Origin of the sequence: Bacillus sp. JJ722 (assembly GCF_036963345.1) — a bacterium.
Classification (GTDB): Bacteria; Bacillota; Bacilli; order Bacillales; family DSM-1321; genus Bacillus_AD.
The window spans coordinates 1-57671 of record NZ_JBALMO010000006.1; the positions used below are offsets into that span (position 1 = coordinate 1).

General features: G+C 35.5%; 52 protein-coding genes (1 of these 52 running past the window's edge). 5 read left to right on the forward strand and 47 right to left on the reverse strand.

The window, feature by feature from the left end; translation table 11 throughout:
* The coding region (locus tag V7014_RS00870) for a tyrosine-type recombinase/integrase (RefSeq protein ID WP_335502981.1) at positions 1–846 on the forward strand (846 nt) is incomplete at its 5' end.
* A 113-nt stretch (positions 847–959) separates the two neighbouring features.
* Here V7014_RS00870 and glnA read toward each other — a convergent pair.
* The 7 genes from glnA to miaA form a co-directional block, all read right to left on the reverse strand.
* Entirely contained in the window at positions 960–2294 is a 1335-nt protein-coding gene (gene glnA / locus V7014_RS00875; protein WP_335502984.1) for a type I glutamate--ammonia ligase, read from the reverse strand.
* 42 nt (positions 2295–2336) lie between these two features.
* Positions 2337–2738 (reverse strand): MerR family transcriptional regulator, encoded by a 402-nt coding sequence (locus V7014_RS00880; RefSeq protein ID WP_438824843.1) that lies wholly within the window; start codon positions 2736–2738, stop codon positions 2337–2339.
* A 382-nt stretch (positions 2739–3120) separates the two neighbouring features.
* Entirely contained in the window at positions 3121–4392 is a 1272-nt protein-coding gene (locus V7014_RS00885; RefSeq protein WP_335502987.1) for an aminotransferase class I/II-fold pyridoxal phosphate-dependent enzyme, read from the reverse strand.
* A 12-nt stretch (positions 4393–4404) separates the two neighbouring features.
* Positions 4405–5652: a GTPase HflX gene (gene hflX, locus V7014_RS00890; protein WP_335502989.1), complete on the reverse strand. Its 1248-nt coding sequence runs from the start codon at positions 5650–5652 to the stop codon at positions 4405–4407.
* Positions 5653–5789: 137 nt separating this feature from the next.
* Positions 5790–6734, reverse strand: coding sequence for a stage V sporulation protein K (gene spoVK / locus V7014_RS00895; RefSeq protein WP_335502992.1), 945 nt, complete (start codon positions 6732–6734; stop codon positions 5790–5792).
* Positions 6735–7064: 330 nt separating this feature from the next.
* The gene (hfq, locus tag V7014_RS00900; RefSeq protein WP_335502994.1) at positions 7065–7298 is read right to left on the reverse strand and encodes an RNA chaperone Hfq; all 234 of its coding nucleotides are present in this window, start codon (positions 7296–7298) and stop codon (positions 7065–7067) included.
* Positions 7299–7333: 35 nt separating this feature from the next.
* Positions 7334–8251: a tRNA (adenosine(37)-N6)-dimethylallyltransferase MiaA gene (gene miaA, locus V7014_RS00905; protein ID WP_438824847.1), complete on the reverse strand. Its 918-nt coding sequence runs from the start codon at positions 8249–8251 to the stop codon at positions 7334–7336.
* Between the two features lie 502 nt (positions 8252–8753).
* Here miaA and V7014_RS00910 point away from each other — a divergent pair.
* Positions 8754–9023 carry a hydrolase gene (locus V7014_RS00910; RefSeq protein WP_438824844.1) on the forward strand — a complete coding sequence of 90 codons (270 nt, stop codon included), beginning with the start codon at positions 8754–8756 and terminating at the stop codon, positions 9021–9023.
* A gap of 138 nt (positions 9024–9161) precedes the next feature.
* On the opposite strand, the gene V7014_RS00915 is transcribed toward V7014_RS00910, so the two are convergent.
* The 8 genes from V7014_RS00915 to miaB form a co-directional block, all read right to left on the reverse strand.
* The gene (locus V7014_RS00915) at positions 9162–9386 is read right to left on the reverse strand and encodes a hypothetical protein (RefSeq protein ID WP_335503000.1); all 225 of its coding nucleotides are present in this window, start codon (positions 9384–9386) and stop codon (positions 9162–9164) included.
* A gap of 233 nt (positions 9387–9619) precedes the next feature.
* Positions 9620–9844, reverse strand: coding sequence for a hypothetical protein (locus V7014_RS00920; protein WP_335503002.1), 225 nt, complete (start codon positions 9842–9844; stop codon positions 9620–9622).
* A 124-nt stretch (positions 9845–9968) separates the two neighbouring features.
* On the reverse strand, positions 9969–11894 hold the full coding sequence (gene mutL, locus V7014_RS00925; protein ID WP_335503005.1) for a DNA mismatch repair endonuclease MutL: 1926 nt from the start codon (positions 11892–11894) through the stop codon (positions 9969–9971).
* Positions 11895–11932: 38 nt separating this feature from the next.
* Entirely contained in the window at positions 11933–14575 is a 2643-nt protein-coding gene (gene mutS / locus V7014_RS00930; protein WP_335503006.1) for a DNA mismatch repair protein MutS, read from the reverse strand.
* Positions 14576–14717: 142 nt separating this feature from the next.
* Positions 14718–15260: an outer spore coat protein CotE gene (cotE, locus tag V7014_RS00935; protein ID WP_335503009.1), complete on the reverse strand. Its 543-nt coding sequence runs from the start codon at positions 15258–15260 to the stop codon at positions 14718–14720.
* A 301-nt stretch (positions 15261–15561) separates the two neighbouring features.
* Positions 15562–16203: a DNA alkylation repair protein gene (locus tag V7014_RS00940; protein ID WP_335503013.1), complete on the reverse strand. Its 642-nt coding sequence runs from the start codon at positions 16201–16203 to the stop codon at positions 15562–15564.
* 167 nt (positions 16204–16370) lie between these two features.
* Complete coding sequence (locus tag V7014_RS00945; protein WP_335503016.1) at positions 16371–16802, reverse strand: RicAFT regulatory complex protein RicA family protein; 432 nt, start codon at positions 16800–16802, stop codon at positions 16371–16373.
* Position 16803: 1 nt separating this feature from the next.
* Positions 16804–18342, reverse strand: a complete 1539-nt coding sequence (gene miaB / locus V7014_RS00950) for a tRNA (N6-isopentenyl adenosine(37)-C2)-methylthiotransferase MiaB (RefSeq protein ID WP_335503020.1) — start codon at positions 18340–18342, stop codon at positions 16804–16806.
* A 1108-nt stretch (positions 18343–19450) separates the two neighbouring features.
* Here miaB and V7014_RS00955 point away from each other — a divergent pair.
* Complete coding sequence (locus V7014_RS00955; protein WP_335503022.1) at positions 19451–19645, forward strand: hypothetical protein; 195 nt, start codon at positions 19451–19453, stop codon at positions 19643–19645.
* On the opposite strand, the gene V7014_RS00960 is transcribed toward V7014_RS00955, so the two are convergent.
* The 6 genes from V7014_RS00960 to recA all read right to left on the reverse strand — a co-directional run bounded on the left by V7014_RS00960 (position 19638) and on the right by recA (position 27403).
* On the reverse strand, positions 19638–20504 hold the full coding sequence (locus V7014_RS00960) for a 2-oxoacid:ferredoxin oxidoreductase subunit beta (protein WP_335503025.1): 867 nt from the start codon (positions 20502–20504) through the stop codon (positions 19638–19640). The two genes, V7014_RS00955 and V7014_RS00960, sit on opposite strands and share 8 nt — an antisense overlap.
* Position 20505: 1 nt before the next feature.
* Entirely contained in the window at positions 20506–22236 is a 1731-nt protein-coding gene (locus tag V7014_RS00965; protein WP_335503028.1) for a 2-oxoacid:acceptor oxidoreductase subunit alpha, read from the reverse strand.
* Positions 22237–22637: 401 nt separating this feature from the next.
* Positions 22638–22898, reverse strand: a complete 261-nt coding sequence (gene spoVS / locus V7014_RS00970; protein ID WP_003211281.1) for a stage V sporulation protein SpoVS — start codon at positions 22896–22898, stop codon at positions 22638–22640.
* A gap of 217 nt (positions 22899–23115) precedes the next feature.
* Positions 23116–23913 carry a TIGR00282 family metallophosphoesterase gene (locus V7014_RS00975; RefSeq protein ID WP_335503031.1) on the reverse strand — a complete coding sequence of 266 codons (798 nt, stop codon included), beginning with the start codon at positions 23911–23913 and terminating at the stop codon, positions 23116–23118.
* A 530-nt stretch (positions 23914–24443) separates the two neighbouring features.
* On the reverse strand, positions 24444–26006 hold the full coding sequence (gene rny / locus V7014_RS00980; RefSeq protein ID WP_335503034.1) for a ribonuclease Y: 1563 nt from the start codon (positions 26004–26006) through the stop codon (positions 24444–24446).
* A gap of 359 nt (positions 26007–26365) precedes the next feature.
* Positions 26366–27403, reverse strand: coding sequence for a recombinase RecA (recA, locus tag V7014_RS00985; RefSeq protein ID WP_335503037.1), 1038 nt, complete (start codon positions 27401–27403; stop codon positions 26366–26368).
* 297 nt (positions 27404–27700) lie between these two features.
* Between recA and V7014_RS00990 the strand changes: the two genes are divergently transcribed.
* Complete coding sequence (locus tag V7014_RS00990; protein ID WP_335503040.1) at positions 27701–28210, forward strand: DinB family protein; 510 nt, start codon at positions 27701–27703, stop codon at positions 28208–28210.
* A gap of 61 nt (positions 28211–28271) precedes the next feature.
* Here the strand turns inward: V7014_RS00990 and V7014_RS00995 are convergent, their stop codons facing one another.
* From V7014_RS00995 to V7014_RS01070, 16 genes are all read right to left on the reverse strand, one after another.
* On the reverse strand, positions 28272–29513 hold the full coding sequence (locus V7014_RS00995; RefSeq protein ID WP_335503043.1) for a competence/damage-inducible protein A: 1242 nt from the start codon (positions 29511–29513) through the stop codon (positions 28272–28274).
* Between the two features lie 18 nt (positions 29514–29531).
* On the reverse strand, positions 29532–30110 hold the full coding sequence (gene pgsA, locus V7014_RS01000) for a CDP-diacylglycerol--glycerol-3-phosphate 3-phosphatidyltransferase (RefSeq protein WP_335503046.1): 579 nt from the start codon (positions 30108–30110) through the stop codon (positions 29532–29534).
* Between the two features lie 537 nt (positions 30111–30647).
* Entirely contained in the window at positions 30648–31562 is a 915-nt protein-coding gene (locus V7014_RS01005; RefSeq protein WP_335503048.1) for a helix-turn-helix domain-containing protein, read from the reverse strand.
* 20 nt (positions 31563–31582) lie between these two features.
* Complete coding sequence (locus V7014_RS01010) at positions 31583–32374, reverse strand: DUF3388 domain-containing protein (RefSeq protein WP_205061094.1); 792 nt, start codon at positions 32372–32374, stop codon at positions 31583–31585.
* Positions 32375–32633: 259 nt separating this feature from the next.
* A complete protein-coding gene (locus tag V7014_RS01015) occupies positions 32634–32891 on the reverse strand; it encodes a DUF3243 domain-containing protein (RefSeq protein WP_335503053.1) in 258 nt (85 codons plus the stop codon).
* Positions 32892–32972: 81 nt separating this feature from the next.
* Positions 32973–33698, reverse strand: coding sequence for an elongation factor P 5-aminopentanone reductase (gene ymfI, locus V7014_RS01020; protein WP_335503056.1), 726 nt, complete (start codon positions 33696–33698; stop codon positions 32973–32975).
* Positions 33699–33779: 81 nt separating this feature from the next.
* Positions 33780–35069 (reverse strand): EF-P 5-aminopentanol modification-associated protein YfmH, encoded by a 1290-nt coding sequence (gene yfmH, locus V7014_RS01025; protein ID WP_335503059.1) that lies wholly within the window; start codon positions 35067–35069, stop codon positions 33780–33782.
* Entirely contained in the window at positions 35069–36349 is a 1281-nt protein-coding gene (gene yfmF, locus V7014_RS01030) for an EF-P 5-aminopentanol modification-associated protein YfmF (RefSeq protein ID WP_335503062.1), read from the reverse strand. The genes yfmH and yfmF overlap by 1 nt, the downstream gene beginning before the upstream one ends.
* A 247-nt stretch (positions 36350–36596) precedes the next feature.
* Positions 36597–37556, reverse strand: a complete 960-nt coding sequence (locus V7014_RS01035) for an ABC transporter permease (RefSeq protein ID WP_335503065.1) — start codon at positions 37554–37556, stop codon at positions 36597–36599.
* Positions 37557–38603: an ABC transporter permease gene (locus V7014_RS01040; RefSeq protein ID WP_335503069.1), complete on the reverse strand. Its 1047-nt coding sequence runs from the start codon at positions 38601–38603 to the stop codon at positions 37557–37559.
* Positions 38596–40134, reverse strand: coding sequence for an ABC transporter ATP-binding protein (locus tag V7014_RS01045; protein ID WP_335503073.1), 1539 nt, complete (start codon positions 40132–40134; stop codon positions 38596–38598). Before V7014_RS01045 ends, V7014_RS01040 begins: the two co-directional genes overlap by 8 nt.
* Positions 40135–40357: 223 nt before the next feature.
* Positions 40358–41446: a BMP family lipoprotein gene (locus V7014_RS01050; protein WP_335503075.1), complete on the reverse strand. Its 1089-nt coding sequence runs from the start codon at positions 41444–41446 to the stop codon at positions 40358–40360.
* A 72-nt stretch (positions 41447–41518) separates the two neighbouring features.
* Positions 41519–42244 (reverse strand): GntR family transcriptional regulator, encoded by a 726-nt coding sequence (locus V7014_RS01055; RefSeq protein ID WP_335503078.1) that lies wholly within the window; start codon positions 42242–42244, stop codon positions 41519–41521.
* Between the two features lie 233 nt (positions 42245–42477).
* Positions 42478–44808 (reverse strand): DNA translocase FtsK, encoded by a 2331-nt coding sequence (locus tag V7014_RS01060; protein WP_335503082.1) that lies wholly within the window; start codon positions 44806–44808, stop codon positions 42478–42480.
* Between the two features lie 217 nt (positions 44809–45025).
* Positions 45026–45256 (reverse strand): YlzJ-like family protein, encoded by a 231-nt coding sequence (locus V7014_RS01065; protein ID WP_335503084.1) that lies wholly within the window; start codon positions 45254–45256, stop codon positions 45026–45028.
* Positions 45256–46005, reverse strand: a complete 750-nt coding sequence (locus V7014_RS01070) for a ClpP family protease (RefSeq protein ID WP_335503087.1) — start codon at positions 46003–46005, stop codon at positions 45256–45258. Before V7014_RS01070 ends, V7014_RS01065 begins: the two co-directional genes overlap by 1 nt.
* Positions 46006–46144: 139 nt before the next feature.
* Between V7014_RS01070 and V7014_RS01075 the strand changes: the two genes are divergently transcribed.
* Positions 46145–47005 carry an MBL fold metallo-hydrolase gene (locus V7014_RS01075; protein WP_335503089.1) on the forward strand — a complete coding sequence of 287 codons (861 nt, stop codon included), beginning with the start codon at positions 46145–46147 and terminating at the stop codon, positions 47003–47005.
* 47 nt (positions 47006–47052) lie between these two features.
* Here the strand turns inward: V7014_RS01075 and V7014_RS01080 are convergent, their stop codons facing one another.
* From V7014_RS01080 to pnp, 10 genes are all read right to left on the reverse strand, one after another.
* Positions 47053–48720 (reverse strand): ribonuclease J, encoded by a 1668-nt coding sequence (locus V7014_RS01080; protein WP_438824845.1) that lies wholly within the window; start codon positions 48718–48720, stop codon positions 47053–47055.
* A 347-nt stretch (positions 48721–49067) separates the two neighbouring features.
* Entirely contained in the window at positions 49068–49934 is an 867-nt protein-coding gene (dapA, locus tag V7014_RS01085; protein ID WP_335503092.1) for a 4-hydroxy-tetrahydrodipicolinate synthase, read from the reverse strand.
* Between the two features lie 262 nt (positions 49935–50196).
* Positions 50197–51432 carry an aspartate kinase gene (gene dapG, locus V7014_RS01090; RefSeq protein WP_335503095.1) on the reverse strand — a complete coding sequence of 412 codons (1236 nt, stop codon included), beginning with the start codon at positions 51430–51432 and terminating at the stop codon, positions 50197–50199.
* Between the two features lie 166 nt (positions 51433–51598).
* Positions 51599–52654, reverse strand: a complete 1056-nt coding sequence (gene asd / locus V7014_RS01095; RefSeq protein ID WP_438824846.1) for an aspartate-semialdehyde dehydrogenase — start codon at positions 52652–52654, stop codon at positions 51599–51601.
* Between the two features lie 150 nt (positions 52655–52804).
* Positions 52805–53404 carry a dipicolinate synthase subunit B gene (locus V7014_RS01100; protein WP_335503101.1) on the reverse strand — a complete coding sequence of 200 codons (600 nt, stop codon included), beginning with the start codon at positions 53402–53404 and terminating at the stop codon, positions 52805–52807.
* A complete protein-coding gene (gene dpaA, locus V7014_RS01105; protein WP_335503160.1) occupies positions 53401–54303 on the reverse strand; it encodes a dipicolinic acid synthetase subunit A in 903 nt (300 codons plus the stop codon). Before dpaA ends, V7014_RS01100 begins: the two co-directional genes overlap by 4 nt.
* A 169-nt stretch (positions 54304–54472) precedes the next feature.
* The gene (locus tag V7014_RS01110) at positions 54473–54727 is read right to left on the reverse strand and encodes a YlmC/YmxH family sporulation protein (protein WP_335503104.1); all 255 of its coding nucleotides are present in this window, start codon (positions 54725–54727) and stop codon (positions 54473–54475) included.
* 131 nt (positions 54728–54858) lie between these two features.
* Entirely contained in the window at positions 54859–56094 is a 1236-nt protein-coding gene (locus V7014_RS01115) for a M16 family metallopeptidase (protein ID WP_335503106.1), read from the reverse strand.
* A 51-nt stretch (positions 56095–56145) separates the two neighbouring features.
* Positions 56146–57105 carry a polysaccharide deacetylase family protein gene (locus V7014_RS01120; RefSeq protein ID WP_335503109.1) on the reverse strand — a complete coding sequence of 320 codons (960 nt, stop codon included), beginning with the start codon at positions 57103–57105 and terminating at the stop codon, positions 56146–56148.
* Between the two features lie 253 nt (positions 57106–57358).
* Positions 57359–57671 carry the end of a polyribonucleotide nucleotidyltransferase gene (gene pnp / locus V7014_RS01125; RefSeq protein ID WP_335503112.1) on the reverse strand. Its footprint extends 1802 nt past the window's final position, so 313 of the gene's 2115 nt are visible here — the last part of the coding sequence; the start codon falls outside the window, past its right edge; the stop codon is at positions 57359–57361.

The following is a 57671-nucleotide window of genomic DNA, read 5'->3' on the forward strand; positions in this document are numbered from 1 at the left end:
AGATTAAAAGATTTGAATTTTGTTAAGAACAAAAAGTTTATAAATAAAATAGGTGAATCTGATTATAAAAAGAGAACTATCGAAATAATCCATGTAACAATGTCCAACGCTATGAGTAGAGCCGTCACTTTAGAATTAATCCCGAAAAATCCTTGTAAAGGTGTAGTTATTCCAGATAAAGATTTAAATAAACTAAAAAAAGAAGAGAAATTGGACTATTTAAGTAAAGATGATGTAGCGAAATTTTTAACAGCTGCCAGTGAAGATGATTGGAAATACTATATTCTCTTTAAACTTCTAATTGATACAGGTTTAAGAAAAGGAGAAGCTCTTGCGTTACAATGGAACGATTTAGATTTAGATGAAAAAAGAATTAATATATACAAAACTTTTGTTTATGATCAAAAAGAAATCGACAAAATGTTTAGTCCTCCAAAAACAGAAAGCTCTCACAGATCGATTCGCATTGATAAAACGTTAGTTAATCTGTTAATGAAACATCAAATAAAACAAAAAGAAAAGAAGTTAAAATTAGGTGAATACTTTCACAGTGAAACCAACCTAATATTCGAACGTGGTGATGGATTACCTTTTGCTAAGTCCACACTTCAGCGAGCGTTTAACCGTATATGTAAAAAAGCAGATATTAAAAAACATATAACTATTCACGGGCTTAGACATACTCACGCCGTTTTAATGTTAGAATCAGGTGCAAGTTTAAAAGAAATTCAAGAACGCTTAGGTCACAAAACTATAGCAACTACTGCAGATATATACGCTCACATTTCTGAGACAGTAGAAAATAGAAGTGTAGAAAACTATTTCAAATATATGAATGAGGTTTAATTTTTCCACAAATGTGGTCAAAATGTGGTCAATTAGCTATTTCTATAAAAAACGTAGTAAAAAAAGAAAACCCTTGATGACTGGAAATCCAGTAATATCAAGGGTTCTACTAATTAATACATAGTCATATATTGGTCACGTTCCCAAGGATGTACTTGCGTGCGGAACATATCCCATTCAATTTCTTTAGCTTCAATGAAGTGTTCTAATAAATGTGAGCCTAGTGCTGATTTAATAACTTCATCGCTTTTTAGTTTGTCTAATGCAGCGTAAAGAGTTGCCGGTAGATCTGTGATGCCCGCTTCTTCACGTTCTTCTTTAGACATAATATAGATGTTGCGATCTACTGCCGGAGGTGGAGTCATTTTATTTTTGATTCCATCAAGACCAGCTTGTAATAGAACTGCTACAGCTAAATATGGGTTAGCAGCTGGATCAACACTACGTACTTCTACACGAGTGCTAAGACCACGAGATGCTGGAATACGTACTAGCGGGCTTCGGTTACGAGCAGACCATGCTACGTAACAAGGAGCTTCGTACCCTGGAACTAGTCGTTTGTATGAGTTTACAGTTGGGTTTGTTACAGCTGTAAAGCTTGGTGCGTGCTTGATGATACCTGCGATGAATTGCTCTGCAACGTCACTAAGTTCAATATTACCTTTTGGATCATAGAATACATTTTCTTTTCCATTGAAAAGAGATACATTACAGTGCATACCAGAACCGTTTACACCGAATAATGGTTTTGGCATGAATGTTGCGTGTAAGCCGTGCTTACGAGCTATTGTTTTTACAACTAATTTAAATGTTTGGATATAGTCACACGCTGTAACTGCGTCAGCATATTTAAAGTCAATTTCATGTTGTCCTGGAGCTACTTCATGGTGTGAAGCTTCAATTTCAAAGCCCATTTCTTCTAGCTCAAGAACGATATCACGACGGCAGTTTTCACCTAAATCTGTTGGTGCTAAGTCGAAGTAGCCACCTTTATCGTTTAATTCTAATGTTGGTTCGCCTTTTTCATCTAGTTTAAACAAGAAGAATTCTGGTTCTGGTCCAAGATTAAAATCTGTGAAGCCCATTTCTCTCATTTCTGCAAGAACACGTTTTAAATTTGCACGTGGATCACCTTCGAAAGGTTTGCCTTCTGTATCGTAAATATCACAGATAAGACGAGCAACTTTACCTTTTTCAGCAGTCCAAGGGAATACAACCCAAGTGTCTAAATCAGGATATAAATACATGTCTGATTCTTCAATACGTACGAAACCTTCGATTGAAGATCCATCAAACATCATTTTGTTATCCAATGCTTTTTGTAATTGACTTACTGGAATCTCAACGTTTTTGATCGTCCCTAGAATGTCTGTAAATTGTAAACGAATATACTTAACATTTTGTTCTTTTGCTAAACGAGTAATATCTTCGCGAGTAAACTTTGCCATACTTATAATTCCTCCCGTATTTAATTGTTCTAAATTTATTATTTAATGAAAAAAGCGAGACATGTCTCCTTGACGAAGATTGGAGCGACTTCTATGATTGTGGATTAGCTCCGCTCTTAGAAGCTTTCTTAATTCCTCATCTGAAAGATCACGTTTAACTTTTTCTTGCTGATTTACAGTGTTTACTTGCTTTTGTTCTTCTTTAACTGAAAAAACTTTCTTAATCCCTGCAAGATTAACCCCTTGTTCAAGCATTTCTTTAATTTCTAATAAGGTGTCAATATCATTCAATGAAAATAATCTTCTATTACCTTCTGTTCTAGCAGGGGCAACTAGTTGATGCTCTTCATAATATCGAATTTGACGTGCTGACAATTCTGTGAGCTGCATGACAATACTGATAGGAAATAGCGGCATGGATCTTCGTATATTTTTCTTATCCAACTTGTTTCCTCCTCACTTTATTGTTATTAACATTTTATTCCGTGTCAGAAGTTTTGTCAATACTATGTTAGAAAATCTAACATTAAATTTTTTTGAATAGTTTTTAACATCATTTACATCTTTCATCGAGCTTATCTGAATAAAAATGAATCGTACATTGGAAATTTACGTACGTATCCTCTTGAAACTTCTCAGCTAAATCTAGAAGTACGTGATTAGATTCCTTAAATAGTACCTGTTTCCTAATTTCAATTGCTTCATTTAATGCATTCCCAACACCAATTTATTAAAAATTTTAATAATGCTCATTTTCGAATTTACGATAAATAATTATCAAAAGCGGAGATTGAGTATAAATAAAGATAGCCAAAGGCTATCTTCATTAAGCTAACGTAATATGCTTTTGTTCAAGTAATGAATTAAGCGCCGTTAATACTGCTACTTTAACATGTGAATAAGTTAAACCGCCTTGTACGTACGCGATATACGGCGGTCTAATCGGACCGTCAGCTGTTAATTCGATACTTGCACCTTGAATGAATGTACCAGCAGCCATAATAACATCATCTTCATAGCCCGGCATGTAATTTGGATAAGGTGTAACATGTGAATTAATTGGTGAAGCATATTGAATCGCTTGACAGAATGTAACCATTAGGTCAGGATTATCAAATTGGACAGCTTGAATCAAGTCAGTACGCTTCTCATTCCACTTCGGAAATGTGTTTAAACCTATTTCTTCTAATATAGCACTTGTGAACTGTGCACCTTTAATAGCTTGTCCAACTGTATGTGGTGCCATGAAGAAACCTTGGTACATTTCTTGTAGCGAATATAGTGATGCCCCTGCTTCAGCTCCAATACCAGGGGTTGTTAATCGATAAGATACCGTTTCAACATACTCTTTCTTACCTACAATATAACCACCTGTTTTCGCTAAGCCACCACCTGGATTCTTAATTAATGAACCAGCCATCAAATCCGCTCCAACATGACAAGGCTCTAGCAATTCAACGAATTCACCATAACAGTTATCAACAAAAACAATAACATCTGGTTTAATTTCTTTAACAAAAGAAATCATTTCACGTATATCTTCAATTGTAAAAGAAGGTCTTGAAGCGTAACCTTTAGAACGCTGAATTCCAATCATCTTTGTTTTAGATGAAATGGCATACTTTACAGCTTCAAAGTCTATTCTCCCTTCGCTTGTTAAGTCAATCGCGCGATAATCAATATTGTATTCTTTTAAAGACCCATTACCGCTTCCTCTAATGCCGACAATTTCTTCAAGTGTATCATAAGGCTTACCAGTAATGTATACTAATTCATCACCAGGTCGCAAAATACCAAATAGAGAAAGAGCGATAGCATGTGTACCTGAAATGATTTGTGGTCGTACAAGGCCAGCTTCCCCACCTAACACTTCCGCATATACTTTCTCTAGAGTATCACGGCCCATATCATCATAGCCATAACCAGTAGTGGGATTAAAATGTGAATCACTCACTCGATTATTTTGAAAACTTTTTAATACACGATACTGATTTTGATCAATGTAATCATCGGCAATTCGATGCATATCCGCTATTTTAACTTCTACTTTCTCACTTAATGTTTTCAATTGTTGTCCGTACGTTAATTGTTGATACATTGTGTTTCTCCTCTATATGTTAAATTCTTTCATTTTACCTATCAGATTGCTATGTACAGGTACAAAACCATTACACTCATAACACTCTTGTTCTTCAAGGAAAACATGACTTTGTAGTATTGTCTCACTTTTTAATGACGCCAATAACTTCCCTTCCATCGCTGGTATGCGGACGTGATAAGGAGTCATTTGTTTGCTCACAGCATCCTGAATAATAATTTGTAATTGCTGTAAATCAACTTGATTAAAGGCACTAATCTGGATAGATTCTTTTGCTTGTGACACAAAATCAGGATGCATCATATCTTTCTTATTGTATACTGTAATGACTGGTAAATCATCTGCTTTTAACGAAGTTAATACTTCTTTTACTGTTTTCTCATGATGATAATAATCAGGGTGTGATGAATCTACTACATGAATAAGTAAGTCAGCTTCTTGTACTTCCTCCAACGTTGAACGGAACGCAGCCACAAGCGATGTAGGTAAATCTTGAATAAATCCGACTGTATCCGTTAGCAACACATGAAAACTGCTCGGCAATACTAACTTCCGTGTCATCGGATCAAGCGTTGCAAACAATAAATTTTCTTCAAAAGAATTTGCCGCTGTTAATTTATTGAATAAAGTTGATTTACCTGCATTTGTATATCCAACTAGCGCAACTTGAAACGTTTTATTTCTTTTTCTGCGTTCTCGATAGCGCTCACGATGTTCCACTACATTGGCTAACGCTCTTTTAATATCATCAATTTTCCCACGAATATGACGGCGGTCACTCTCAAGTTTCGTCTCTCCTGGACCCCTTGTCCCAATTCCACCACCAAGACGAGATAGCGAAATCCCTTTGCCCATTAGTAGAGGCAATAAATATTGTAACTGAGCCAATTCCACTTGCAATTTACCTTCTTTTGACCTAGCTCGTTGTGCAAAAATGTCCAATATAAGTTGTGTTCGATCAATTACTCGAGCAGATAAATGTTCAGAAAGATTTCTCGTTTGACTAGGTGATAATTCATCATTAAAGATTATTAAATCGGGTTCTAATTCCTCTTCAAGCATCACGAGTTCTTCTAGCTTGCCTTTCCCAATGTATGTAGCAGTATGTATTCTTTGTCTCTTTTGGCTAACGGTAAGAATAACTTCTCCATGAGCAGTATGCGTTAAAGAAGCTAGCTCTTCCATAGAAGATTGAAAGCGTACGTCATCTTCATCATTTAGCTGACATCCAACTAAAATTACTTTTTCTTTTTGTGTCAAGGGCATACTTCCTTTCTAAATTATTTTTCATCAAATTTTATGATGAACGCATTCAAAAATATACGGTTTATACTTCCAAGACCTTCATTTATAAAAAGTTATATGAATAAGAGAGAATATGCAACGCATCCCCTCTCTTATTCATCAATTTGTAAGTCTTGACTCCGAATGGTTAACAATTCATTTCTATCATATATATCATTAATTAACAACCTCATTGCCTGTGCTCTTATAGCTTTTTCTATCGCATTACGAATGTATCTGCCATTAGAAAAACTAATTGGGCTCCATGTAGATTTAATATATGTTAAATGATTTTCCAACTTCACTGCCGCATCTTTACTCAATTCATATTCTTTATCATTCAGCATCAATGCTGTAATCTCCATCAATTGTGGTACATCATAATCTGGGAAATCAATCACTATAGGAAAACGAGAATGTAAACCAGGATTTAAGGACAAAAATTGCTCCATCTCCTTAGAATAACCTGCCAATATTAAAATAAAGTCATGCTGCTTGTCTTCCATATGTTTTACTAAAGTATCAATAGCTTCTTTTCCAAAATCCTTTTCTCCACCACGACCTAGTGAATATGCTTCATCAACAAATAAAATTCCACCTAATGCCTTTTTCACTAAATCTCTTGTTTTTTGAGCCGTATGACCAATATATTCTCCTACTAAGTCCGCTCGCTCCGCTTCAATAAGATGCCCTTTTGATAACACATTCATTTTAAGAAAAAGTTTACCAATCAATCTAGCCACCGTTGTTTTCCCAGTGCCAGGATTACCTTTAAACATCATATGCAATACTTGGCGTCCAGCTTTTAAACCATTTTCTTCTCTTTTTTTATTCACATAAATCCATGCATATATTTGTTTGATTGTCTTTTTCATTTCTTCCATTCCAACAAGTGCTGCTAGCTCATCTTCAATTTGCTTTAACGCTTGATGATGTTGTGGTATCTCTCTTTCATATGGTTCTTTTATCGGCAATTCTTTGTTAAGCAATTTTCTTTTTTTATTACTTATAACAACATTTATTGTACCATTATTTCTCTTCCTAGAAGACTCAGCCAAAAATACTCACCTCGCACACGAAATGCTAAAGTGTCTATCTCCACCTCGAACGCTTTCTTTATCATTACTTGAGGCTAAAATTTTGAAGTTAGACTCTTCCCTTCAGTTGCTGCACAAACTACATGTATCGATCTATTTCATTCTTTATGAATGTTGTCGTATTTCGTCATTTTATGCGCTTTCCAAAGATATTTTTACTCTTTTAACTATATTCACAACTCCACTTTTACATGAGCTTTTTCTTGAATTACACGAATTAGCTCCAGTCATTTCACAAACATTAAAACAGACACTACGAATAGTGTCTGTCTGATCATTTCTATTTTATTATTATTCTTTGCTATCAAAATTAATTTGAACATTTCTTTGAGGTGAAAAAGTAGAAATGGCGTGCTTGAATACTAATTGTTGTTTTCCTTCACTTTCAAATAACACGGTAAAATTGTCAAAACCCTTGACTTGTCCTCTTATTTGGAAACCATTTAATAGGAATACCGTAACATAAGTCCCTTCTTTTCTCAATTGATTTAAAAATTGATCTTGAATATTAACGGATGTTTTCATTACAGTTGATCCTCCTCATTTATCTCTATTGTTTACTATTCGCTTTTCAAACTCAGCTTTCCTTCTATAAATACAGATATTTCATCAAACTTTTTTACATAATTGTGACTATCCATCTCAAACCACGTCACATCCATTTTATTTCTAAACCAAGTTAACTGCCTTTTAGCATATCGCCTTGAGTTTTGCTTCAAGTTTTCTATGGCGGTATCTAACGAAACACGTCCATCGAAATAATCATACAACTCCTTATAACCAATCGCTTGAATGGATTGACAATCTCTTAGACCTTGATCATAGAAAAATTTCACTTCATCTAGTAAGCCTTCCTCCATCATTAAATCTACTCGATGGTTAATTCTTTCATAAAGCTTGTCTCGATCCATCGTTAGACCAATCAACGCAACATCATAAACATATTCTTTATCTTGCTTCTGTAATTGATCGCTCATCTTTTGACCTGTACAATGAAAAATCTCCAATGCACGAATCACGCGACGAATATTGTTCGGATGAATCGCCTTCGCACTTTCTTCATCTACTTCAGATAATAGTTGATGAACAACTTCAACACCTTGCTCTTCAGCCATTAGCTCTAATTTATTTCGATAATCCTTATCACTAATAGCCTCTGAAAAAGTATAGTTTTGCAATACGGCTTCTATGTATAATCCGGTACCACCTACAATAATCGGTAATTTTCCTCTTAACGTTGTGTCATTAATACAATTTGTTACGATTTCCTGAAACATTGCCACATTAAATGACTCATTCGGTTCTTTAATATCTATTAAATGATGATGAATTCCATCCATCTCTTCTTCTTTGATCTTCGCAGTACCTATATCCATACCGCGATAAACTTGCATAGAATCACCACTGATTACTTCACCATTGTACTTCTTCGCTAATTCAATGCTGAGTTTCGTTTTTCCAACCGCTGTCGGCCCCATGATACAAATTACTTTTTGTTTACCAATCACTATATTTTCAACTACCTTATATCTATTTCCTTTATAGTATCACAATTTCTCAAAAAGCAGGTCCTCATCTCCATATTATTTATACATTGCACAAAGGCGTTCACCGATTAAGTTATTCCCCAAAATCCTACTTTTAAAACGCAAACCAATGATTATATTTTTGAAGTTTTTTAGGAAAAAATATATGTAATCATTTCCCTTTTCATTTTCTCATAAAGAAAGTTTAATAAAATTTTTACAAAAAAACCCAAAACCATTCTTAAAATTAGTAAAACGTCAAAACGAACAACTGGAAACCATCGGTAAAATCTAGCGTTAAATTCCACAACATGACTTAATATCCTAAGCTCAATATATACGAATATAAGAAATTTTTTTCTTCAACTAGTGGCTTGTCTATACATTTCTTCACACTCCTTCATACATTAAATTTGTAAGATAAAATAACAAAATGTTAAGGAGAGGGTTTTAAATGGATATGAATCGAAAACACCATAACAGATGTCATGATGACATGGAGTCAAAATGTAAAGGGTGTGTTTGTGATACTCTAAGATCAGTTCAAACAGGAACTGAATTAGACGTGTTTTTAATAGGTGGACAAATACTTGAAGATGTCAGATTCGTAAACTTCAATCAAAAAACTTGTTGTGCTTTTTTCAACGACCCTACTACTGAACCCGGATCTACCCTTGTAGTAGATTGCGAAAAAGTTTCAGCTATTCGTTTTGAAGCAGATTGATTGCTTCTTAGAAAAAGAGCGGTTACTTTTTAGTAACTGCTCTTTTGTATTATTTATATCTTAAGCAAGAAGAAACTTTCTCTTAGCGTAATTTTAAATCATTGTTTTCTTTTTTGTATTTCCCCAAATGCTGTTCATTTACAATTCTACCATCCAGGTGGAAGCAAGAATACCTCCTTCAATTAAAAGAGGATTAAAAATATAATCAGCTAACAAACCAGAGATAATATAGGCAACAATATAACCTAATTGCGAAATTACCCCAATAATCCCCCATGCCTTACCTTGTGCCTCGTAAGGAATATTTCTTCGAATTAGTATATCTGCACTTGTATTTACAAAAGGAAGTGTTGCAAAGAACAAAAACCCTACTCCCGTTATAAAGTAAATATTTGGTGTCCGTCCAATTAGCGAGAAGAACACACCTGTAAAACATAACCCTATCGAAAGGACATGAACATATTTTTTCGAGACACTGAAGATGCCAATGTATAGACTACCTTATCAATAAGCAAAATTGACTTTACATCCATTGGTAAACAATTTCATATCAAGACAATAAAAAACCACATCACTATTACTTAAAGTGTTGTGGTTTAAGAGCAATAAATTAATTTATCTGGAAACCCTTGTTCTTTTCTATGACAAGAAGCAAGTTTTTGACCAGCCCTTTGAAAATGGAAATCACTATTTCCTGTATCCATATTCTTTATGTTTTGAATTACAGACTTCTTTTTATCTAATCTAATTTTGTCCGTCATATCAATACCGTTACCATAAATATAAATAACTTCCTGATCATTATCGACTTCTTTAATCATTTCTATAACTAGCCACTTTATAACCTTCCTTATCTAACATTTCGCTTCAATCATCTAAATGCAGGAATTACTATGCAAGAAGTATAAAAATCCTTATAATATTAGACTTTTATACTTCTTGCATTTACATAATTCTCTTAAACATCTTCTCAATATCACGAGTTGAATAGTGAATAATTATCGGTCTACCATGCGGACAAGTAAACGGATCAGAAGCTTGTCTTAATTGATCAAGCAAAGAAGCAATTTCATCATCCCTTAAATGATGATTTGCTTTAATCGATGCTTTACAACTCATTAAGATTGCCGCTTCTTCCCGTAATTTTTTGATATCAACTTTCTTCATCTGTAGTAATTGATCAAGAATACTTTCTATTAATTCATGCTCGTCCCCAGAAGGAAACCACTGTGGATGTGCTCGAACAATAAAAGCATTATGACCGAAATCTTCTAGGAATATCCCAACTTCTTTAAGCAGCTCAATATTCGCTTGAATTTTTATACTTTCATCGTACGAATAATTGAGTGTAATAGGAACAAGTAGATCTTGTAGCTCATTTCCTACTTCACCAACTTTATCACGGAAAAATTCATACTTAATTCTTTCTTGAGCCGCATGTTGATCAATCATATAAAGCCCATTTTCATTTTGAGCTAAAATATACGTTCCATGAAGTTGTCCAATCGGATATAAAGTAGGAATTCTAGTAGTCGAATGTTCAAGCTTTCCCGTTTCCTCTTCATTAATATCATTCACTTCGTATTCTTCATATACCACAACTGTTCCCTCTTCAGATTCATGATCTACATCATATGAAGCTGTAGAGGAAACTTCAATTGGATGTGAAGGTGATTCTTGTTTATCCTCTATTTGTGGTGGAAACCAAGGTTCAACTTCAGCTACAGAACGAAGTGCACCATCTTCACGAATTGTCGTGTTCAAAGCTGAAATAGCTTGCTTCTCTTGTTTATTAGGTGCTGTATAGTTCGAGTCTAAAGTGAACGATACTTGCTCTGATTTCGGCTTCACAGGCTTTTGCTTCTCAATATGTGAAGGTATTAATACTTCTTTCTTGAAAGCTTTAATAATTGTCTCAGTAATTAATTCCATTAGTTCTTGTTCTTTACTTAAACGAACTTCTAACTTGGCAGGGTGTACGTTTACATCTACAATTAGCGGATCCATTTCAATATCTAGTAACACAATTGGATACCTTCCAATCGGCAATAATGTATGATAGCCATCCAGTATTGCTTTTGATAGTAGGAAGTTTTTAATATAACGTCCGTTTATCATCAATGACATGTAATTTCTCGATGCCCTAGTACTCTCTGGATAGGAGATATACCCTTTCAAACGAAAATCCAATGATTGCGCTGATATTGGAATCATTTTTTTCGCCAAATTAAAACCATAAATCGAAGCTAAAACAGCTCTTACATCACCATTTCCATTTGTATGAAGGATATTCTTACCGTTGTGAGAGAGCTTGAATGCAATCTCTGGATGTGAAAGTGCAAGGCGATTCACTACATCAGTGATATTTCCAAGTTCCGTATGAATAGTCTTTACATACTTTAATCGAGCTGGCGTGTTAAAAAACAAATCAGATACTGTAATATCCGTTCCCTTTCTTGCCGAGCAGTTTGTGTTAGAAAGTAGCTTTCCACCTTCCAACACAACATGTGTACCTGCATCTTGCCCTGTGCTTGTCTTAAGATCGAACATCGAAACAGAAGCAATACTTGGTAAAGCTTCTCCTCTAAAGCCAAGTGTACGAATGCGAAATAAATCATTTTCATCTTTTATTTTACTCGTTGCATGGCGATCAAAAGCTTTTACAACATCATCATGTTCGATACCATCACCATTGTCGATAATACGAATACTTTTTAAGCCTGCTTCTTCTATTTCTATTTCGATAATAGTACTGTTTGCATCAATGCAGTTTTCCACTAGCTCCTTCACAACAGAAGCAGGTCGTTCTACAACTTCCCCTGCTGCGATTTTATTAGATAGCTCATCGCTTAATTGAATGATTTTCCCCAAGTTCCTTCACCTCTTTTCTCCTTCTAAACAGCAAACAGTTAGGCTTTTATTTTCTTCTGTAAATCATAAAGTGCATTCAATGCATCTAATGGAGTCATTTCTAGAATATTTAACGCTTTTAACTGTTGTAAGCATTTTTGTTCAGACGATGATAACTTTTCCTTTTTGACTGTTTTAGATGGTTCAAAGAATGATAATTGCGCTTCTTCCTCTTTTTCAACAATCGGTTGCACTTCTTCTTTAACAATCGGCTTCACTTCTTGTTTAACAACTTCCTTAACGATAGTAGGTTGTGTTGTAGGTTGCTCTGCTTCGAATTGCTCCAGTAACTCATTAGCTCTACTAATTAATTCTTCTGGAAGCTCCGCTAGCTGTGCAACATGAATACCATAGCTTTTATCCGCTGCACCTTCTTTGATTTTATGAAGGAAAACAACCGTGCCATTTTGCTCTACAGCACTTACATGTACGTTTTGCAGAGCATGTAAGCTTTGTTCTAAAGATGTTAATTCATGATAATGCGTAGAAAATAACGTCTTCGCGCCAATTTTCTCATGAATATATTCGATGATTGCTTGTGCTAGCGCCATACCATCATACGTCGATGTACCTCGTCCAATTTCATCAAATAAAATTAAACTATTTTGAGTAGCATGAGCAATCGCATGCTTTGCTTCCAACATTTCTACCATGAACGTACTTTGACCAGAAATTAAATCATCTGCCGCACCAATTCTTGTAAAGATTTGATCAAAAATCGGTAACTCTGCTTTTTCAGCTGGCACAAAACAGCCCATTTGCGCAAGTACAGCTGTTAAAGCGATTTGTCGCATATACGTACTTTTACCTGACATATTCGGTCCAGTAATTAATAACATCTCACGTTCTTGATTCAGCCTACAATCATTCGGCACATACTGTTGCTTCTGCATGACTTTTTCCACGACTGGATGGCGACCATCTACAATGTTCACATGACGTTGTTCAGAGAAAGCTGGTCTTGAATAATGGCGTTTCTCGCTAACTGTAGCAAAACATTGAAGAACGTCTATTTCACTAATACATTTCGCTAACGCTTGAAGTCTTGGAATATATTCTTTCACATGTTCACGAATCGTAGAAAAAATACTATATTCTAGGTCAACCATTTTTTCTTCCGCTTCAAGAATGAGCGCTTCTTTTTCTTTTAAGTCTGGAGTTATATATCTCTCAGCATTTGTAAGAGTTTGTTTGCGTTCGTATTGTCCTTCTTCCAAAAGGTGAATATTAGCTTTCGTTACTTCGATATAATAGCCAAACACACGATTAAAGCCTATTTTTAATGATTTTATACCTGTCTTTTCACGTTCTTGCTTCTCAAGAGCTGCAATCCATGTCTTTCCGTTACGACTTGCATCACGGTATTGATCTAATGCTTCATCATAGCCATCTTTAATCATATTCCCCTCTTTAATTGATAGAGGTGGATTCTCAACAAGTGAGCTTTCAAGCAAATCAGCCACTTCTTCACACGGATCTAAGCGATTAAGAAGGGATTGTAATTGCGGATTACTGATATTTTGGAATGTCGCCGCAATCACAGGCACTTGTTGTAGTGATTTCTTTAATGCGATTAAATCACGAGCATTCGCATTACCAAAAGCCACTCTTCCAGATAATCGTTCTAAGTCATATACTTCCTTTAAATTCTCACGCAATTCTTCACGCTCAAAATAGTTTGCAATCAATGCTTCAACCATATCGTGACGCTCTGAAATCGCTTGTTTAGAAATGAGCGGACGGTCAACCCATTGCTTTAGCATACGGCTACCCATTGCTGTTTTTGTCTCATCTAACAGCCACACTAATGAACCATTCTTGCCTTTCCCACGAATGGTTTCTGTAAGTTCTAAATTTCGTTTCGAATGATAGTCTATTTTTAAGAAATGATTCGTTTCATATGTTTCAGTTACTTGTATATGATCTAAGCTTCTTTTCTGCGTTTTAAATAAGTAATGAAGGAGACGACATGTTGTCATAACAAGCTTCTCTTGCGTTAAACCGCTAATAATGGTTTCAAAACCTGCATCGATGCTATCTTCATTTCCAACAGAAAGAACTACACCATGACCCTCCACTAAGCGTTTCTTTAATTCTTCTGGAAAGCTTTCATGAATAATGATTTCTTTAGCTGATAACGCAGCTACTTCATTAAGTATGTCTTGAAAAGAATCCGAAAGAAGCGTTACTTTATTCTCACCTGTCGAAAGATCGGCAAACGCTAAACCAAACGTTCCATCTTCAAATATCGTAATGGATGTTAAGTAGTTGTTTTCCTTCTCATCCATACCACGCCCTTGCATAATCGTACCCGGCGTAATTAATTGCACTACTTCACGCTTTACAACACCTTTAGCCTGACGAGGATCTTCTACTTGTTCACATATAGCGACCTTATAGCCTTTTTCTATTAATGTATCAATATAATTAGCAGCAGAATGATACGGAATCCCGCACATCGGGATACGTTCTTTCGAGCCGCCATCTCTACTTGTTAATGTTATTTCCAATTCTTGTGAAGCATTAATTGCATCTTCAAAGAACATTTCATAAAAATCTCCTAAACGGAAAAATAAAAAGGCATCTTGATAATCCGCCTTCACTTGTAAATACTGCATAATCATAGGCGTATAAGTGGCCATACTCTTTCAAAACCTTTCCAACATGAATTATCAACACTCATTATAACATATACATAAATGATAGAAATTTATAATGGATGATAATTAGAAAAACCTATTTTACAAAAGAAAATACTAGGAAGTTCCCTCCCTAGTATTTGGGTTAATCACCATCACTACTAATTATAAAATCTGGATTGATTTCCTCAAACTCATCATCGTCTACATCACAGAACCAATCATCATCTTCACAATCGTGACCCGAACTTACTGCTACACAAATTTTTGTCTCGCCAATAATTTCTACAAAGAACTCTTTCTCTACTTCTACTTCTACTTTTTGTCCATCAGATGTTATACATGCTTCTATGCAATTTGGCTGTTGAACTACTTTTACAACAATTTCTCGATCATCATGACAATTTGGATCACGATACTTTAGTTTTACAATATCTGTATATTGTACTCTTTCAGTAGCAACGGCTGTTTTCGTATTTTTATTATGTGAATACCAGACGCTTACATCAAAGTGACCACTAATATGAACAGTTCTACCTACTTTTTTTGCTGTATAATGATGATTTATTAACCAACAACCAAGAATGCTGGAAGGACAATGTTCAGGTTTAATGGTTTCACAGGACTTTGTAAATTTTCGTCCTTTTGCAACTACGGCCTTAGTAATTATCTCTCTAAAGTGTGACATGAAGCGAACCCTCCTCATTCAGTTTCAATTCATCCTATGCGTGTTAAAAGACTAGTGTGATTATTAATTTATCTCGTTCAAATCAGCACCAAGACAGTCACCTCAAGCTATATGCGCGAGAAGGCAAAGAATATTTAAGCACCAATAAGAACCCAATTGTTATAACAAGAATTTTGGCATTTTTTTATATTTCATTGTATGCATAACATAGATGAGTGTGTATTTGTCTTATAAATAGTACAAAGTGAAATTTTTGCCCAAAAGAAAAAGCCACTTCATCTTGAGTAGTGGCCATGGTACTTTAAAGGTATTTACTTCCTTCTCTAACACTTAATGGTGCAAGCGGATGCTCATTAATAAATGTTCTCACCCAATTTCGATCTGTTTTTGAATATTCTCTTAAAGCCCAACCGATGGCTTTATTTATAAAAAACTCATCGCTATTGAGATTATGTATAATAGCTGTTTGTAAAAAATCAGTATCAGTCTTCGTTTTATATTTCAACTGAAAAATTATTGAAACACGCCTTAACCAAATGTTTTCGCAATCGATCCAATTTTGGACGACTGATTTAAGATTCGGATGCTCCTCACATAGAAAACCAATAAGGTTACTTAAAGCATCCGTGCTATCCCACCAAGAATGTCTTTTAATTAATGTTTCAATTGTATGTATATCTTTCTTATTCAATTTTATTTTATTTGAAATTAAGTAATCAATAGCTAAGTAGTGGAACTCCCTTTGCGGTCGCTCATAGCAATCAAACACAAAATTCCAATCTATTTCTCGTTCTTTTTTCTTTTCCTTTAAGAATGCTTTACTAATTTTAACTCGGTCGGGTTTTTGAATGCCTAGAAACGAGAAATGATTCTTCATATATGCCGCCATCTTTTCTGCTTTTTCCTCGTTTGCATGAGCCATATAGATTGCAAAAATGTCCATATGCATCCTCCATTTCATCACAACCCCTAATATTATGAACTAAAATTGAATAAAGTAAAACCCTTATTAGTGGAACAAGTCTATATCTTACTTTTTTAAGCTAGAGTTTTAGCACTGTTTGATATTTATAAAGAAAAAGACTTCACACTGAATGCGAAGCCTTTCCCTTAAGAACAGCCATTTTTGCTTTGATTTTTTACTTGCGAGCCTGTCTCACCGCGAAGAAGATCTCCACCCGTGGATTCTACGATGATGTCACTTACTTTATTTGAAACAGCCGACGAAACCAACTGAAGAAGCTCATTAACTTCTATTTGAGTATGTTTAAATTCTTGAACAACTGGAATTTCATTAATGGCACTTTCAATTTCATCAATTTTGTCCTGAACTTGCTTATACGCTTTATCTTTACCGTAATGCTCAAAGTTAATGGATTGCTTTTGCAAGCTTTTTAGGCTAGCAATTAATTCTCGAACACGTTTATTCTCATGAATTTGCGCTTCCGCTCTTTTAAAGAAATCCACTTCCTCTGTTTCAGCAATCATTGCTGCAAGTTCTTCTGCCTTTGTAATAAGGTCATCCTTCGTATACTTTGCCACCTTACTTCACCTCAACTGTTTGATCCACCATTTCACCGTTTAATGACCATGTTTTCGTATCTGTTATCTTTACCTTTACAATAGTTCCAATTACAGATTTAGGTGCAATAAAGTTTACCAGCTTGCTTTTCTTAGTATATCCAGCTAAAACATCTGGGTTCTTCTTACTTTCCCCTTCAACTAATACTTCTACTGTTTTACCTAAATATGATTTCATTTTCTCAGCAGAAATTTCATTAACAAGTGCATTTAAACGTTGTAGGCGTTCTTTCTTAACTTCCATAGGTACATTATCTTTCATTTTAGCAGCAGGTGTTCCTTCTCGTGGTGAATAAATATACGTATAAGCAATGTCAAATCCTACTTCTTTATACAATGAAAGTGTTTCTTCAAACTGCTCTTCCGTTTCATTCGGATACCCAACGATTAAATCGGTAGTTAATGACAGATTTGGAATAGCTTTCTTTATTTTACCAACTAATTCTAAATATTGCTCACGATTGTACTTACGAGCCATAATTTTCAATACCCTAGAGCTTCCTGATTGAACTGGTAAATGAATATGGTCAACCAAGTTTCCACCTTTCGCCAACACTTCAATTAAATGATCATCAAAATCACGAGGGTGACTTGTTGTAAATCGAATACGTGGAATATCAATCTTACGGATTTCATCCATTAAATCACCAAGACGATAATTCATATCTTCAAAGTCTTTACCATAAGCATTTACATTTTGCCCTAGAAGGGTTACTTCTTGATAGCCTTGAGCCGCTAAATGACGGACTTCCTGAATGATTTCTTCCGGACGACGACTACGTTCCTTACCACGTGTATAAGGTACGATACAGTACGTACAAAACTTATCACAACCATACATAATATTAACCCATGCTTTAATATTACCTTTACGGACTTTCGGAAGATTTTCAATTACATCGCCTTCCTTAGACCATACTTCAATAACCATTTCTTTAGAAAGATAAGCTTCTTGAAGAATATTCGGTAAGCGATGTATATTATGTGTACCAAAAATCATATCTACGAATTGATGCTTTTGTAAAATACGATTTACAACTGATTCTTCTTGAGACATACATCCACAAACCCCGATTAACAGGTCTGGTTTTTGAAGTTTTAAAGGTTTTAAATGACCTAGTTCACCAAATACTTTATTTTCCGCATTTTCTCGGATAGCACATGTATTTAATAAAATAACATTTGCATCATTTACATCATTAGTTGGCTCATAACCTAAAGCCATAAAAATACCAGCCATTACTTCTGTATCATGTTCATTCATTTGGCAACCATACGTACGAATAAGAAATTTACGTCCTTGTCCCATATCTCTAAATTGCTCTGAAATAGTAAAGTCATTATGATACTGAACAGCCTCTTTACCACGTTTTTTAGCATCCTTTAAAGACGGTGCTTCATATGTTTTTTCAAAATATTTGCTGTAATCCTTTTCGGATTTTTTGTCCGCTGGATTTTTCTGTTTTACTAGTTGAGATTCTACACGTTGTTCTTCGTTCATGTGTTAATCTCCTTTCCATACTTTATTAATCAGTTATTCTTGTTGTTTTTATTTATCTTTTATTCCAAAGAATGTCCCATTATTATTCATACACATTACAATAGTATAAAGCTTTTGTATACATTTAACAATACATGTTCCCTCTTGTTCAACTAGATTTTAATCCAATCTTTAGAATAAAGAAACTTTCACTTAGAAGCCCTATCAACGGCCATTACCGTCATATTCCGATTACTCCCGAAAATAAATCAATCTAATGAACAAAGCAGCCTAAAAAATAGTATTTAAACACATTTGTAATTTATTGGGTAAATGGCACACTCTTCTTGTCCAAAAATCTCATACATTACAGAGAACTTACAATTGAAGGAGAGTGTTTTTTATGAGTGGTTCAAAAAACAGACGCAAGAAACACGAAAGCTGTAATGAAAGTCGTAATCGTAAGCGTAACGTACACATTAGAGCTAAGTTTAACCGCGACGATTTCTGCGATGCAGTAAAAGGTTGCCGTCGTCGTCACGAATCTAGCAGCTGTGAAAGCAAACGTCGTCACGAATCTAGTAGCTGTGAAAGCAAACGCCACCACAAACGTCGTCGTCACGAATCCAGTAGCTGTGAAAGCAGACGTCACCACAGACGTCGTTGCTGTTGCCGTCGCAGACATTGTGGTTGCTTTTTCGGCTGCGGCTTAGGCTTCTAATCCCTTTTTAGTTAATTCTCAATTATAAAGAGGGCCTAAAGAATGTACATTCTTTAGGCTTTCTGTTGTTCATTTAATGTGTTACACACAAATATGTAATAAATCTGGGTAAACGCCCTTTCCTCATGCCCATAACCTGCATACATTACAGAGAACTTACAATTGGAGGAGAGGATTTCTTAATGAGTTGTTCAAGAGACAGAAGACGCAATGATTTTCGAATTAGAACAAGGTTGGATCGCGATGACTTCTGCGATGCTGTGAGAGACTGTAGAAGACGTCGTAATGAATCTAGTAGCAGACGTCGTAATGAATCTAGCAGCAGGCGTCGTAATCGTGATTTTAATATTAGAACGAGGTTTGATCGTGATGATTTTTGTGATGCTGTAAGGGACTGTAGACGTCGTGATGAGTCTAGCAGTTCTAGACGTCGTCGCCGTAGACGTCGTAATGAATCTAGCAGTTTTAGACGTCGTCGCTGTAGACGTTGTTGTTGCAGCTTTAGGTTCTAACTCCACTTCTTGCTTTATAAATAAAAAGGAGTGCCTATTGAAAGATCACTCTTTAGGCCCTCCTTATTATCATTTGATTTATATTACATAAACTCTGCTAATAATTTATCAAAGCTTTCTTGATTTAACTTTAAATCAGCATTTACTAGTGGTGTGTCAGCAAAACCTGGTACTAATTCTTGATATGATTTTCTTTCTGTATCTTGATAAATTATACCTGTTACAAGACTATCATGTTTCATCAATGTCTGCATAGCCATTTCACGACTTGAAGAATCATAATCTGGTACACTAGCTAATTTAGTTAAGTGCTCTTTAAACCAATCATACGTATTGATTTTATTATATGTTACACATGGGCTGAATACGTTTATGAACGAAAAGCCTTTATGCTTAATTCCAGCCTCAATAATAGCTGTTAAATCTTTCAAATCAGTAGAGAAACTTTGTGCTACAAACGTCGCTCCTGAAGATAGAGCTAATTCCATTGGTGAAATAGCCGGTTCAATAGAACCATCCGGTGTTGATTTTGTTTTAAAACCAGTACCTGAACGTGGTGATGTTTGTCCTTTAGTTAATCCATAAATTTGATTGTCCATTACAATGTAAGTAACATCAATATTTCTTCGAATTGCATGAACAGTATGTCCCATACCTATCGCAAAGCCGTCTCCATCTCCACCTGAAGCAATTACAGTTAAATCACGATTAGCCATTTTTACACCTTGAGCAATCGGTAAAGATCTACCGTGAATACCATGGAATCCATATGATTTAATATATCCTGAAATACGACCTGAACAGCCAATTCCTGAAATAACAGCTAATTGTTCAGGTTCTAAGCCTACACCAGCAGCCGCTCGTTGAATAGCCGCTTGAACGGAGAAGTCTCCACAACCGGGGCACCAGTTAGGTTTTACATTATTACGAAAGTCTTTAAACGTAGCCATATTAGAACAACTCCTTGCATTTCGAATGAATTTCATGAGGTAAAAATGGATTACCATCATATTTTAAAATGCTCTTAATTTTATCAACATGGCCTAAGTTCATCTTCATGATGTTAGCTAACTGTCCAGTTGCGTTATTTTCAACAACAACGACTTTCTTAGCTCCAGATACAAGCTTTTGCATTTCTTTAACTGGGAAAGGATGAATCAAACGAATGTGTGCATGATTGACTTTAAGCCCTTCCTGCTCAAGACGAGTCATTCCTTCTTCTATAACGCCACGCGTTGAGTTAAAACCAACAATCAATAAATCCGCTTCTTCATGTTTCGCATTTGTAAATACTGGTGTTGGGAATTTAAGGTTTTTAATCTTTCTCATACGTTTATCCATTTGTGCAACACGGTTTGGTGCAGCTTCAGAAGGTTTTCCGGTTTCATCATGCTCAACACCGGTAACATGATGAATTCCATTCTTCATACCTGGAAGAACACGTGGAGATACACCATCTTCTGTTACTTCATAACGTTTGAAATAACCGTCCACTTCTGGAAGTTCACTTTGTATTAATTTACCTCTACGAATCTCAACTTTATTTAAGTCAAGCTGTTGAGCTGTTTGTTTACCTAATGATAATTGTAAGTCTGATAGAATAATAACTGGCACTTGATACTCTTCAGCTAAATTGAAGGCCTCTGCTGTATCATAGAATGCTTCTTCTACAGTGCTCGGTGCAATAACAATCTTTGGAATCTCACCATGAGTACCATAAATCATTGCCATTAAATCTGATTGCTCTTGCTTGGTCGGTAATCCTGTAGAAGGACCACCTCTTTGAGTATCTACTACTACTATTGGTGTTTCAGTAATACCAGCTAAGCCAAGTGCCTCCATTTTCAATGACAATCCTGGTCCTGCAGATGCTGTAATCGTTCTTACACCAGCATAGTTAGCACCAATTGCCATTGTTACCGCCGCAATTTCATCTTCAGTCTGAATAACAGTACCACCTACCGCCGGTAATTTCTTAATTAGGTACTCCATTATTTCTGAAGCCGGTGTGATTGGATATGCTGCCATGAAACGGCAACCTGCTGTTAACGCACCTAACGCGATTGCATCATTTCCAATCATAAATAAACGTTTCTTGCCGTCACCTTTTTCTAATTGTAAGGTACCAACTTGATTACCAAGCTTCTCTATCATATAATCATATCCAGCTTTAATGGCATTTAAGTTCTTTTGAACAACTTGTTCACCTTTACGGCCAAATATTTCATCTACTACTTCTTCAAACACAGAGATGTCAATGCCTAATATGGCACATGATGAACCAACTGCAACCATGTTTTTCATTAATGAAGTCCCTAGTTCTGTTGCTATTTCTGTAAACGGAACACTATACAAGACCGCTTTTGTATCTTCTGGACTTTGTGGTTTACATTTAGTATCTGCAATAATAATACCTTTATCATGCAGTTCTTTGTAATTCACATCAATTGTTTCTTGGTCAAATGCAACAAGAATATCAAGGTCATCTGATACAGATCGTGTTTGTGTTGTACTTACACGAATCTTATTATTCGTATGACCTCCCTTAATACGAGACGAGAAATGTCGATACCCGTATAAGTAGTAACCTAATCGATTGAGAGCTATTGAAAATATTTCACCAGTACTCTCAATACCTTCACCTTGTTGTCCGCCAACTTTCCATGAAAGTTGATTGATCATTGTCTACACCCCTTTAGACACCCTATAAATGAAATTTTACATTAATTAATTTCTAGTGCTTTTCCACTAAAAAACTAGAATAAACTGTAAATTTTTTCAAAATTTAGAAATCTATAAAACCATTCTAGTCTCTAATGATAACGTACTAAACGCTTTCAATTCTAGACCTATAATGGTAAAAAATCAAGCTGCTTTTCTAATGATTAATTGACAAAAATAGGATTCAATCTATTATTTTTTGTAACCTCTATTATAAAACTCTAATCTCATTTTTCATACAATAAAGCTCAATTTCAAGCTTCCATTTTTTACAAATTTTTTCACTTTTGAAAAAAAAGACCTGCATGCAAATGCATACAGATCATTCTTCGTTTCAAACTACGCTCCATAATAATCCCTTATTATCGCGGCTCTACAATCAGTTTGATGGCGGTTCTTTCCTCACCATCAATCAATATATCTGTAAAAGCAGGAATACATATCAAGTCCACTCCACTAGGTGCGACAAATCCTCTTGCAATTGCTACTGCCTTAACGGCTTGATTTAACGCTCCTGCGCCGATTGCTTGAATCTCGGCTGCTCCTCTTTCACGTAGAACACCCGCAAGCGCGCCTGCTACAGAATTGGGATTAGATTTTGCTGAAACTTTTAATATTTCCATTCCTAGCTCCTCCTTGTGCAATTCCTTCTTCATCGTTATATGACGATGTGACAGGTAAATCACTTCCATTGCTACTATATTCAGCATTTGTCCTCGTTATTACTTTAATTACGAAAAACAGTCTCCCGTCTTTTTTTACTCGAAGAAATACTACTTGCTTTTACCACCAATTAAAAAGAAGGCATCCAATTGTGAATGCCTTCTTTACCATCATCCATTATTCATAAAATGGATGGTCATCATTTATTTGTATCGTTTCAATTTTCCTAGCCGATCCTGTTTTTTCATCTATATCGATAAGTACAGCACTTAATTGCGTACGTCCTTCTTTCGGAACAGTAAAACGGGCAGGCATACTATTTAAGAACTTTTGGATAATAGGCTCTCTAGTCATCCCAAGAATGCCATCATATGGCCCTGTCATACCAACATCCGATAAGTACGCTGTACCTTGTGGTAAAATGCGATAATCAGCTGTTTGAACATGTGTATGTGTACCAACAACCGCTGAGACCTTACCATCTAAAAACCAGCCCATTGCCTGTTTCTCACTAGTTGCTTCTGCATGGAAGTCGACAAAGATAATTGGTGTTACCTTACGCGCTTCCTCTACTAGCTTCTCAGCAGCAATAAACGGGCAATCAAGTGGTGGCATAAAGGTTCTCCCTTGTAAATTAATAATAGCCACTTGAATAGCATTCCATCTTATATACGAAATCCCTGATCCCGGCGCTCCTTCTGGAAAATTCGCTGGTCGAACCATATTCTTAGCATTGTCAATAAATTCAAAGATTTCCTTATGATCCCAAACGTGATTACCAAGTGTTACTGCATTTGCTCCCCACTCTAAAAACTGACGATAAATCTTTTCGGTAATACCTCTACCGGCAGCAGCGTTTTCACCATTGATTACAACGATATGTGGTTTATGTTTTTCTTTTAACTTCGACAAATACTCCTGTACCATATCTCTTCCTGGTGAACCTACAACATCACCAATAAACAAAAGTTTCATTTAATTACCCTTTCTACTTCACAAAGCTTTAAATTAATCTGTATGAAATTATAACATATATTATTGTCTCACGCTGATAGCAGTCAAAAGAACTAAACTTACTCTAGAAATACTCAAGAAAAGCGGAAGCGCCCCGTTTTGCTCCGTATCTTCTTTCGCCCTTCGACTGAGATAAAGTGAAACTTTAATCGGTGGGGATTTTCGTCCATCCCCCACCGATTATTAGTTGAACCAATTGGGTTCTAACGGGATAAAGGAAACACGAAGAGCTGATAAGCGATTCGATTGTCTAGCTTCATCGGCCAGCCCCTCATGTCATAAGCCAAATCACTTCGGAAATCAGGATTTCCTGTGTGATTCGTCTTATGCCAGCGGGGCTGAACGGGCCGTTTCAGCATTTCATAGTTGACTTATCGTAGGGAGAATGATGAAGTCCACTAGGAGCTGGGCGCTGGAGCTAGACACAGCGACCAAAAAAGGTAAGCTGTTTATTTTTACAAATAAAACAACTTACCTTCTTTAATCAAGTATTATTTTGCATATTCGACTGCTCGTGTTTCACGAATGACTGTCACTTTAATGTGACCTGGATAATCTAATTCCTTCTCAATTCGTTTTCGAATGTCTCGAGCTAAACGATGCGCTTCTAAGTCATCAATTTGCTCTGGCTTAACCATTATTCGAACTTCACGACCTGCTTGAATAGCAAATGATTTTTCAACACCATCATATGACTCTGAAATTTCTTCTAGTTTCTCTAAACGACGAATATAATTTTCAAGAGTCTCACTTCTCGCCCCTGGTCTTGCAGCTGATAGTGCATCAGCAGCAGCGACAAGTACAGCGATAATAGAAGTTGGTTCTGTATCACCATGATGAGAAGCAATACTGTTAATAACAACAGGATGCTCTTTATATTTTGTCGCAAGTTCTACTCCGATTTCTACGTGGCTTCCTTCCACTTCATGATCAATTGCTTTACCAATATCGTGAAGTAAACCAGCTCTTCTTGCAAGCGTTTCATCTTCTCCAAGCTCGGAAGCTAACAAGCCTGATAGGAATGCAACTTCCATCGAATGTTTTAATACATTTTGACCATAGCTTGTACGGAATTTCAAACGTCCAAGAATTTTAATTAAATCTGGATGTAAACCATGAACACCTACTTCAAATGTAGTTTGTTCACCAATCTCACGAATATGCTCATCCACTTCTCTTCTTGCCTTATCAACCATCTCTTCAATACGTGCCGGATGGATACGACCATCTTGCACGAGTTTCTCAAGTGCCAATCGTGCTGTTTCACGTCTAATTGGATCGAATCCAGATAATATTACTGCTTCAGGCGTGTCATCAATAATTAAATCTATACCAGTAAGCGTTTCTAGCGTTCTAATATTTCGACCTTCTCGACCAATAATACGTCCCTTCATCTCATCATTAGGAAGTGTAACAACAGATACTGTTGTTTCAGCTACATGATCAGCTGCACAACGTTGAATTGCTAGAGAAAGAACTTCTTTTGCTTTCTTATCCGCTTCTTCTTTAGCACGGTTTTCATTTTCTTTAATCATAATAGCAATTTCATGCGAAAGTTCTTTTTCAACGCGGTCTAAGATAATAGCTTTTGCTTCTTCTCTAGTTAAACTAGATATACGTTCTAGCTCTGTTTGTTGCAAACGAACCATCTCGTCCACTTTGCTTTCCTTGTCTTCAATATGCTGTTGTCTTTGGTTAAGAGAATGATCTCTTTTCTCTAAAAGGGATTCACGCTTGTCTAACGTTTCATCTTTACGATCAAGATTCTCTTCTTTTTGCAATAATCGATTTTCTTGTTTTTGTAATTCAGATCTTCGTTCACGAATGTCGCTTTCTGCATCAATACGAAGTTTATGAATCTCATCCTTCGCTTCTAAAAGGGCTTCTTTCTTAAGAGCTTCACTCTCACGTTTCCCATCTTCGATAATACGTTCAGCTTCATTCTTTGCTCCAGCTATTTTATTCTCCGCAATGGATTTACGAACAAAATAACCAACAACTGCACCGACGAACAGAGCAAGCAAAATGGAGATGATGACAACAAAAAGTTCCATCTTTTCACCTCCTCTTGCTATGAATTATTTAATCTTGTCATGTCGGCATGTACATTGTTAAGCAACTTCAATATACAGCACATAGGCTTTTTTTTTACAAATCCTTAATTTGAAAAAATGTAAAATATACATATTAATTGTATAGGTGCAAAATTTGGTTGTCAAGGGTTTGTCCCTGTTCTGCCACGAATTTTCAGACATCACAATACTATTTTGAACTAATTTATATTAGAAATACCACTTGAAACTCTTAATTCCCTGTAAATTAACATTAAATGAAGTTATTACCGATTCCTCACCGTAATATTCACACCATAACAAAGAGCTTCGCAGAGATTATGCGAAGCTCTTTGGGGTATTTATTCATCAATAAATTCCATTTGTTCTGTATCTTCTGGCGCAATATGTTCACCATCTAAATTGTAATGTTCACGAATCTTTTTCATTATCTCTAAACGTAAAGCAGCATTTTCCTTTAAGAATAGCTTCGCGTTTTCTCTACCTTGGCCCAGACGCTCATCATTATATGAATACCAAGCACCGCTCTTTTGAATAATATCAAGATCAGAGCCCATATCAATAATTTCGCCTTCACGTGAAATACCTTCACCATACATGATATCTACTTCTGCCACACGGAACGGTGGTGCTACTTTATTTTTTACTACTTTAATTTTTGTTTTATTACCTACGATATCATTACCTTGCTTCAATTGTTCAGCACGACGGACTTCTAAACGAATTGTTGAGTAGAATTTTAACGCACGCCCCCCCGGAGTTGTCTCTGGGTTACCGAACATTACACCTACTTTTTCACGAATTTGGTTAATGAAGACAGCAATTGTATTTGACTTATTAATAGCTCCAGATAATTTACGAAGAGCTTGTGACATCAAACGGGCTTGAAGACCTACATGTGAGTCACCCATATCGCCTTCAATTTCTGCTTTAGGAACTAAAGCAGCTACAGAGTCAATAACGATAATATCAATTGCTCCACTTCGAACAAGTGCTTCGGCAATCTCTAATGCTTGTTCCCCAGTATCAGGCTGTGATAACAATAATTGATCAATATTAACTCCAAGTTTTTGAGCATAAACAGGGTCTAATGCATGCTCAGCATCAATAAATGCTGCTTGTCCCCCACTAGCCTGTACTTCAGCAATTGCATGTAAAGCAACTGTTGTTTTACCAGAACTTTCTGGACCATATACTTCAATAATTCTTCCTCGAGGATATCCACCTACTCCAAGAGCTACATCCAATGCTAGTGAACCACTAGGAATAGTTGAAACTCTTCGATCTGATTGTTCTCCTAGTTTCATAATAGAACCTTTACCAAATTGTTTTTCAATTTGTTTTAATGCCATTTCTAATGCCGCTTGACGATCACTCACTAAAGTTCCTCCTTTAATTAAAACCCTATAATCTATGAATAAAGCGTGCTGCTTTTATTTATTAGTAACTATAAATACTATATACTTTTTTCTTCTGTTTGACAAGCAAAAAGCGAACATTTATTCGATTATTTTCACGTACTAGTTCTTACCAAAATACTAGCTTTATAGATGTGAAAAAAGCAATTACGTTCTTGTTTGCTTCAAAATTTGGATTTATGTATTTTTAGAGGATAAATGAGATGCTTCATCGAATTCAATACATGAAATAATGATTTATATGGGAAGGAGAATTTCATGTACATCTTCCAAAAAGAATTATCACATACAAGAGAACAATTAATTAACGAGATATCTTCATTATGCTACGCAGAATTCAATGAACAAGTAACAAAAAAAGAATGGTCAATCGCACAAGTTTGCCATCATTTAGTGCTATCAGAATTACTATTTACAAAGGGACTTACTATAGGGCTTAGCAAAAACGAAAATATTCCTGTAAACGAGAAAAAAATCCACACCTTAAAGGATCGGTCATTTAAAGTGGATGCACCCGAAATCGTTCAACCTGAACTGATAAAATTTGAACTTCAGCAAATCTTAGAATTATTGAATGACTCACGTAAAAAGCTAGTAAATGTACTAAGATCCGTCCATGACTCATCTATTTGGGCTGAAAAGTCAGCAAAGCATCCTGTGTTTAAAGAAGTATCATTAGAACAATGGATTGAGATTATCTTCTTACATGAACAAAGACATATTCAACAAATTGAAGAATTAAAGACGAAAATTTATACAGCTAACTAAAACTGATGAATCAAAAAATGAAGAAGGACGTTCGTTTAGCGAACACCTTCTTCATTTATGTTTAGTAATTTAATAGATTTTTTAAGATTAATGAACAACCTTTCTTCATACTTCTTATCTTATTTTGCTCTCGGCTACTGCCAAATTCATACTTGAAAGCTCGTGTCCCATTCTTTACACAAGAAATACCGATAAATACAGTTCCGATTGGATGCCCTTCCAATGGTTCGGGACCAGCAACGCCTGAGAAACTAATGGCAATATCAGCTCCAAGCTTAGCTCGGGCACCATCAGCCATTTCCTTGGCACATTGTTCGCTAACAGCTCCGTATTTCTCTAATGTTTCTTCTTTAACATCTAATAAGCTTACTTTTGCTTCGTTTGAATAACTAACTATTCCGCCTCTAAACACTTGACTTGTCCCAGGAAAACTCGTTAGCTCTTGTTGAAACAATCCACCCGTTAAACTCTCAGCACATGAAATAGTAAGATTCTTAGCTTTTAAACTTTTAACAACTTCTAGCATTAAAGATGAATCATCAACGCCATAGCAATATTGACCCACACGTTCCATAATCTTAGCTTCCACTTCATCAATCATTTGTTTAGCTACTTCGATTAATGCATGCTTAGCTGTTATTCGAAGCGTAACTTCTCCATCAGAAGCTAGGGGTGCAATTGTTGGATTACTTTGAGATTCAAGTAAATCTTCAATTTCAGTTTCTAATTGTGCTTCACCTATACCATAGAATCGTAATACACGAGAATGTATTCTTTCAATATCAGTCATTCTGTCCAACAATGCCTGCGAGCCATAAACAGTAAACATCGGCTCCATTTCTTTTGGTGGTCCTGGCAGTAGCATATAAGTATGTGTAGATGATTCATATACCATTCCTGGAGCCATTCCATGATCATTCGGTAGAACATGAGAATTTTCTAAAACAAGTGCTTGTTTTTTATTGTTTTCTGTAACCGGATATCCCCATTTTTGAAAGTAATTCATGATGGATGATAACGCAACTTCATCCATCACAAGCGGAGTTTGTAGATGTTTAGCGATTGTTTCTTTCGTTAAATCATCTTTCGTTGGTCCTAAACCACCTGTAAAGATAATCAAGTTAGAACGCTCTTCTGCTATTTGGATAGCTTGTTCCAATCGTCCACCGTTATCACCTACAACAGTATGATAAAACACGTTAATACCCATCTCAGCCAACTTTTGTGATAAGAAGCGCGCATTACTATTTAGAATTTGTCCAAGCAACAACTCTGATCCAACCGCGATAATCTCCGCATTCATATTCAATCTCTCCCATAATTACTTCGAATTTTTGAATACCTCTTTGTTTTTCGCAAAATAATCCCAGCCCGACCACACTGTAAAGAACATAGATATCCACAATGCAATTGTAGCAAATGGGAATTTAATAAATTCGAAAGGTAAATTGTGTAACAACAAAGCAGCAATCGCGATGATTTGTGTCCACGTTTTAATTTTACCTAACATGTTCGCTGCAACGACTTCTCCTGTACCAGCTAAAATCAGTCTTAATCCCGTAACAGCAAACTCTCGACTAATAATGACTATGACAATCCAAGAAGGTGCAGAACCCAACTCAACCAAAACAATTAAAGCGGCACTTACAAGCAATTTATCCGCTAATGGATCTAAAAATTTCCCTAAATTTGTGACTAAATTATGTTTGCGCGCTAAATGTCCATCAATCCAATCAGTAACTGAAGCAAATATAAATATCAGTGCACCCACTAAGTGTGCAACAGGCATTTCATAGCCACCAATTGATAAATCTCCCCAATTAAAGTCTACCAGCATAACAATTAAAAATACTGGTATTAGAAATATTCTTGATACAGTTATTTTATTAGGTAAATTCAAAGCCAAAAACCTCCAGATGAAAAACGTCAAAATATTAATGTGAAGCAATAAGCATGTAAACATAGAAAAATAATGCCATGCACTTAAAATGATGAATTAAACGTATCCAACTAATTGATGAATACTTCAAAGAGCAAAAGGAGCCATGCAACAGAAACAGGGGCAACACTCAGAAGAAATCTAGAAAATGACTTCTAAAATGAGACAGCTTGTTTCCGAGCATGGCAGGTGTAAGGTTGGACAACTACCAAATCCTCGTTCTTCCCATTCCTGTTTACAATTTTCCCCATCCTATCAAAGAAGGAAAAATTCTCCCTATAATGTAAACTTTGATCGGTGGAGGTGTTTTCATTCATCTTCTACCGATCTTAAGCTACCTCGGTTACTTAATAACACCGAGCCTTTTCCTAAACGAACCGATTCCGCCTTTCAGTGTTGAGAGAATCAGGTTCTTGCCTTTCACTATTCCCCATTTTAAAATACTTCTTTCTGAAATGGGCGTTTGAAACGCAGAATGGAGCAGGATAAAAAGCTATACTATTCCGCTTTTGTAAATGTAATCGTAATATCTTGTCTTACATTTTCATTTGGATTCTGTTCATATTGTAATAATTCATCATTTACATAAATATCTGTATTAATTGAATTACCAATAACAAGATCCGCCTTAGGTTGATCTGTTAAGTCAACTTCTTGGCTCTCACTATCTTTTAATAAACCTTGGAAGACAGAATTTCCAGTACTATCTTTAATGTTGACCCATGTATCGCCTTTTGCAGTTAATTTCAATTTGAAAGTGTCTGTATTCTTCAACTCATACATCGTATTACTTCCATTTGATTCAATAGCTGCAATTTCTTGCTCTTTAGCTGATTTATCTTTATCTTTTTTATCTTCTTTATCTTTTTCTTTATCTTGTTTGTCTACTTTATCTTTTTCTTTTTCTTTATTTACCGTTGAATTATCTGTACTTTTATTATCATTCTTTGTATCTTCATTCTGTTCAATGATAATCGGTTGATCTGAATCTTTTGATGAATTGCCATTGTTTGAGCCAACAAAGTTTGAAACAAGAATCCAAACTAATACAGCAGCACCGATAACAAACACACCTACTAATATTTTCGGCAGTGCATCAAGCAATTTAGATTGACTTGGTGATATCGTTTTCTTTGCCTGAACTCTCGATAATTGTTCTGGCACTTCTTCTTCACGAGTAGTTGGCACCTCATTCTTATACTGTTCAAAAATCTCTTCTGGATCTAAACCAACTGCTTCTGCATATTGTTTGATAAATGCACGAACGTAGAACTTACCGGGCATCATATCATAATTACCTTGTTCAATACCAATTAAGTATCGTTTTTGTATTTTCGTTAAATGCTGCAAATCATCTAAACTAAGTCCATTTGCTTCACGTGCAGCTTTTAACGAGTTTCCTAATTCAGTCACTTTTAAACACCTTCTATACTTTAGAAATCCAAGGATCCAAAATCTGATCCTCCAAAAAATTGATTTTGATTAACAATTTCATATGTAATCTCTTCATCATGATTGTTTCTTAGTTCGATAATATAATCAAAATCATCTAATGTGTATTCGGAGTTTTGGACAAATACATCTGGATGTTCAATTACTTTTACCGAATTAAGGCTCATTATTTCTCTTACAAGTTGCCAATGTTTTTCGTTTGCCCTTTTAGTAGAAACGATCCCATCTATAATAAATAAATTATTATCGTTATATTCATCTTGAATCAGCTGATTTCTGATAGTTTGCTTTAATAACGTCGAAGAGACAAATAACCATCTCTTATTTGCACAAACACTGGCAGCTACAATTGATTCCGTTTTGCCAACTCGCGGCATTCCACGAATACCGATTAACTTATGACCTTCTTTCTTAAAAAGCTCAGCCATAAAATCAACTAAAAGCCCAAGTTCATCCCTTACAAAACGAAAAGTTTTCTTGTCATCAACATCCCTTTGAATATAACGCCCATGACGAACAGCTAATCGATCCAAAAATTTTGGTTCACGTAATTTAATTACTTTTATCGTATCCATCGTTGATAAGATTGATTCTAAACGTTCAATATTTTTACTATCCTTCGCTTTTAACAATAATCCCCTTCGACCTTCGTCAACGCCGTTAATTGTTACAATATTAATGGAAAGCATACCAAGCAGTGAGGAAATATCACCCAATAAGCCAGGACGGTTCTTCTGAATTTCATATTCGAAATACCACTCTTTTCGATCCATTTCAATACTCCCTGCCCTTCATGACAAATTCCTACAAAATTTCACTAGCTTCTATAATAATAAATGATTTGGTAGCAATATTAAAGGAAAAACATCATAAAAAAAATTTGTTAAAATATTTCTGACGTTAGGTACACAAATATTATCGAAAAGCTAACTTCCAGTTATGCGCTTACAATGAGATAAACAAACGGTTTATCTTCTACTTTAGCTCATATTTCAGCTTATGTATAATAAAAAAAGAGAGGATTAACCTCTCTTAATTCGATGAACGATTATTCACCATTTTAACCATTATATTAGCAATAGCATGTTTTTCTTCTTCAGATGCAACAGACCATACTTCTGCTAATATTTTTTCTTGATCATTTTTTGGTGTGACATTAGTTGCTAAGTAATCACCAATCTCAAATGCTAATTCTGAAATTACACCACTTGATAACCCTTCAGTTTCAGCCGTGTGTAATCGCTCTCCGAGAAAGTTCTTCCATTGATCCCAGTTATCTAAAATTGACATCTTTATCACCCTTTCTTACTTATAAAGTGTGTAAAAACCTCAATTATTATTCATCTATAATATAAAATCTTTTCCCTTTAACTACATATACCAACCACCGTTTACCTTCAGTACATGACCAGTTATATAAGAAGACTTATTAGATAACAAATAAGCAATACAATGAGCTATTTCTTCTGGTTGAGCGAGTCTTCCAAGCGGAATTTCATCCGCTAACTCCTGCTTTTCATCATCTGAAAAGGTTTGAAGCATTGGTGTTTCAACTGCGCCAGGTGACACAGCATTGACACGCACACCCATTGGAGCTAGTTCTTTGCTAAGAGCCTTAACAAAAGCATTTTGCCCACCTTTAAGCATGCTGTACAATACTTCGCATGAAGCTCCTGTATCACCCCATATAGAAGTGACTGCTACAATCGATGAAGATTCCTCCTTCATTAGCTTCGGTAGTAGTTTTTGAACAATAAAAAAAGGACTTGTTATATGAATAGCCATCATTTCATTCATCGTATGTATATCCACATCCGAAACAAGACCATAATGAGCTTTCCCACTATTTAAAACTAAACTATTGATTGAGAAAATATTAGAGCAAAGTACTTCGACTCCTTCATTAGTACTCAAATCTGCTTGAATAGGTACCATTTCCACATCAAATACTTGTAGTTCCTTCATTAGAGCATCAATTGCCGTTTTATTTGTATGATAATGTAGATATAATGAATAGCCTTGTCGAGCCAATTCAATTGCCGTTTCTTGTCCAATTGAACCACTCGCTCCTGTAATTAATACAAACTTGTTCTTCACTGATTAACCCCTCTTTTTATTATTATTGAAATTCACATAGAAAAGAGGATTGACTTGCAACCCTCTTCCATAATTACTTTTCTATTTTTTCGGAACTACTTGACACACAGTAAATCTCTTCTCATCAAAAAGCTCCCTAGCAGCTTGGCGAACATCTTCAATTGTTATACTTTCAAGAACAGGGACAATATCAAAAAGACTAGTTTCATGAAAAGCATAACGTGTAAAAGTATTGGCAATATATTCAGGAGAATTAAGTGAGCGTAAGAAAGAACCAATTTTTTTCTTTTTTGTTCTACTTAGTACTTCTTCAATAATGGCTTCTCCCGATTTCATTTCTTGTAAATAGGATGTTATTGTATCTGCCAATTTATCTGGATTTCCTGTATCTCCACCGATCATCGCGAAACCAAAGTCTTTCTCTTGCGTGTAGTCATAGGAGAAAGTCGCATCAATTAATCCTTCGGAATAAAGTTCATCATACTTAGAAGAACTCTTACCGAAAAGCAAATCTAACAGTAAATTAATCGACAATTCGTTCTTCAACAAATCTTTACCTTCGTGATTTACATTTGCTGCTTTAATCCCAACAATACATTTAGGCGTTTGCACGTTCATCGGAAGTACTTCTTTCTTCTTAAACACTTCTTCTGGCTCTATTTCATGTTTTCTTTTAATTTCAGGAGCCGCTTCAAAAGACTTACTTTGTTGATTCGCCCGTATCATATCCATCGTCTTGACCGGATCAACAGCACCCACAATAAACAATAACATATTACTTGGGTGATAAAACGTCTCATAGCATTCATACAGCAAGTCTTTCGTAATCTTATCAATTGTTTCAATAGTTCCTGCGATATCAATCCTCACAGGGTGATTACTATACATATTTTCAATTGTGCCAAAATATAAACGCCAGTCAGGATTATCATCATACATATTGATTTCTTGACCGATAATTCCTTTTTCTTTCTCTACCGACTTCTCAGTGAAATATGGCTCTTGAACGAAATTCATAAGCGTTGTTAAATTTTCATCAAAGTTTGAGGTGGATGAGAACAAGTAAGCTGTACGTGTAAAGGATGTAAATGCATTGGCAGATGCACCTTGTTTCGAGAATAATTGAAAGACATCTCCATCTTCTTTCTCAAAGAGCTTATGCTCTAAGAAATGAGCAATACCGTCTGGGACTATTTTAAACTCATCTTTACCAAGCGGTTGAAACCAATTATCTACAGAACCATATTTTGTAGTGAATGTTGAAAATGTTTTATTAAAACCCTTTTTCGGTAAAATATAAACATCTAGACCATTCGCTTGTTTTTCATAATATAGCACTTCATCAATTTGAGAATACTTTATTTCATTCATTACTTAGCCACCTCTGTTCCTGTTAAAAAATAGATGGTATCGAGTTGTATTTGCTTTCCTACATCTATAATTTCATCCCTAGTAACTTTCTTTACTTCTTCTATCCATTCATCGATGGTTACCTTTTTAGGAGCAACTACATTGTGATATAGAACTTCCACTAATCCATTGGCATTATCAATTGTTTCTAGTAATTGATTTTCTATAACAGCTTTCGTTTGAGCAATAATTTCATCAGAAAAGTCACCTTTTTTCATAGCTTCCATTTGATCAATAATAATTGAAAGCGTTTTGTGATAATTTTCTGATTGGATGCCAGATACAACCATTAGCAACCCTTTATGACTTTCTATACGGGATGCAGCAAAGTAAGCTAAACTGTTTCTCTCACGCACTTCAAGGAATAATTTAGAATGTGAAAATCCTCCGAAGATACCATTAAATACTTGCAACGCAAAATACTTTGGATCGCCGTATATAATTCCCGTACGGTAACCCATATTTAACTTTCCTTGATTCACATCCTGCTTCTCTTCTACCTCATTTACTTCAATATTTTCACTTGGTTTTACAAAAGGTTGTTGTTGAGGCTTTCTTGAAGATAACGAAATATATTGATCGCACAATGATTCTAATTGTGCATCATCAACATCTCCAACAACATATAAGTCTAATTCATTTGTTTCCAATGCGTGTGCATAATAATCATGTAGCGCTTGCGGTGTAATTTCATCTACCTTAGATAAAATTCCGTTGACTTCCAATTCATACGGTTCACCTTTACACATTTCTTCTACAAGTCGATTGGATGAATATCTCATTTTATCATCATTCAATGACTGTATTCGTTGCTTTAAAGCGCGCTTCTCTTGTTCAACCGTTTTTGCATGAAATACACCATTGTCAAGATTCGGCTTAAATAGTACTTCCGTTAACAATTCCATTCCCTTTGCAAGCAATAACTCTGAATTCATAATGAATTTCTCATTAGCAATTTCTAACGTTACCGTAATGATATGATACTCTCCTTTTTTCCCTACGTTCACGTATAAAACTGCTCCATAAAGATCTTCTAAATAAGTTCTCAAAGATGTAGTACTGGGAAATTTAGCGGTACTACTTTGTAATACTTGTGGTAATAACGCTCTCAAAGTGACCGTATCACTGGATAAAGGCGCTTTCATTTTCCAAACAATGGTGTTGGTTTTATATTTTTGCGTATGCACAATATTCAATCGGTAACCTTTTTTATCAATAATATTTTGATGTTCTTGGGACATACCAAAAACCCCCTCAAAGTTATGTAAAATACATATTAAACAGTATTTATTCTACCTTTAACATGAAAAAAATAAACGTATACTTCTAAGATACCTTTTACGCAAGAAATCATGCAAGTGTGAAATGTTGAATAAACTTTGTAAGTCTCAAATCGATATTAAATCACATTAACTATTCATTTTATAAGTCCATCAATAAAAAAAATTCCACACGTACTATAGTACGTGTGGAATCGATTCATTATGCTTATCTGCTTCCTTTAATATATGGCTGTCCAGATGCTTTCGGAGCGTCAGCACGTCCGATAAATCCAGTAAGAGCTATGATTGTCAACACATATGGTGCAATCAATAGATATACTGCCGGAATATCTTTAAAGAATGGTAATGATGCGCCTATAATACTTAAAGAGTTTGCTAATCCGAAGAATAAAGCAGCTCCTAAAGCACCTAGCGGATGCCATTTACCAAAGATCATAGCCGCTAGTGCCATGAAACCTTGTCCATTGATTGTAGAATGACTGAAATCACCTGTTACTGTGATTGCATGAATTGCTCCACCGATACCCGCTAACGCACCGGAAATAACGACACTAATATAACGAATTCTCGTAACATTTATCCCCATTGTATCAGCTGCCATTGGATGTTCACCAACAGAACGAATACGTAAACCAAATGGCGTTTTATAGAGTACAAACCATGCTATGAATGGCACGATCAACGCAATATATGCAATTGAATACTGATTAGAGAAGAAGATGTCTCCTATGAATGGAATCTTACTTAAAACAGGCACATCTACCTTGTTAAACGTTTTATCGATAAAATCTGTTTGACCTTTATCATATATTAACTTTACTAAGAATAAAGTTACACCTGTTGCTAAGAAGTTGATTGCCACACCACTTACTACTTGATTAGCACGAAATGTAATCGAAGCTAGCGCATGTAGTAGAGAAAATAACATACCCACTCCCATAGCCACAAGAACTGAAAGCCATGGTGTCAAGTCACCGAACTTATCACCAAATGTTAAGTTGAACACGATTGAAGAAAATGCACCAAAGACCATTAATCCTTCAAGCCCAATATTTACTACACCAGAGCGCTCTGAGAAAACTCCCCCTAGAGCTGTAAAGATAAGAGGAGCGGCCAAAGCAATCATAGAAGGCACTACTATTTGTAAGATTTCTATAAAACTCATTTACTTCGCCCCCTTACGATTTTTTCGCTCTAAAAGCATACGAATAAAGTAACTTGAAGCTACAAAGAATATAATTAAGGCTATTACAATATCAACAAGCTCATTTGGTACACCCGCTTCAAATGGCATATTTAAAGCACCCATTTTTAAGGCACCAAATAATGTACCAGCTAAAACGATTCCAATTGCCGCGTTACCTCCTAATAGAGCTACGGCAATACCATCGAATCCAACTCCTGTAAATCCACCTTTTATAGCAGCATACCCAAATGTCCCAAGTCCTTCCATCGCTCCTGCAAGACCAGCAAAAGCACCGGAAATAACCATTGATAGAACAATATTTTTATTTACATTCATTCCCGCATAACGAGACGCTTCATCATTAAAACCTACTGCTCGTAGTTCATAACCAGTTTTTGTTTTTTCTAAGATGAACCACATTAGAATTGCTCCAAAGATAGCAATTAAAATGCCCCAGTGTATACGTGAATAATCCGTAATGCTTTCAAGCCATGGGGAACGTAAAGAAGCTGAGCTAGCAATGTTTTCTGTCTTATCTTGATTATCTGTTAATACATTAAGAATTAAATAGTTTGTCACATGAAGCGCAACATAGTTTAGCATAATCGTTACAATTACTTCATGAACTCGAAATTTCGCTTTTAGTATACCTGGAATAAATGCCCATAACGCCCCTGCAGCAGCTGCAGCAAGGACCGATAATGGCAAATGAATAATCTTCGGTAGATCAAAGGCAGTACCAACCCACACAGCCGCTAACCAACCTACGATTAACTGTCCTTCAACCCCGATATTAAATAATCCAGTTCTAAAGGCAAAAGCAACTGCTACACCCGCAAGAATTAACGGCGTAATTTGTCTTACTGTTTCACCTAAATAAAATGTTTCTCCAAAAATACCATTAATAAGTGCTGTATATCCCGCAATTGGACTATAGCCACTTATTAACATAATAATAGCTCCAGCTAGCAAACCAAGGAAAACAGCAATAACGGGCACTAAAATGTTAACTGTACGTTTAGACATGGTTCTTTACCCCCGCTTCACTCTGCTTCTTACTTCCTGCCATCAATAAACCTAGTTCTTGTTCAGTTGTCTCTTTTGGATCAACTACGGCTACAACTTGTCCTTCGTACATAACAGCAATACGATCACTAACATTCATAATCTCATCTAATTCAAAAGAAACGAGCAGAACAGCTTTACCTTGATCTCGATGTTCTATTAATCTTTTATGAATGAATTCAATTGCTCCAACATCAAGGCCACGAGTTGGCTGAGCAGCAATTAATAAATCTGGATCACGATCCATTTCACGACCTATAATAGCTTTTTGTTGGTTACCACCAGACAAAGCTCTCGCTAACGTCTTCTCACTAGGTGTTCTAACATCGAACTCTGCAATTAGTTCCTTAGCTTTCTTTTCAATTTCTTTGTAATTTAATACTCCCATGTTAGAAAACGGTTTTTGATAATATGTTTGTAAAACCATATTTTCACTCATTGAATAATCTAGTACTAATCCATGCTTATGACGGTCTTGAGGTATATGACCAATTCCAGATTCTGTTACTTTACGTGGCTTTAAGTTTGTTATATCTTTATCATTCAATGATATTTTTCCTGATTGAGAGTGCATAAGACCAGTGATTGCTTCGATTAATTCGGATTGACCATTCCCATCAACACCAGCGATACCAACAATTTCACCTGCTCTAACAGTTAAATTAAGATTATTAACTGCATTTACATGACGTGAATCTCTTACAGTTAAGTTCTCGATTTTAAGAATATCTTGTTTTGGTTTTGAAGGCGCCTTTTCTGTTTTAAATACAACTTCACGACCAACCATTAAACTCGCTAAGTGATTCGGGTTTGTATCCTTAACGTCCACCGTTCCAATTCCTTTTCCTTTTCGGATAACGGTTACGCGATCACAAACTTCCATAATTTCTTTAAGTTTATGAGTTATAAGAATAATAGATTTTCCTTCAGCTATTAACTTCTTCATAATCGAAATTAACTCAGTAATTTCTTGCGGAGTTAAAACTGCAGTAGGTTCATCAAAGATTAAAATTTCAGCACCTCTATAAAGAGTTTTTAAAATTTCAACCCTTTGTTGCATCCCTACAGAAATATCAGCTATTTTGGCATACGGATCGACTTGCAAACCATATTGTTCAGATATTCTTTTTACTACTTGGCTCGCTTTTTTTAAGTTAATTGTTCCAAACTTGGTAGGTTCTTTACCAAGAATAATATTCTCTGTAACTGTAAGTGGATCAACTAACATAAAGTGCTGATGCACCATTCCAATTCCTAAATCATTTGCTATATTAGGATTGGTAATATTTACTTCTTTACCTTTTACGCGGATCTTACCTTTTTCTGGCTGATATAGACCAAAAAGTACATTCATAAGCGTGGACTTACCAGCACCATTTTCACCCAACAACGCATGAATTTCACCTTTCTTCACTTGAAGCGTAATATCATCATTAGCTACAATTCCAGGGAATTCTTTTGTAATGTTAAGCATTTCAATTACGTATTCCACTTAGTTTCTCACTCCCTTGTATTTACGAGCTAAATGCGCTCTGGTTTATAATTTGAAAAAGTAAAGGAAAGACTGCAAGACTTATCTTACAACCTTTCATTTAATTTCCAAAACAAGGATAGAGAATGCACTTTGCATTAATTAAATTTTCATAATTTTTACAAATAATCATAATTGAAGGAATACCTAATAAAATGGTATTCCCTCAATTATTGATTCTTTATTAGAACTTCATTTCTTTTACTTCTTTACGAGTTGAAGGTACTTTTACTTCACCTTTTTTAATTTTTTCAGTCCACTCAGCTACTGCTTTTTGAATGTCTTCTGATAAGTGATCTCCAGTAGTTGCTACAGAAATAGCTCCTTCATCAAGACCATACTGAATTTCTTCTCCACCAGGGAATTTACCGTCTTTAGCCTTTGTAGCTAAATCTTTAACTGCGATATCAACACGTTTAACCATTGAAGTTAATGTTACGTTAAGTTTAGTTCCTGGAACGTTACCTTCTTCAAATTGGTCACGGTCAACACCAATTACCCAAACATTAGCATTAGGATCTTTTTTCTTTCTTTCTTTCGCAGCTGTGAATACACCATTACCAGTACCACCAGCAGCATGATAGATTATATCAACACCTTGTGAATACATAGTGTTTGCAATTTCTTTACCAAGTTCAGGTTTACCGAAGTCCCCTGCATATTGTACTTGTACTTCAGCATCAGGTTTTACAGATTTAACACCCGCAATGAAACCGGATTCAAATTTGTTTATTAGGCTTCCGTCAACTCCACCAACAAAGCCAATTTTGTTAGATTTTGAAGACATTGCCGCAGCAACACCTACTAAGAATGAACCTTCATGCTCTTTAAAAGTAATACTAGCTACGTTAGGCTCATCAACAACATCGTCAATAATTGAAAAGTGTGAATTAGGTTGTTGTTTAGCTACTTCTGTAATAGCCGGAGCTAATAAGTATCCAACACCATAAATAAGATCAAATTTATTACGTACAAGTGTATTTAAATGAGACGTATAATCCGCTTCACCAGTAGATTGTAAGTACTCATATCCACCTTTACCTTTTTTCAAGTTGTTCTCTTTACCAAAAGCTTTAATACCTTCCCATGATGATTGGTTGAATGACTTATCATCAACCCCACCTGTGTCAGTTACCATTGCAACAGAGAAATTCTTCTTGTCGTCAGAACCTTTGCTTTCTTCTTTCTTATCACCGCCTGAACCACATGCGCCAAGAATAGTACCAGCAGCAAGTACCAATGATAAAGCTAAGCCCATTTTACGCTTCTTCAAGGTAAACCCTCCCATATTTGTGTTGTTGATTAGTAAAAAGTCATTTTCGTCTTCAGTACATTTACGTATCGATTAAATACGTTTACGTAAAACATGAAAACTAAACTTGTTAGACTTAAAATAGTTAAGCGAATACAAAATCGGCCGATCGTTCTCATCATAGTGCATTTGTTTTAATACTAATAGTGCTGTCTCAGGATCACATTGTAGTAGTGGAGAGATCTTATTATGATATCCAAGCGGCTCTATATAAGAAACTGCATAAGCAACTTTAATGTTTGCATCTCTTTCTAAAATATTAAAAATAGATTCCCCATGATAAGCAAAACTATCTGGCAAATCCTTTTCTAACATTTTATCAAGACAATACACAACTGGCTCATCATTAGCAGTTCTAAGCCTTTCAAACACAATAAGTGAATCATTCCCCTTACAGTTAAACAATCGTATTTCATCTTCGGATACGATTTGTTCACTAGAACTTAAGAAAATGGTACCAGGTTTCATGCCCGCTTGTTCAATCATGCTCGTCACACTATTTAGTTGTTCTATTCCAGAGCTAAAAAGTGGCTTCGCATTGACAAATGTACCTACCCCATGTCTTCGAATAATCACATTCTCTTCCTCAAGAATACGCAATGCTTCTCTAAGAGTCGCTCGGCTTACACCAAGTTGCTTAGATAATTCAAATTCTGATGGTAATTTTTCTTTTTCTATGTATACACCGTCTTTAATATCTTTTTTAATTTTTTCAATGACTTGAAGATATAATTGACGATGATCCTGCTTTATAGACATGCACCAGTCCCCCTAAAACGCTTACACCTAAGACATCAGACTTCAGATGTATAATCTCTTTCTACTAACCGTAATCTAGATTATCATTTTTTATTCAATAAATAAATAGAGAAATCATTTAATTTGGTCTAATTAATGAATTAAATTGTTTATTTTTATAAACATTATGGTTATGATCATTAAAAAAGCCCTATTTTAAAGCCTTTTTAATGATCCACCTAAAAATTTATAAATTACGAATGTTTCACATCTTGACCGAATTGCTCCTTACTTACTAGAACTGCTCTTGGTTTACTACCTTCGTATGGTCCCACAATACCTCTCATTTCCATTTCATCAATTAATCTCGCTGCACGTGAATATCCAATACGAAATCTTCTTTGTAACATAGATACAGAAGCTGTTCCCATTTCCACCACTAATTCAACTGCTGAATTATAAAGCTTATCTTCAACTTCACTAGTTACTTCCTGCTGTTCATCCGGTATCATATCTTCCTGATATTGTGCTTTCTGTTGGGAAATGACATATGTCACAACATCCTCGACTTCTTGATCAGATAGAAATGCACCTTGTACCCTAATTGGCTTAGACGCACCTACAGGTAAAAACAACATATCACCTCTACCGAGAAGCTTCTCAGCTCCACCCATGTCTAAAATGGTTCGTGAATCTGTCATGGAAGATACACTAAATGCAATTCTTGAAGGAATATTTGCTTTAATAACCCCTGTAATAACGTCTACTGATGGTCTTTGTGTTGCAATGATTAAATGAATTCCAGCGGCACGAGCCATTTGAGCTAATCTCGTTATCGCATCTTCCACATCAGATGATGCAACCATCATTAAATCAGCGAGCTCATCGACTATGACCACAATATAAGGTAATAGTGGTTGCTTCTCTTCATTTTCAATATTATGTAGCTTGACATAATCGTTATAGCCTTCAATATTTCTCGTACCCGTATGGGCAAACAACTCATATCTTCTCTCCATCTCATTAACTACCTTCTTTAATGCCTGTGATGCTTTTTTGGCATCCGTAACAACAGGAGCTAATAAATGAGGAATTCCATTATACATATTCAATTCAACCATCTTTGGATCAATCATCATCATCTTTACTTCATGTGGCTTTGCTTTCGTAAGAATACTCGTAATGATCCCATTTATACATACTGATTTACCTGAACCTGTTGCTCCAGCTACTAGTAAATGAGGCATTTTGTTTAATTCAGCCATTACAGCTTCACCAGCTACATCTCGGCCTAATCCAATTAATAGTCTCGAATCATTCTCCATCGATTGCTTTGATTCTAGCACTTCACGCAAGGACACCATAGCGACCTCTGTATTTGGAACCTCAATACCAATAGCTGACTTTCCTGGAATTGGAGCTTCGATTCGGATCCCTTTTGCTGCAAGAGCTAGTGCAATATCATCTGATAAACTTACAATTTTACTTACTTTCACTCCTACAGCTGGATGAATTTCATACTTCGTAACGGCTGGCCCTAAATGTACTTGCGAAACTTTCGCATTTACACCAAAACTAGCAAAAGTGCGTTCTAATTTGGCTGCATTCTCATGTATTCGTTTATGCTCACTTGTTTGATCCGATTTTTTAGCAGCATGTAATAATGCCAAAGAAGGTAGCTGGTACTCCGCGTTCTCCATTTCACTGAAGTTCATATTGACAGATCCTTCTCCGGGCGACGAATCTTCTACTATTGCAGCATTTGACTCTACTACATTTGCTTTCTCTTCACTTTGTAATTCTTCTTCATAATCATATGCCTTCTGAGAAAAACTACGAATAACTGGCTCTTCATACGTTTCTTGATGCTCGATAATTGGTGGTGTCTCATCCGCGGTTTCAGCTTTTGTTTTCTTTTCAGCTCTTTTACTACGTTGCTTTCTCTTTACATCTTTTACATCTACAACAAAGGCTTTCCATTGATTCACAATAAAAGTGCGCAGCCCTTCTATCATTTTGTTTAACACATCGCCAAATGTTTTACCTGTTAATAAAATAATACCGACGATGATACATATAAATGCGGCTATTTTTGCACCCGCTTCTGCAAACAAGAAATAAAAAACAGCAAACAAGATTGCACCAATCATACCTCCGCCTAAATCTGTTGCAGCTGCTTTACCTGTTGCTTCCATCCAAAACAATTCCCACGTATTAAGTACAACACTCGGTTTCTCAAATGGACCACCCTCAGATAATAATTCAAATAATGTTACATGACTTAATAATAGGATACTTGAAACAATTAAATACACTCCTATAAGTTGTCTTCGAAAGAATGATGGTATTTCTCGTTTCCACATTAAGAACAAACCAACTATTAATACACCTATTAATAATAGAATATTCCACTCACCCATAAAAAAACGTGAAAATAATGAGAGTGCGTTTCCAAAAGCTCCAAGTTCAGCAATTGCAATTGTTGACAAACCAAACATAATTAAACCAACAATTTCGAACTTCAATGTACGCTTTAATTGCTCAGTGCTCTTCGTCTTCTTTCGTCTTCTTTTGACTTTAGCCATTTAATTAATCACCAACCTTTAAAGAAACTAGGCTTTCACCGCCTTATGTAATACAGGATTGTTTTTCTTTTTTTATAGCCATATTCTTGAAGAATAGTGGCTATTAACTTAGAGAAAGCAGCCTTTAATGGCTGCTGATGAAATTCATATTTACTTTCATTAAAACAATAATCCCTATTCATACACTTATGCAAATAGTATAACATATACAAGATACCTAATGAATTTGTTCGAAAAATTCACTATTTATATATCTTCCTGGCTGAAATTCTTCATTTAAATAATCATTTGGATTTGTGCTAATTATTCCTAAAATTTGATAACGATATGGTAGAACTCTTTGAGCTGTCACCAATACACCTTTGTAATAAAAATTCTCCTGAGTGTAGGGTAATTCCTTCTCGTTTTGCAAAACCCATTCATTTGGCATAATTGTATAGAGCGTCATTAATTCAAGCCTCCTTCAACCTCTATCTCTGCAGGCAGTTTATTTTCATCGATTAAACTGTTTAATTTCTTAATCGCTTCTCCAACTCCACCGACACCATCTATAAGTCCACTTGCTACTGCATCTAGCCCAACTACATTTGTACCAATATCCCTTGTTAAATTTCCTTTAGCAAACATTAACTCCTTGAAATCTTCCTCTGAAATATTGGAATGCTTCGTTACAAAATGAATGACTCGATCTTGCATTTTATCAAGATATTCGAATGTTTGTGGTACGCCAATAACTAATCCAGTTAAACGAATTGGATGAATTGTCATCGTCGCCGTTTCCGCTATAAAGCTATAATCACAACTAACAGCTATAGGCACTCCTATAGAATGTCCGCCTCCTAATACGATTGACACAGTTGGCTTTGAAAGTGATGCTAGCATTTCAGCTAAAGCTAATCCAGCCTCTACATCCCCACCTACTGTATTTAAAATAACTAGTAACCCTTCTATTTTAGGATTTTGTTCAATTGCAACAATCTGCGGAATCACATGTTCATACTTAGTTGTTTTATTTTGCGGCGGTAATTGCATATGCCCTTCAATTTGACCAATTATTGTTAAACAATGAATTTTTGAATCGGTCATTTGCGGAACATTCGTTTGACCTAATTGTTGAATTTTATCTAATAAGGTTGCTCCCTTTTCCTCTGGTTTCTCATTTTCCTGTTCTGGAAGGTTTTCATTTCTACTCATCATAATTCCCCTTTCACAATAGATAGAATTAGTATGAACGTAGCTTTAATAATTCATTCTAATCTTACGAGGTTTGTTTATAATTAAGTTGAGAGATCTCTCAAAAATTACTTAACAAAATATATTTATAGGAGAAATAAACATGGCAAACAATACTTTAACATCCTTATCGAATCATATTTATTACTTACCACCAAGTTCAGAAACTGACAGACCTGTTCTCGGAATTATATCCGGAAAAAAACATTCTCTTATTATTGATGGTGGAAATTCTGCAAATCATGCTCAAGCATTTCTATCGCAAGTCAAAAATCAAAAGCTATCACCCATTCTTGCTGTCTTTCTCACGCATTGGCATTGGGACCATAGCTTCGGTTTACATGAAATGGACATCACGACAATTTGTCACCAACAAACAAAATTAGCGCTAGAAGAATTACTCCCTTTTTCATGGAGTGATGCAGCATTGGATGAACGAGTTAAACAAGGAATTGAAATTGCTTTTTGTGCAGATATGATTAAGGTCGAATACGGTTCTAATCGAGATATACATATAAGACTTCCAGAGATTACATTTACCAAACAAATGGAGATTGATTTAGGGGGCGTACAATGTATAATCGAACATGTAGGAGGAGACCATTCTGCTGATTCTTCCATCGTTTTTATCCCTGAAGATAAAGTACTTTTTTTAGGAGATTGTTTATATGCCAATATGTATGAAGGACCATTCCACTATACAATTCCAAATATATTAGCATTACTAGATAAAATTGAAAAATATGATGCACATACTTTTGTGTTATCTCATCAAATGCCTCAAACTAAACAAGAGTTTACTGAATTCACTACATTGCTAAGATTACTTTGCCAACTTACTGAAACATACAAAGGGGACCAGAAGGCAATAACAGAAGCATTCGCAAAGCACACAGGTAAAGAACCAGATGAAATTGCTATTGAATCCATTGAGTATTTTGTCAATAAATATGACCATATTTGACGTAAGAAAAGCCACACTTTTAAAAAAGTGTGGCTTTTACGATTACATTAAATTTCCATTATGATCGGTAATATCATAGGTCTTCTTTTCGTTTCTTCATATAGCTGTGAACTTAATTGCTCACGAATATTTTGCTTCAAGCTTGACCAATCAAAATTTGGTGTATTAACATTTTTCTCTACAACTTCTTTTACTATATTAATAGAATTATCGATTAATTTTTCAGATTCTCTTACATATACAAATCCACGTGTTATAATTTCTGGTCCCGATATAATTGCTTTGCTACCTCTACTTAATGTCACAACTACTATTAAAATACCATCTTGTGACAATAGTCTACGATCTCGTAATACAATATTACCAACATCACCAATTCCACTACCGTCGATTAGAATATTACCAGCAGCTACTTTATTAGTTACCCTTATTTTATCTGACTGCACATCAACAATTTCGCCATTCTCCGCGATTACAATCGCTTCATTATCTATTCCACATTGCTTCGCTACTTTACTGTGTGCCATTAACATACGATACTCACCATGAATTGGCATAAAGTATTTTGGTTTCAATAAATTGATCATCATTTTTAGCTCTTCTTGACTACCATGACCAGGTACATACACTGTACGATTTTTTGATACAACGTTTCCACCAACTCGATATAATAAATCTATTGTTTTCGTAAGCTGCAACTCACCACCTCGAACAGGTAGTGCCGCAATTAATATCGAATCTTTAGGTCTCAAGCAAATCTGTTTATGATTTTTCTTCGCGATTCTTTCAAGAACCGATACAGGCTCCCCTTTTGGTCCAGATGCTAAAATGACTAACTCTTGATCTTCATATTGATCCGCTTCAGCCATTGGAATAACAGCCTCATCTTCAACCTTTAAATAACCGGTTTGCAAACTAATATCGAATATTTGTTTAATTTCATTTCCAACAATAGCCACTTTACGATTACTTCTATGTGCAGCATCTAACGTATGCTGGATGGTATTAATATTTGAGGCAAAGGATGCAAGAATAATTCTTCCTTCACCGCTTTGGAATACATCAAGCATTGAATTTGCAACGATTGCTTCTGATTTCGTATACCCTGGGTTCTCAGCACCTGTGCTATCTGACAATAATAGCAAGACACCTTCTTCCCCTATTTTGGCAATTTTGCCGATATCCGCTGCATAAATCCCCGATGCAGCTTGGTCAAATTTAAAATCACCAGTATAAACAATACAACCGTCTTCGGTATGTAAACAAATTCCAAGTGCTCCTGGTATACTATGATTTGTCTTAAAAAAGGACACTTTTACATTTTCAAATTGTAACTCTGATTGATTATCTATTTCTATAAACGATACGTTACCTTTAAATCTATTTTCTTTCAATCTTAGTTTAACTAATTCAATTGTTAATTTAGATCCATATATAGGAATGTTCATATAATTCAAGATATAAGGAAGCGCTCCTATATGATCTTCGTGACCATGACTTAAGAAAACACCTTGTATCTTTTCTTGATTTTCTAATAAATAAGTAGTATCAGGAATTACTACATCAATTCCGAGCATTTCCTCTTCTGGGAACATTAATCCAGCATCTAATACAAAAATTTCATTATTTACTTCTACTACGTACATATTCTTTCCTAGTTCTCCTTGTCCGCCAAGAGAGAATGCCTTAATGTTATGATTCATTTGGTTGTTCACGTATTTTTCCTCCTACACTTCAAAACTTTCCGTTCATAAACAATTACATCTATTATACCGTAAATAAAAAATACATAGCAACCTTTTCAACCGAGTATTAAGACAAATCAGATTTTTCAGAAAAACAAAAGCGTACACTAAGGTTATTAATCATCTCCTTTTTGTTTACACACCTTTACTATTACGTTTTTACTGGCGCTTCATCTCCCTCTTAAACGTCTTCGCTTTTAATTTCGTTTTAAAGTGGGAGTCTTAGCGCCAGTTTGAATGGGATAAACTAAAAAGGGTGAATCACACATCGTTTTTCGATGTGTAATTCACCCTTTACAGTATTATCATTATCATTATTATTTTATTAATTGACTTAAGGCTTCTCTTTCACTTGGTGAAAGGGCTACTAAAGGCAAACGAACGGATCCAACATCAATCCCTTTCATTTGCAATGCTGTTTTCACTGGAGTTGGATTTGGAGCCATAAACAATCCATTCATGATTGGCATAAGCTCTTGATGTAGACGTGCTGCCTTTTGATTCTCACCAAGAAAATATGCTTCAACCATTTGTTGCATCTCATTACCTATAATATGAGATGCTACAGAAACAACTCCTGAAGCTCCGACTGAAATCATTGGTAGCGCTAAATAATCATCTCCACTATACACCATGAAATCGTCAGCTGTTTGAGAGATAATCTCAGTAGTTGCTGCCAAATCTCCAGTAGATTCTTTAACCGCAACGATATTTGGAATAGCAGAAAGCTTAAAAATTGTTTCTATTTCGATCTTAACAGCTGTACGCCCTGGAATATTATATAGCATAATTGGTAATTTAGTACTTTCAGCAATTGCCTTAAAATGCTCATACATACCTTGTTGACTCGGTTTATTGTAGTATGGTGAAACAAGTAAAAAAGCGTCTACGCCCACCTTTTCTGCCTTTTTAGTTAACTCTATAGAAGCATACGTGTTATTGCTACCTGTTCCTGCAATAACCGGAATACGCTTATCTACAACTTTCGCGACATGTTGGAACAACGCTAACTTTTCTTCTGTAGTTAATGTAGGCGACTCACCTGTTGTTCCTGCTACCACAAGTGCATCCGTACCATTATCAATTAGATAGTTTACTAATTGAGTCGTTTTCGCAAAGTCGATATTACCTTTATGATCAAAAGGCGTCACCATAGCTGTTAAAATTTTACCGAACGAAATCATACTTTCTTTCACTCCTAACAGAATTTATCCCGTTCTAACTAACGTTAATACCCGCTTCTACACTTAAACACTTATGTTGAAGCTAGATGTATATTAGCGAAAGCTAAGAACTCGATTGGATTAACCACCAATGAAGAAATATAATATGTCTTCACTGATAAACGTTTCATTTTATAAAAAGTTTTACATAAAACCTAAATTGCAATACTTAAATAGTCATGATAAGGAAACAAACAATGAGTAATCTCCGAAACACTCTATTCTATATGTGAGTTTCATCGTATTCAACATGAAGCTGAAAAGCATCATGTAATGCATTTACTGCCTCAGTCAAATGATTTTCGCTTATCAATACCCAAATTGTAGTATGGCTGTCGGCCGCTTGTAAGATACTAATACCTTTTTCGGAAAGTGCTGTAACAATTTTTGCTGTTATTCCAGGAACACCTGTCATTCCAGCACCAACAACTGATACCTTAGCACATTTCCTTACGATAACTGGCTCATAACCTTTTTCTTTTAGCACTTCAAAAGCTCGGTCTGTCATGTCTTCATTTACAGTATATACAACACCGTTTGGAGAGATATTTATAAAGTCAACACTTATTGAAGCGGTAGCCATTGCTTTAAATACTTCTGTCGATAAATTATATTGATCTTTTTTGGCATTAACACGTATTTGTGTGATTTTGTTTAAATGAGCTATGCCAGTTACTAAGCGATCACCTATGTCGCTTCCACGGCTTTCACTATTTAACGAAGTTACAAGTGTTCCTAAACCATCACTATAAGTTGAACGAATACGAATAGGAACTTTAGCAGCCATCGCAATTTCAACTGCTCTTGGATGAATTACTTTAGCTCCTTGATACGCCATATTACAAACTTCATTGTACGTTACAACAGAAAGGGCACGAGCATGCTCTGCGATACGAGGGTCGGCTGTCATAATACCTTCCACATCAGTAAAAATATCTACCCATTCCGCTTGTACAGCTGCACCAATTGCCGCAGCTGAAGTATCACTTCCACCTCTACCAATTGTTGTAACATCACCACTTCTACTTACGCCTTGGAAACCAGCAACAACAACAACATCAAATTGCTCAAGCTCTTTAACAATACGTTCGCACTTCATTTCGACTATCTTTGCATTTGTATGATCATTGTTGGTACGGAAGCCTGCTTGAGCGCCCGTATAAGCGGTAGCATTTATTCCATTTTGAAGAAGCATGTCAGCAAATATAACAGATGAAATAGTTTCACCTACTGAAAGCAACAAATCTTGTTCTCTTTTTGATATCTTACTTTGTGAACCATTTACAAGTGACAGCAATGTATCAGTTGCATATGGATCTCCTTTTCTACCCATGGCAGAAACAACAACAATTACTTTATAGCCTTCAGAAACAGCTTTTTCAATATGTCTTCTAGCATGTGCTCTACTCTCATCATCTTTAACGGATGTTCCTCCGAACTTTTGAACAATAATATTCATGTCTACACCCCAAATTAACTCAGCCTTTCTTGTTTAATTGAAAGGCTGAGGCTTAATAATCGGCTATTTTATTTTAGTCTCTGTTAGCAAACTACATTGATCTACATAGAAGAATAAAATCTTCTATACATGTAAAGCAAATCAACTAAGAATGCCTAACGATACATTATTTTAAAGTAACCAATTCTAATTTAATTAGACTTTCAGCGATTTGAACTGAATTCCACGCTGCGCCTTTTAATAGGTTATCAGAAACAACCCACATATGGAAGCCTTTATCTTCATCCAAATCTTTACGGATTCTACCAACAAATACTTCATTTTTACCTACGCAGTCAGCAGGCATAGGATAAATTTGTGCTTCTGGCTCATCTTGTAAGACTACACCTGGTGCACTTTTCATTAATTCTTTAATATCTGCTGCAGAAACACCTGATTGATTTACTTCAAAGTACAATGACTCAGAATGTCCAGTTACTACTGGAATTCTTACACAAGTTGCTGCTACAGGTAGGTCAGGCATATGCATAATTTTTTTCGTTTCATTAATCATTTTCATTTCTTCATACGTATAGCCATTTTCTTGAAACTTATCAATTTGTGGAATTACGTTGAAAGCAATTTGGTAGTGCTTCTCGTCGCTCTTTACTGGTAATACTTGTGGATTAATTTCCTCACCATTTAATAGCTGTTGTGTTTGTTCATGTAATTCAGAGATTGCTGCTGCACCTGATCCTGAAACAGCTTGATAAGTAGAAACAATTAATTTATTTAATCCATAAGCTTTGCGAACAGGTTCTAAAGCCGCTACCATTTGGATTGTAGAGCAGTTTGGATTCGCAATAATTCCTTTATGTTGCTTTAAATCCTCTTCATTTACTTCCGGAACAACCAACGGTACATTTTCAGCCATTCTGAATGCGCTCGTGTTATCTACTACTATAGCTCCACGTTTCGCCGCTTCAGGCGCAAGTTCAAGGGATACACTTCCTCCTGCACTGAATAATGCAATATCAATACCTTCAAATAACTCTGGTTTTGCTTCTTGAACAACGATTTCTTCTCCATTAAACTTTAATACGGTTCCTGCAGATCGAGCAGAAGACAAAAGAGTAATATTTTTGATTGGAAAATTTCTTTTCTCTAAAGTTTCCATCATTTGTTGGCCAACAGCACCTGTTGCTCCTACGACTGCTACATTTAATCCTTGTCTTGCTTCCACCATCCATACCCCATTTCTGTCTTTTTAAGCAAATATTTTATTGTTTATATATATTGGTTCCGAGATTAGTCTTTATTTTATCATATTACCTTATAAAAGAAACAATAGATTTTTCACAAATTTACTTAAGTAAGATTTTTTATTGTAATATTATGAAAAATCTCGGAATTTTTCAATGATAACGGGTTGTAATTGCTTTCCTTCAATAGCTGCTATGATCGTTTCGGAGATGAGAGACATTTTTGCAACCATTGATTTTGGCTTATTTTCAGGATCATCTTGACCATAGGGTATGAAATATATATCTTTTGCTGCCATTAAGCGCATTAAATTAACACCATTTAATCCAAGTGCATCATTCGTAGAAATTCCAAGAACAACGGGTCGATAATTTCGTAATGTAGCTTTGGCAGCCATAAGTACCGGAGAATCAGTAAGGGCATTTGCGAACTTACTCATTGAGCTTCCTGTTAACGGTGCTATAACCATGCAATCCAACGGCATTTTTGGACCTAGTGGCTCTGCTTTTACAATACTATCAATTACCGCATGACCTGTTATCCTCTCTATCCGTTTTACCCAGTCATCACCTTCGCCAAAGCGAGTATTTGTATTACTAACAGTATGGGTAACAACCGGAATCACTTCTGCACCACTATTCACCAACTTTTCAATTTCAGGAAACACAACATCGTATGTGCAATGAGAGCCTGTAACTCCAAATCCAATTCGCTTCCCTCTTAAACTCATTTCGACTTCCCCTTTCGTTTCCCTAAATCCTCTTGCAAAAGCTGAATGAGTACATTAGCTAATATTCTCCCCGCTGATTTTGGAGCGACAATACCTGGTAACCCAGGTGCTAATAGTGCCTTAATGCCTCTTTTCTCAGCGTATCGAAAATCAGTCCCACCTGGTTTTGAAGCTAAATCAATAATTAATGTATGAGCTGGCATTCCTGCAATCACTTTGGCTGTTACAATTTGTATTGGAATCGTATTAATACAAAGATCTACATCCTTCACAATTTCTTCTAATCGATTTAAATAAAATGGCTGTAAACCCATTTCAGTTATGCGGGCGATGTGCTCGCTCTTTCTTGCTCCAACTTTCACTTTTGCTCCAAGTGCTTGAAATGTTCGAGCCACACTCATACCCGTCCTACCTAGGCCTAACACAACTACATTACTTCCATGAATTGTAAAATCGGTGTGTTGAATGGCCATCATAATTGTGCCTTCAACAGTTGGAATACTATTATATATAGCTACATCATCTCTTTGGAACAGCTGGACTAATTGTCGATTAGCTTTTTTCATTACAGAATCTAAATAGGAATTACTTATACCGGAATAAACCTTACAATAAGGTGGGGTTTTTGTAAGAATATTACTCGTTAAAACGATGCTTTCATTTGAAAAAATCGTCTCAATTTTACCTTCCGAATTCGTTCCTGGGACCGGAAGAATAATCGCATCTATTTCCGTAAAATCCAGTTCATCAATCTTTTCTTTTACTGCACCAGAAAATGCATGATCAAGCTGCTCAAAGCCTATCAATGATAATTTTGCATCTTGCTCCGTTAACTTTCTAATCACTTCTAGTTGCCTTGCATCTCCGCCTATAACGGCAATTTGCATGCCTGTTAGCACTCTATCTTCACCCACTTTAAGGAAAATTAATAATAAAACTTACCTTTTTCCTTACCCATATTATGAACACGACGCTAGATAGGTGTATGTTTACTTTCAAAAGTAAAAAAGAGAAATTCCAATTTGGAATTCCTCTTCAACATATTAATTCTGTTCTTTTTCATCCCAGTTAAGACTTTTCTTCATAATGGACATCTGGAATATCAATAATAATCATATCTGTACCTATCTTCTTTATATGACGCCACGGCACACGTATCTCACTGCCATTCTTTTTAAATCCGAACCATTTAACTGAGGGAATAATGAGCGCTACTATTTGTCCATTTTCATTAATTTCTAAATCGGTCTGACCGAGAATACCAAGTCGCTCTGCTTTTTTAACATCTACAATTTCTTTACCGCTTAATTCACTTAACCTCATAAAAGCAGTCACCTCTTTTAAATATACCTATTACATTCATATAAGTTAATAGGTAAGATTAGAAGTGATTTTTCATTTTAAATAAAAAAACCGTGCTAAAAGGTTTTACAAAACCCTCTAACACAATTTCTTTACTTCGACTGCCAATCTTCTATTGGACTAATAAAAGCCATTGCATGTTCATCAGTAAATACTTTATTAGTGATCGCTGCAACACTGTCTTGCGTAACATTATCAATCAACTCAACAATTTCATCTAATGAACGATGATTTCCTAAAACCAGTTCATTTTTACCATTTCGACTCATTCTACTATTTGTGCTCTCTAAACTCAACATTAAATTTCCTTTTAACTGCTCTTTACTATTGTTAAGTTCTTTAGCCGTAATTCCTTCTCTTTTAAATGTGTCAATTGTTTGTTGAATGGTTTGGAATAATACTTCCATTTGGCCTGCTCCAGTACCACCATAAATGGTAACTAAACCGCTATCTTGATAGCCAGAATGATAGGAGTAAACAGAGTATGCAAGTCCTCTTTGTTCACGTACTTCTTGGAATAGACGACTACTCATGCTTCCACCTAGGATGTTATTCATAACAATTAAACTGTACGCATCACTATGCCCTATTGGTAATCCTTCGTACCCTAAACATAAATGAGCTTGTTCCGTCTCTTTCTTTTTTTGCAAAGTATGATAATGGAAGACAGGTTTATCTTGTTGCACGTTTTCACGTTTTCCACCTTCATAGCTACCAAACAGCTTTTCAATTTCTTTAATAAAGCTTTCATCTACATTTCCTGCTACAGAAATCACTAAACGATCAGGTGTATACATTTCATGCACATATTGCTTTAATGTATCACTTGTGAACGTCTCTAATGTTTCTTCACGTCCTAAGATTGGGAAAGCAAGTGAATTGTTCTCATATACAGCCTTGCTTAATAAGTCATGAACGATATCATCTGGTGTATCTTCATACATTTTAATTTCTTCATACACAACATTTCTTTCTTTTTGTAGCTCTTCAGAATCAAAAGTAGAATTAAAGAACATATCTCCTAGCACATTAAGTGCATAGCTAGCGTGGTTATCTAATACCTTTGCATAATAACAAGTATACTCTTTTGACGTAAAAGCGTTTACTTGTCCACCTATGCTATCAAAGCTTTCTGCAATTTCTTTTGCATTTTTTGTCGTTGTACCTTTAAAAAACATATGCTCTAAGAAATGTGAAATTCCATTATTACTTTCCGTTTCATTTATTGAACCCGCTTTAATCCATAATCCAATAGCTACTGAACGAACAGTGGGTATATTTTCAAGAACTATTCGAACTCCATTTTGACATGTATATTTTTTAATCAACAACTATTCCCTCCTATATCTTGCTGTCTTAGTAGAATGCATATCCCACGATTAATGCATAATTCTTTCTTCCTTTAATGCTTCAGATACTGTTGTAATATGTAACTTTTTCTTCTTAATGTTCACAATTAATGTCTCTAAAGATTTTGCTGTAGATTCAGTAGGGTGCATTAATATAAAAGCTCCATTATGAATCCTACTTAATACTCTTTCTGTTAATACAGATGGGGTGGGTTTTTGCCAATCAATTGTATCAACACTCCACATAATTGTATCCATTCCTAGTTCATCTGCAATTGACACCGTCTCATCTCTAAATGCACCACTAGGAGGCGCAAACAAACTGCTTGAAACACCTGTAACAGCTTTGATTACATCATTTGTTTCTTGGATCTCTTTCCTTGTTAAACTCGATGATAACTTTTGCATATTAGGATGAGTATATGAGTGATTCCCTACCTCATGCCCTGCTCCAGTAATCATCTTAGCCAATTCTGGGTTATTCTTTGTCCATCTACCTTCAAGGAAAAAAGTAGCTTTCACATTATGCTTTTTTAACACAGAAAGCATCTGAGGAATATATTCGTTTCCCCAAGCAACATTTATTAAAAACGATGCAACAGGCTTATCTGGATGTGCGCGGTAAATAGGGGCAGCTTTAAGTTGAGAAAGATGTGTTTTTGGTCGTATTTGTTTATATATAAGTTTCTTTTCATCAAATACACCATCATCTTTCATGACTTTATAAGAAGAGAGTATATCTACTTTTAGGCCGTTATATCCTGGAACGGTCTTCCACACAGAGTCTATCATAGCATTTTTTGGTGAAACTTCATATTCCTTCGCTTTTTGCTTAATTTCTTCTAGAAGAGGATCATTTTTTTTCACAACCGAAACAGATTGACTTTTTAATGCGGTTACATACTGATCAACGCTCGGCGACTGCACTAACATCCATGATACCCCTCCTATCACACATATCGCAACAAGATGTTTCCACTTTTTACTCATTTTGTACAATCCTCCTCATAAAATAAGAAAAACAATGAACTGTGTAACACGAAATCTCATTTATTATTTTGTTACATTTAAAAGATTCTTAGTACAGTTTTATGAAGAGTTTGTACACGATAGAATAAGAAAAACCGTCACCGGCCCTTTTTATAAATGAATCAACTATTTTGTTACTAAATGATATACCCGTCAGTCTTGTCAAAAAAAAAACCCACGGTGTAACACACCGTGGATTAATTGCTTCTGAAGATTAGCTCATTTGCTCTGCTTCTTTTTGTTCTTTCAGCACAGCTTTACGAGATAAGTTCACTCGACCTTGCTTATCTATTTCTGTAACTTTAACAAGAATTTCATCGCCAAGTGCCACTACATCCTCTACTTTTCCTACACGTTCTAAATCGAGTTCAGAAATATGAACTAAACCATCTTTACCACTAAAGATTTCAACAAATGCTCCGAACTTTTCGATACGTTTTACCTTACCAAGATACGTTTTACCAACTTCAACTTCACGAACTAAATCTTCAATGATTTGTTTTGCACGTTGGTTATTCTCTTCATTA

Bases quoted from the DNA above. Each gene is read 5' to 3' on its own strand.
- V7014_RS00995 (WP_335503043.1), bottom strand. From the start codon at position 29,513: ATGAATGCGGAGATTATCGCGGTTGGATCAGAGTTGTTGCTTGGACAA.
- V7014_RS01055 (WP_335503078.1), bottom strand. From the start codon at position 42,244: ATGTCTATAAAGCAGGATCATCGTCAATTATATCTTCAAGTCATTGAA.
- V7014_RS00910 (WP_438824844.1), top strand. From the start codon at position 8,754: ATGGATATGAATCGAAAACACCATAACAGATGTCATGATGACATGGAG.
- hfq (WP_335502994.1), bottom strand. From the start codon at position 7,298: ATGAAAACATCCGTTAATATTCAAGATCAATTTTTAAATCAATTGAGA.
- V7014_RS01075 (WP_335503089.1), top strand. From the start codon at position 46,145: ATGGCAAACAATACTTTAACATCCTTATCGAATCATATTTATTACTTA.
- V7014_RS00955 (WP_335503022.1), top strand. From the start codon at position 19,451: ATGAGTCTAGCAGTTCTAGACGTCGTCGCCGTAGACGTCGTAATGAAT.
- V7014_RS01040 (WP_335503069.1), bottom strand. From the start codon at position 38,603: ATGTCTAAACGTACAGTTAACATTTTAGTGCCCGTTATTGCTGTTTTC.
- V7014_RS01065 (WP_335503084.1), bottom strand. From the start codon at position 45,256: ATGACGCTCTATACAATTATGCCAAATGAATGGGTTTTGCAAAACGAG.
- V7014_RS01100 (WP_335503101.1), bottom strand. From the start codon at position 53,404: ATGAGTTTAAGAGGGAAGCGAATTGGATTTGGAGTTACAGGCTCTCAT.
- miaB (WP_335503020.1), bottom strand. From the start codon at position 18,342: ATGAACGAAGAACAACGTGTAGAATCTCAACTAGTAAAACAGAAAAAT.
- V7014_RS01015 (WP_335503053.1), bottom strand. From the start codon at position 32,891: ATGTCAATTTTAGATAACTGGGATCAATGGAAGAACTTTCTCGGAGAG.
- miaA (WP_438824847.1), bottom strand. From the start codon at position 8,251: ATGGGGCCGACAGCGGTTGGAAAAACGAAACTCAGCATTGAATTAGCG.
- dapG (WP_335503095.1), bottom strand. From the start codon at position 51,432: ATGAATATTATTGTTCAAAAGTTCGGAGGAACATCCGTTAAAGATGAT.
- spoVS (WP_003211281.1), bottom strand. From the start codon at position 22,898: ATGGAAATATTAAAAGTTTCAGCAAAATCTAATCCCAATTCTGTAGCA.
- V7014_RS00920 (WP_335503002.1), bottom strand. From the start codon at position 9,844: ATGATTAAAGAAGTCGATAATGATCAGGAAGTTATTTATATTTATGGT.
- rny (WP_335503034.1), bottom strand. From the start codon at position 26,006: ATGGAACTTTTTGTTGTCATCATCTCCATTTTGCTTGCTCTGTTCGTC.
- mutS (WP_335503006.1), bottom strand. From the start codon at position 14,575: ATGGCCACTTATACGCCTATGATTATGCAGTATTTACAAGTGAAGGCG.
- V7014_RS00990 (WP_335503040.1), top strand. From the start codon at position 27,701: ATGTACATCTTCCAAAAAGAATTATCACATACAAGAGAACAATTAATT.
- V7014_RS01035 (WP_335503065.1), bottom strand. From the start codon at position 37,556: ATGAGTTTTATAGAAATCTTACAAATAGTAGTGCCTTCTATGATTGCT.
- dapA (WP_335503092.1), bottom strand. From the start codon at position 49,934: ATGATTTCGTTCGGTAAAATTTTAACAGCTATGGTGACGCCTTTTGAT.
- V7014_RS00940 (WP_335503013.1), bottom strand. From the start codon at position 16,203: ATGGACATTTTTGCAATCTATATGGCTCATGCAAACGAGGAAAAAGCA.
- yfmH (WP_335503059.1), bottom strand. From the start codon at position 35,069: ATGAATGAAATAAAGTATTCTCAAATTGATGAAGTGCTATATTATGAA.
- V7014_RS01070 (WP_335503087.1), bottom strand. From the start codon at position 46,005: ATGATGAGTAGAAATGAAAACCTTCCAGAACAGGAAAATGAGAAACCA.
- yfmF (WP_335503062.1), bottom strand. From the start codon at position 36,349: ATGTCCCAAGAACATCAAAATATTATTGATAAAAAAGGTTACCGATTG.
- V7014_RS00965 (WP_335503028.1), bottom strand. From the start codon at position 22,236: ATGATCAATCAACTTTCATGGAAAGTTGGCGGACAACAAGGTGAAGGT.
- V7014_RS00960 (WP_335503025.1), bottom strand. From the start codon at position 20,504: ATGGCTACGTTTAAAGACTTTCGTAATAATGTAAAACCTAACTGGTGC.
- V7014_RS00885 (WP_335502987.1), bottom strand. From the start codon at position 4,392: ATGTATCAACAATTAACGTACGGACAACAATTGAAAACATTAAGTGAG.
- cotE (WP_335503009.1), bottom strand. From the start codon at position 15,260: ATGTCACACTTTAGAGAGATAATTACTAAGGCCGTAGTTGCAAAAGGA.
- V7014_RS01060 (WP_335503082.1), bottom strand. From the start codon at position 44,808: ATGGCTAAAGTCAAAAGAAGACGAAAGAAGACGAAGAGCACTGAGCAA.
- V7014_RS00975 (WP_335503031.1), bottom strand. From the start codon at position 23,913: ATGAAACTTTTGTTTATTGGTGATGTTGTAGGTTCACCAGGAAGAGAT.
- V7014_RS01110 (WP_335503104.1), bottom strand. From the start codon at position 54,727: ATGAGGTTAAGTGAATTAAGCGGTAAAGAAATTGTAGATGTTAAAAAA.
- glnA (WP_335502984.1), bottom strand. From the start codon at position 2,294: ATGGCAAAGTTTACTCGCGAAGATATTACTCGTTTAGCAAAAGAACAA.
- V7014_RS01010 (WP_205061094.1), bottom strand. From the start codon at position 32,374: ATGGATCGAAAAGAGTGGTATTTCGAATATGAAATTCAGAAGAACCGT.
- V7014_RS01120 (WP_335503109.1), bottom strand. From the start codon at position 57,105: ATGAGTAAAAAGTGGAAACATCTTGTTGCGATATGTGTGATAGGAGGG.